Annotated in this window: 33 protein-coding genes; 25 read left to right on the forward strand and 8 right to left on the reverse strand. The window is 48.4% G+C overall.

Annotated features, from left to right (window positions below):
• The first annotated feature begins 100 nt into the window (after positions 1–100).
• The 4 genes from QZ311_RS12450 (at position 101) to QZ311_RS09490 (ending at position 5,795) form a co-directional block, all read left to right on the forward strand.
• Positions 101–469, forward strand: a complete 369-nt coding sequence (locus QZ311_RS12450) for a DeoR family transcriptional regulator (RefSeq protein WP_363323602.1) — start codon at positions 101–103, stop codon at positions 467–469.
• Positions 470–1,398: 929 nt separating this feature from the next.
• Positions 1,399–3,405 (forward strand): AIPR family protein, encoded by a 2,007-nt coding sequence (locus QZ311_RS09480; protein WP_297067056.1) that lies wholly within the window; start codon positions 1,399–1,401, stop codon positions 3,403–3,405.
• A gap of 30 nt (positions 3,406–3,435) precedes the next feature.
• A complete protein-coding gene (locus QZ311_RS09485) occupies positions 3,436–4,101 on the forward strand; it encodes a hypothetical protein (protein ID WP_297067058.1) in 666 nt (221 codons plus the stop codon).
• Positions 4,101–5,795: a DEAD/DEAH box helicase gene (locus QZ311_RS09490; RefSeq protein WP_297067059.1), complete on the forward strand. Its 1,695-nt coding sequence runs from the start codon at positions 4,101–4,103 to the stop codon at positions 5,793–5,795. Before QZ311_RS09485 ends, QZ311_RS09490 begins: the two co-directional genes overlap by 1 nt.
• Positions 5,796–6,130: 335 nt before the next feature.
• On the opposite strand, the gene QZ311_RS09495 is transcribed toward QZ311_RS09490, so the two are convergent.
• Positions 6,131–8,773: an ATP-dependent Clp protease ATP-binding subunit gene (locus QZ311_RS09495; protein ID WP_297067061.1), complete on the reverse strand. Its 2,643-nt coding sequence runs from the start codon at positions 8,771–8,773 to the stop codon at positions 6,131–6,133.
• Positions 8,774–9,193: 420 nt separating this feature from the next.
• On the opposite strand from QZ311_RS09495, the gene gyrA reads away from it, so the two are divergent.
• The 9 genes from gyrA (at position 9,194) to QZ311_RS09540 (ending at position 20,213) form a co-directional block, all read left to right on the forward strand.
• Entirely contained in the window at positions 9,194–11,833 is a 2,640-nt protein-coding gene (gene gyrA, locus QZ311_RS09500; RefSeq protein WP_297067063.1) for a DNA gyrase subunit A, read from the forward strand.
• 74 nt (positions 11,834–11,907) lie between these two features.
• A complete protein-coding gene (locus QZ311_RS09505; RefSeq protein WP_297067065.1) occupies positions 11,908–13,134 on the forward strand; it encodes a tetratricopeptide repeat protein in 1,227 nt (408 codons plus the stop codon).
• A gap of 178 nt (positions 13,135–13,312) precedes the next feature.
• Entirely contained in the window at positions 13,313–13,873 is a 561-nt protein-coding gene (locus tag QZ311_RS09510) for a DUF1599 domain-containing protein (RefSeq protein WP_297067067.1), read from the forward strand.
• The gene (locus QZ311_RS09515; protein WP_297067068.1) at positions 13,833–15,173 is read left to right on the forward strand and encodes a BT_3928 family protein; all 1,341 of its coding nucleotides are present in this window, start codon (positions 13,833–13,835) and stop codon (positions 15,171–15,173) included. The genes QZ311_RS09510 and QZ311_RS09515 overlap by 41 nt, the downstream gene beginning before the upstream one ends.
• Before the next feature lie 79 nt (positions 15,174–15,252).
• Entirely contained in the window at positions 15,253–16,686 is a 1,434-nt protein-coding gene (gene nhaA, locus QZ311_RS09520) for a Na+/H+ antiporter NhaA (RefSeq protein WP_297067070.1), read from the forward strand.
• Positions 16,687–16,812: 126 nt separating this feature from the next.
• Positions 16,813–17,271, forward strand: a complete 459-nt coding sequence (locus QZ311_RS09525; protein ID WP_297067072.1) for a 4Fe-4S dicluster domain-containing protein — start codon at positions 16,813–16,815, stop codon at positions 17,269–17,271.
• A 47-nt stretch (positions 17,272–17,318) separates the two neighbouring features.
• Entirely contained in the window at positions 17,319–18,806 is a 1,488-nt protein-coding gene (locus QZ311_RS09530; protein WP_297067074.1) for a 4Fe-4S binding protein, read from the forward strand.
• A gap of 64 nt (positions 18,807–18,870) precedes the next feature.
• Positions 18,871–19,665: a thymidylate synthase gene (locus tag QZ311_RS09535; RefSeq protein WP_297067076.1), complete on the forward strand. Its 795-nt coding sequence runs from the start codon at positions 18,871–18,873 to the stop codon at positions 19,663–19,665.
• A 53-nt stretch (positions 19,666–19,718) separates the two neighbouring features.
• On the forward strand, positions 19,719–20,213 hold the full coding sequence (locus QZ311_RS09540; protein ID WP_297067078.1) for a dihydrofolate reductase: 495 nt from the start codon (positions 19,719–19,721) through the stop codon (positions 20,211–20,213).
• An 88-nt stretch (positions 20,214–20,301) separates the two neighbouring features.
• Here QZ311_RS09540 and QZ311_RS09545 read toward each other — a convergent pair whose 3' ends face one another.
• Positions 20,302–20,913, reverse strand: coding sequence for a DUF4136 domain-containing protein (locus tag QZ311_RS09545; RefSeq protein ID WP_297067080.1), 612 nt, complete (start codon positions 20,911–20,913; stop codon positions 20,302–20,304).
• Between the two features lie 237 nt (positions 20,914–21,150).
• On the opposite strand from QZ311_RS09545, the gene QZ311_RS09550 reads away from it, so the two are divergent.
• The 6 genes from QZ311_RS09550 (at position 21,151) to QZ311_RS09575 (ending at position 27,064) form a co-directional block, all read left to right on the forward strand.
• A complete protein-coding gene (locus tag QZ311_RS09550) occupies positions 21,151–21,393 on the forward strand; it encodes a hypothetical protein (RefSeq protein ID WP_297067082.1) in 243 nt (80 codons plus the stop codon).
• Complete coding sequence (locus QZ311_RS09555) at positions 21,386–22,474, forward strand: agmatine deiminase family protein (protein ID WP_297067084.1); 1,089 nt, start codon at positions 21,386–21,388, stop codon at positions 22,472–22,474. Before QZ311_RS09550 ends, QZ311_RS09555 begins: the two co-directional genes overlap by 8 nt.
• Positions 22,475–22,476: 2 nt before the next feature.
• Complete coding sequence (locus QZ311_RS09560; RefSeq protein ID WP_297067086.1) at positions 22,477–23,352, forward strand: carbon-nitrogen hydrolase; 876 nt, start codon at positions 22,477–22,479, stop codon at positions 23,350–23,352.
• A gap of 24 nt (positions 23,353–23,376) precedes the next feature.
• Complete coding sequence (locus tag QZ311_RS09565; RefSeq protein WP_297067088.1) at positions 23,377–23,934, forward strand: hypothetical protein; 558 nt, start codon at positions 23,377–23,379, stop codon at positions 23,932–23,934.
• Positions 23,935–24,168: 234 nt separating this feature from the next.
• Positions 24,169–24,927 (forward strand): shikimate dehydrogenase, encoded by a 759-nt coding sequence (locus tag QZ311_RS09570; protein ID WP_297067090.1) that lies wholly within the window; start codon positions 24,169–24,171, stop codon positions 24,925–24,927.
• A gap of 127 nt (positions 24,928–25,054) precedes the next feature.
• Positions 25,055–27,064 (forward strand): ComEC/Rec2 family competence protein, encoded by a 2,010-nt coding sequence (locus tag QZ311_RS09575; RefSeq protein ID WP_297067093.1) that lies wholly within the window; start codon positions 25,055–25,057, stop codon positions 27,062–27,064.
• A 24-nt stretch (positions 27,065–27,088) separates the two neighbouring features.
• Here the strand turns inward: QZ311_RS09575 and QZ311_RS09580 are convergent, their stop codons facing one another.
• The 4 genes from QZ311_RS09580 to QZ311_RS09595 form a co-directional block, all read right to left on the reverse strand.
• Positions 27,089–27,490, reverse strand: a complete 402-nt coding sequence (locus QZ311_RS09580; RefSeq protein WP_297067095.1) for a 2-amino-4-hydroxy-6-hydroxymethyldihydropteridine diphosphokinase — start codon at positions 27,488–27,490, stop codon at positions 27,089–27,091.
• Positions 27,491–27,500: 10 nt separating this feature from the next.
• On the reverse strand, positions 27,501–29,639 hold the full coding sequence (locus QZ311_RS09585) for a Tex family protein (protein ID WP_297067097.1): 2,139 nt from the start codon (positions 29,637–29,639) through the stop codon (positions 27,501–27,503).
• 12 nt (positions 29,640–29,651) lie between these two features.
• Complete coding sequence (locus QZ311_RS09590) at positions 29,652–30,743, reverse strand: metallophosphoesterase (protein ID WP_297067099.1); 1,092 nt, start codon at positions 30,741–30,743, stop codon at positions 29,652–29,654.
• Between the two features lie 170 nt (positions 30,744–30,913).
• Positions 30,914–32,083, reverse strand: a complete 1,170-nt coding sequence (locus QZ311_RS09595) for an acyltransferase (RefSeq protein WP_297067101.1) — start codon at positions 32,081–32,083, stop codon at positions 30,914–30,916.
• Positions 32,084–32,595: 512 nt separating this feature from the next.
• Between QZ311_RS09595 and QZ311_RS09600 the strand changes: the two genes are divergently transcribed.
• From QZ311_RS09600 to QZ311_RS09610, 3 genes are read left to right on the forward strand one after another with little or no spacing between them, the layout of a single operon-like run.
• Positions 32,596–33,873 (forward strand): ammonium transporter, encoded by a 1,278-nt coding sequence (locus tag QZ311_RS09600; RefSeq protein ID WP_297067114.1) that lies wholly within the window; start codon positions 32,596–32,598, stop codon positions 33,871–33,873.
• A gap of 50 nt (positions 33,874–33,923) precedes the next feature.
• Positions 33,924–38,426, forward strand: a complete 4,503-nt coding sequence (gene gltB, locus QZ311_RS09605) for a glutamate synthase large subunit (RefSeq protein WP_297067103.1) — start codon at positions 33,924–33,926, stop codon at positions 38,424–38,426.
• A gap of 37 nt (positions 38,427–38,463) precedes the next feature.
• A complete protein-coding gene (locus QZ311_RS09610; RefSeq protein ID WP_297067106.1) occupies positions 38,464–39,900 on the forward strand; it encodes a glutamate synthase subunit beta in 1,437 nt (478 codons plus the stop codon).
• Positions 39,901–40,046: 146 nt separating this feature from the next.
• Here the strand turns inward: QZ311_RS09610 and ispF are convergent, their stop codons facing one another.
• Positions 40,047–40,532 (reverse strand): 2-C-methyl-D-erythritol 2,4-cyclodiphosphate synthase, encoded by a 486-nt coding sequence (gene ispF / locus QZ311_RS09615; protein WP_297067116.1) that lies wholly within the window; start codon positions 40,530–40,532, stop codon positions 40,047–40,049.
• 38 nt (positions 40,533–40,570) lie between these two features.
• Entirely contained in the window at positions 40,571–41,764 is a 1,194-nt protein-coding gene (gene porV, locus QZ311_RS09620; RefSeq protein WP_297067108.1) for a type IX secretion system outer membrane channel protein PorV, read from the reverse strand.
• Positions 41,765–41,950: 186 nt separating this feature from the next.
• Between porV and feoB the strand changes: the two genes are divergently transcribed.
• The 3 genes from feoB to ppdK all read left to right on the forward strand — a co-directional run bounded on the left by feoB (position 41,951) and on the right by ppdK (position 48,696).
• Positions 41,951–44,383: a ferrous iron transport protein B gene (feoB, locus tag QZ311_RS09625; RefSeq protein ID WP_297067109.1), complete on the forward strand. Its 2,433-nt coding sequence runs from the start codon at positions 41,951–41,953 to the stop codon at positions 44,381–44,383.
• Positions 44,384–44,488: 105 nt separating this feature from the next.
• Positions 44,489–45,733: an FtsX-like permease family protein gene (locus QZ311_RS09630; RefSeq protein WP_297067111.1), complete on the forward strand. Its 1,245-nt coding sequence runs from the start codon at positions 44,489–44,491 to the stop codon at positions 45,731–45,733.
• A 248-nt stretch (positions 45,734–45,981) separates the two neighbouring features.
• Positions 45,982–48,696: a pyruvate, phosphate dikinase gene (gene ppdK / locus QZ311_RS09635; protein WP_297067113.1), complete on the forward strand. Its 2,715-nt coding sequence runs from the start codon at positions 45,982–45,984 to the stop codon at positions 48,694–48,696.
• Positions 48,697–49,043: the final 347 nt, after the last annotated feature.

A 49,043-nucleotide genomic window follows, 5' to 3' on the forward strand; every position in this document is an offset into this window, starting at 1 on the left:
ATGGCTGATTGTTTTATTGGTGAATGGTCTATTGCTTATATCGAACTCACGTTAATTATTGATATGATTGAAAAAATGCTTTTTCTGCGGATCTAAAAATGTGGTCCGGAACGGTCTGAGAGGGCGTACCCAACGTTATAAATGCAAGGACTGTGGCCGTCGTTTTGATGGTGGTATCAGGCGAGATAAATCCAAGGTTATCAGTGACTATATAGAAGGCAAACAGACTCTGGAACAACTCGCAACCAAGTATGGTGTCTGCGAAAAAACTATCCGCAGGGATTTGGAAGGCATGCGGTATATCCGTAAGATTGCAAAGCACAAGGATGTAACCATACAGATGGATACAACATATTGGGGCGGGAACTTTGGTCTTATGGTTATCAAGGATGCACTTCGGAATGTTGTTTTATGGCACAAGTATGTGCGGCATGAAACAATCGCACAATATGTAGAGGGAGTAGAATAGTTGAAAGACAACGGGTTCAATATATACGGCATTGTGATTGATGGCATGAAGGGCTGCCTCAGGCATTAAAACCCCTACCTGTGCAGATATGCCAGTCTCATCAGATTCTTATTGTCCGCAGGTATCTGACTCAGGCCCCGGATATTTAAGCATCTCAGGAGCTGCTTAACCTCATAAACATTATCGCAAGGACAGATAAGGAAAGTTTCTGCAGAGCTTTCAATCAATGGTATGAGAAATACAAGGATATTGTCAATGAACGGATTCATGATAAACGGATCAAGCGCGCCACACCTCCATATATGCGACCGAAACTACGCAGCGTATACCTGAGCATAAAGCGTAACATGCCATTGCTCTGGACTTTTTATGACCATCCCGAAACAGGGCTTCCAAATACAAACAATGCGCTTGAGGCCGTTTTCTCCGACTTGAAAACAAAGGTCAGGGTTCATCGTGGAATTAGCGGGGAAAATAGAAAGAAACTAATAGATGAATATCTCAAAAGGCACTATTGAGACAATCAAGCCAGTTTGACTGCGGCCAATTTGATTCTGCATGGTTATCACCCAAAATGTCCACTTAGAATTTTTGCATTGCAATTCATCACCCAAAATATCCAACCTGCCTATTTCTGCCTTTCTTGGCATATTTTATACCTTAAGAATTACTTATGGTCCCGATTTGTATGAGTTTAATCCAGTGCTACATTTGTTTTAAAGTAAAGATACTGATTATGCTATTTGACAGGCGCGAAAAGTAAAAATAAATTATTATATGGATGAAGTTTTTTCGTGTCAAGGTAGTGTATATTTTAAAAATTTAATTTATCTTTGCTAAGGCTAAATTCACTTCTTTGGGAATTATGGATGAAAGCTATTAGATTAAATAACTACACAGATCCAATAAACTGACCAAATCGCCATATCATGGAAATCAAAGAGTTCGCACAAGACTTTCAGGAAAATATTAAGATGGCTGCAGAGATGAGTGGCGGTGACTACACTCAGGAACTCGCTTCCGCCATTCTTGAATACATTGAAGATAATGGGGAAGTTAATGCTCCTGAAATCTGCACCTTTCAGAAAACTCGTGCCAGATTGACGGCTTATGATTATAATGATGAAGCTGAATCTCTTGATCTCTTTTATCTGATAAAGGCGGAGACAATACTGGGTAAAGTCAACAATAGTAAAATTCAACAGGGATTCAATTACCTCATGTCGTTTTATCGTGAAGCGATGAATGAAACTTTGCTGAGAGCTGCCGATGTCAATAAAAACGATGAAATCGTAGAGGTTGCAAGGTTAATACAAAGCACAAAGGGTAATATCACACAACTGAGACTTTATGTTATTACAGATGGCATGACTGAGCCGACTGCGGTTCCTGATTCGATTGAATCTGAAGATGGCGATTCCGTTATTGAATACAATGTTTGGGACATACAACGTGTATTTCAACAGCATAATATTCGAGCTGGAAAGGAAAAAGTTGAAGTGGATTTTCCGACAGATTATAACACCGAGCTACAATGCCTGAAAATGAGCGATGACAATGAGTTCATAGACGCTTATATGGCGATTATACCAGGAGTTACACTAGCTAAAATATACAAGCGCTATCAGCAGGTGCTTCTTGAAAAGAATGTCAGAACCTTCCTGCAATTCAAAGGCAAGGTCAACAAAGGCATAAGAAAGACTCTTCGTGAAGAACCGGAGATGTTTTTTAGCTATAACAACGGAATATCGACAACTGCTTCTGAGATAGAACTGAAAGAAGTTGATGGATCGTTATATATAACTCGCCTTTACGACTGGCAGATTGTCAATGGCGGACAGACTACGGCTTCTATAGCTGCTTCTCTTTCGGACAAAGAAGTGGATTTAAGTAAGGTTTTTGTCCCCATGAAAGTAAGTGTGATTCGTGGTGAAGATAATGCTGACGCACTTGTAAAGGCAATATCCAATTCGGCCAATAGCCAGACAGCAATCAAAAATTCAGATTTCTCATCTAATGACACATTCTTGGTTGAATTAGAAGCCTTGAGCAGAAGTGAATGGGTGCCGAATGACAACAAGCGGCCAATTTGCAAATGGTATTTTGAACGTACGCGTGGACAATATTTGGATCAGCTAGCACAATTGTCTGGACTTAATGAAAAACGATTTAAAATAGAATATCCGAAAACGCAAAAAATAGGGAAAACATCTATTGCAAAGTTTTATTCTACATGGAAAATGCGTCCATTTGACGTTTGTAGAGGGTTAGAGGCAAACTATGCTTTGTTCGTTGCAGACGTTAAAAGAGAAAAACCGCTATTGTCTCCACGAAGCTATCATCATCTAATAGCAAAAGGTATACTGTTGAACACGATTGATTCGATTGTTAAATCCAAGCAACTAGGTGGATATAAGGCAGCTATGGTTACCTATATTGGAGCTTCTATAGCTTTCCTTTCTGACAGTAAGCTTAATTTGGACTATATTTGGGAGCACCAACGCGTTCAACAAGAAGTCGTCGATCAAATAGAAGCTTTGATTCCTTTAGTTTGGATGCATCTCACTACAAGCAGTTATCCAAGCGTATTGACATGGACCAAGAAACCAGAGTGTTGGAATCGTCTTAAACTAAAATTGGGCGATTATGACAAGTTTGATGATAGCCTTATGCAAGAAGAGATAAGTGATGACGGAGGCTGTCTTAACGAAGCACAGCGTGGCAGAATCCATGAGGCTGAAGGGTTTGAACCCGAATTTTGGTTCAGATTGGCTAACTGGGCAAAGACCTATGATCTTCTGACGCCTATTGACCGTAAAGCAGCATTTAATTTCGGTACAATGCGTTCTCGTAACAGGGGTATGAAATCTCTGAAACAAGCTCAATGCGCACTTAAGATAGTTGCAAAAGCTCGCGAACTCGGATTTGAAGGATAATTTCACCTAATAATAAGTCACCAGTAAATTATGGAAACATCATCTCTTCGTCAACGAGCCAAAAGGAAACTGATACGTGTTACATTTCCTGATGGCAAAGTGATTTGTTATGGTAATGTTACAGATACGTTCATTGCCGTACTGCGTGAAATTGGATCAGAACGTTTCCCGGATATAAAACTTGAATTATGCCATCTTCCGATGCTGACTCGTGAAGTATATCCTCGCTATAAGGAATGGATAAAACCAGTGTGTGACGGCTGGTATTTTAATGCTCAGTCCAATACAGACCAAAAATATATACAGCTACGCTCCATCAGTGATTCGTTGAATCTTGGTTTGAACGTGGAAATAGGCGAGGATTTTGAAAAACAAGATAATCCAAACAAGGCATGTGGGACAAAATCAAGGGGTAAACTGATGGTTAGGTTTTCTGATGGAGAATATATTGCCAATCAGAATACACTTGATACATTTCTAGAATGCCTTTGGAAGATGGGTATTGACGATATTATGCGAAAAGGAATTGAGTGGGGTGGGAAACCACTTATTACAAGCTATAAAGTGTCAAATAGGCAGGTTCAGGTCGATACAAATCGTTGGGCTATAATACCTAATACCACGAAAGATAAGGCAAAACTGCTTAGGGTGCTTGCTGTGCATCTGAGATTTAACATTGAGATAACGATTATTTGATGGATGTATCTCAGATCAAGCAGAACAACTTAGGTCTGCGGCTACATCAGGCAGAAGCTAAAAAGGAAATATTCAAAGCATGGGAGTCTAATGCATCGGTGATGCTTCAGATGCCTACTGGTACAGGTAAGACTTATCTTTTTATTTCAATTGTTAAAGACCTGTTAAGGGCTTACAAGACAGTTCGTAAGGAAATAAATATTCTTGTGGTTGCTCACAGAATGGAACTTATTGACCAGATTTCAGAGACACTTTCACGCTTTGATATTCCTCATGGTTTTATTCAAGGAGCAAGAGGACAACATTTGTGGAGACGAGTGCAGGTTGGGAGCATTATGTCGCTCCTTACCGAAAAGAACTATATGAATACTCAGCGACAGCGCTTTGACTATATCATTGTTGATGAGGCTCATCATTCCCTTGCAGATACTTATGTGCAGCTTTTCAATCTTTTCCCAGAAGCCAAAAAATTGGGAGTTACAGCTACTCCTTGGAGATTTAATCATGAGTCTTTTTTGAAATTGTACCAGACATTGGTTCAATCACGTCAGATTTCATGGTTCATTGAACATGGCGTACTTTCAGACTTTGATTATGTGTCCATCAAACCAGACTCAGAGATACAGCGTCTTGTTGACAGAACTAAGATTGCTCAGACAGGTGATTTTGTCAATGCGGATCTTGATACAATGTTTAATAGTATGCGTATCCGGTCAAAACTCTATGAATCATATGAAAAGTTTGCGCTGGGTCGTAAGGGTATAATATATGCAATAAATCGTACGCATGCTGCAAAAATTGCTGAATTGTATTCTAGGCATGGTGTGCATGCTGTTGCGATTGATTGTGAAACACCTAAAGATGAACGTCAATGTCTTATTACTCGTTTCAAGGCCGGAGATATTAAAGTATTGGTAAATGTTGATATTTTCACCGAAGGTTTTGATTGTCCAGATGTAAGTTTTATTCAGCTTGCCAGGCCGACGAGATCATTAGCTTTATATCTTCAGCAAGTTGGGCGTGGGTTGAGAGTATCGGAAGGTAAAGAAAAGACAATAATTCTTGACAATGTTGGTTTATATAATTATTTTGGGCTACCGGATGTCGATAGGAAATGGCAATATCACTTCAAAGGTCTGACAGATGTAGAACCGATTAACAACAATGTAATTGACGATTCGATATTACGAGAGCCAGAATATACCCTTATTGATGAATCGAAGTATGAGGAGGCTGATGAGCAGATGTTGGTAATACGTGGAACTCACCATGAAATAACTTCAGGTGCGAATTTGTCAGGTGATGTAAAGGGGGGACACAAAGCTCTTCCTATTGAAGAGTTTGAAATCGCAGATTATTATCTCGTAAGAGGCAATGAACTAAATTTCAAAATTTATCCTTTCGCAAAGAAGCGAGGAAAGCGAACAGAAGGAGTGGGCGGCTGTATGTATGAATATAATAGAACTAACAACCAGATAATCTTATGGAAAAATCCAGAACATAATGCTGCAATAATTAGAAAGGATACAAAGCTAAATGCGATAATTGCTTTTGCTGCAATGCTTCTTAAAATAGATATGTCTGTTGTTTATCAGATAGATAAGCTTGCACTTAGGTCTGGCAATGAGATAGGTGAAACTACGAGCTTGTTTGATATGTTGAAAATGCTCGGAAAGCTGCAGAAACAATATTAGTTTATAGCTTGGGTCTACCATATTGGTTGTCTGATTTCGAAGCAATGGGTGGGATTCTAAAGTTGAATTTTGGATAGTTCTGGAAATATGTCGGACCGTTACGACTATATTCAAGATGAGATAGATTTGCTTCAAGACCGCCTTGATGCAATGTCGGAATGGGAGGATACCTATGATGATCTGCACTTTTATGATAATGATATAGCCTGTGACGATGAGTGGTGAGTTGTTCATCGTTCGCGTCTGCTGGTTGTATTTATTATAAAAACATCCAGATACAAGCAAGGCTGTGTCGTTGGTTGCGACACAGCCTTGCTGTTTGATTTAGGTCGGGATTATTTATCTTCAGAAACGGTGGGGATGTCTGTTTTGCCCACTGTGTCCGTTTCGGGTGATTCGGATGGCAGAGTGCTGCCATTGATGATTTCGGTTGTGAGTTCATCGTTGCCCGGCGTGTATGTCACTCTGATTTCGTCGCCGGAATGCAGTTCGGATTCGATGATGAGTTCAGCCAGCTTATCTTCGAGATACTTCTGGATGGCGCGTTTCAGCGGGCGAGCACCGAATTGCGCATCGTAGCCCTTCTCGGCGATGAAGTCGCGGGCTTCGTTGGAGATGTTGAGAGTGTAGCCCAGCTCCTTGACCCGTTTGTTGAAGCCTGACAGCTCGATGTCGATAATCTTGAAGATGGCATCTTTCGACAATGGGTCAAACATGATTATGTCGTCGATACGGTTGAGGAACTCCGGTGCGAAGGCCTTGTTGAGTGCCTTGCGCAACACACCTTGGCTATATTCCTTGTCGTCGGCCGGACGCGATGTGAATCCGATGCCTCCGCCGAAGTCTTTGAGCTGTCGCGAGCCGATGTTGGATGTCATGATGACAACGGTGTTCTTGAAGTCTATGCGACGGCCGAGCGAATCGGTGAGCCGTCCTTCGTCCATTACCTGTAGAAGAAGGTTGAACACATCGGGATGGGCTTTCTCAATTTCATCGAGGAGCACGATGGAGTAGGGGTGTCGGCGCACTTTTTCAGTCAGCTGTCCGCCTTCCTCATAACCGACATATCCCGGAGGCGCTCCGACGAGACGCGACACGGTGAACTTCTCCATATACTCACTCATGTCGATACGGATGAGCGTGTCGGCCGAGTCAAACATGTATTCGGCGAGTTTCTTGGCGAGATGGGTTTTACCGACACCGGTCGGACCGAGGAAGAGGAATGTCCCGATCGGTTTGTTGGGGTCTTTGAGTCCGATGCGGTTTCGCTGGATTGCCTTGACGACTTTGTCGATAGCCGGATCTTGTCCGATAATGATGCTTTTAAGAGCCGGCGACATTTCTTTGAGGCGCTTGCCTTCGGCCTGAGCTACTCTCTGGACGGGCACACCGGTCATCATGGCCACTACTTCGGCCACTTTGTCGGCATCGACAGTCTCACGCATTGAGTTGAGCTGCTCTTCCCATTTTGTCTTCGCTTCCTGAAGCATTGCTTTGAGCTGCTGCTCCTTGTCGCGGTAGGAGGCTGCTTTCTCGAAATTCTGCGACTGCGCTGCCCGGAGTTTCTGAGCCGAGACTTCTTCGATGTGCTGTTCGAGCTGTTCGATTTCCTTGGGGACGGCAATGTTTGTCACGTGTACACGGCTGCCGGCCTCGTCCATGGCATCGATGGCCTTGTCGGGGAAGTTGCGGTCGGACACATAGCGCTCGGTGAGCTGTACGCATGCGTCGAGGGCTTCGGGTGTGTAGTTGACGTTGTGGTGCTCCTCGTATTTGTCCTTGATATTGTCGAGGATTATGCGTGTTTCCTCCGAGGTGGTGGGCTCGACCATCACTTTCTGGAAGCGGCGTTCGAGAGCGCCGTCATTTTCGATGTTCTTGCGGTATTCGTCGAGTGTAGTAGCGCCGATGCACTGGATTTCGCCGCGTGCGAGCGCCGGCTTCAGCAGGTTGGCCGCATCCATCGAGCCTGCGGCATTGCCTGCGCCTACTATCGTGTGGAGCTCGTCGATGAAGAGGATGATATCTCTGTTTTTCGACAGCTCGTCGAGTATAGCCTTGATGCGTTCCTCAAACTGACCGCGATATTTTGTGCCGGCCACGATTGAAGCCATGTCGAGCGACACCACGCGCTTGCCGAAAAGTATGCGCGAGACTTTGCGCTGGACAATGCGGAGAGCCAGCCCCTCGACGATGGCTGATTTGCCGACACCGGGTTCGCCGATGAGGACTGGGTTGTTTTTCTTTCGTCGGCTGAGAATCTGGGCGAGGCGCTCAATCTCGACATCGCGGCCGACGACCGGGTCAAGACGGTTTTCCTCTGCCGCAAGTGTCATGTCATTGCCATATTTGTCAAGCACCGGGGTGTCATTTCCGCGACGCTGGGCTGTGGATGGCTGATTGCGTTTGCGGTCAGACTGCGGAGCGCTATGGTTTTCAGGAGACTGGCGCGGGGGCATTTCGTCCTCGTCGTCTTCGTCGCCTGCAAACTCCGAGTTGAGTGCGGCAGGGATGTCAGCGTCGGCAGCGACAAGTCTGTAGAGCGCCTCGTAGGTTATGCCTGCGCGATTGAACGCCTCCATGAATTCAGAGTTCTGGGCATCGGAGTTGTGGAATATGGCCAACAGCAGATGAGTGGCGTCGACCTCGTTGCTTTTCAGCATTCGCGCTTCAAGCACGCTTAGTTTTATGATTCGTCCGGTAAGATCGCTGAGGCTCACCTCGTTGATGCCGACCGTTCCCTGATAGCCTTGTTCGGTTGCGGCATTGAACAAGGCCTTGTCAAGGTTCTCGCGCAACTCGTAGGCTGACATTCCTTTGGCGGCGCGGTCGACGAGGCGTGCGGGATTCCCCTCCATGTCTGTCAGAAGAGACAGAAGCAGGTGCTCAGGCATCACATAGCGGTTGTTGTGGCGAGCCGCCTGTTTTGGAGCATCGGAGATTATTTCTTTGAATTTTCTTGAATAAACGGTGTCCATATTGTTATTTTACCTTTCTTGATCTTGGTTAAGAGATGAATTGTAAGCCATCGAAGACCGGGCGATCGGGCGGTCGGCGGGCGTGTGGGAGAGAAGGTGGTGTTGTGGTTTTAGTCGTTTTTTGATGTGTCGGGCCACTGAAGCGTAAATATGATGATTGTCATAATGTGGCTGGCTCGGCTATGATTGATATAACAAAAACTGTGCCAAAGTCAGCCTTTATATTCTAATAACAATTAAAAAACATTTCTTGCTCTGCAAAGATACGATTTTTACAAAAAATTTCTTACCTTTGTCGGGAAAAATCCTTAGGATTTCATCGACTACACATTAATTATAAAGAAGAAAAAGTTTTTTCGAGGCCGTTTTTTCCGCATTGAATAATCTTCGGGGAATATCGGCCTCCGCATTGTAAAAGCTATGATTGAAGCAGACCGCATCATTAAAATCAATATTGAAAACGAGATGAAGAGCGCCTACATCGACTACTCGATGTCGGTGATAGTGTCGCGAGCCCTCCCTGATGTCAGAGACGGCTTGAAACCTGTCCACCGCCGTGTGCTCTTCGGAATGAACGAAATGGGCAATACGTCTGACCGCGCTCACAAGAAATCGGCCAACTGCGTCGGTGAGGTTATGGGTAAGTACCATCCACACGGCGACTCGTCAATCTACGGCACGGTAGTGCGTCTTGCACAGCCATGGGCCATGCGCTACACCCTTGTCGACGGTCATGGTAACTTCGGTTCTGTCGACGGTGACGGTGCAGCCGCCATGCGTTACACCGAAGTGCGTCTTGACAAGCTCGGTGAAGAAATGCTCGCTGATATTGACAGTGATACGGTGGACTTTCAGCGCAACTATGATAATACGCGCGATGAGCCGGTGGTTCTTCCCACCCGTTTCCCCAATCTGCTTGTAAACGGCGCTTCAGGTATCGCCGTAGGTATGGCAACCAATATGCCGACACACAACCTCGCTGAATCAATCAACGCGTGTGTGGCATACATCGACAATCCCGAAATCGATATCGAGGGACTGATGAAGTTTATCCCGGCTCCCGACTTCCCCACCGGTGGTACGATTTATGGCTACAACGGTGTGAAAGAGGCTTACGAGACAGGCCGCGGACGTGTTGTCATCCGCTCGAAAGCAGAAATCGAGGTCGAGGACAATCATGAAAACATAATAGTCACCGAAATCCCTTACGGTGTTAACAAAGCCGAGCTCATCACTTATATAGCGCAGCTTGTAAACGACAAGAAACTCGACGGAATCGCCGACATCAATGACGAGAGCAACTACAAGGGCATGCGTATAGTCATCAAGCTCAAGAGCGACGCCAACGCGAGTGTCGTGCTCAACAAGCTCTATAAGATGACTCAGATGCAGGCATCGTTCAGCGTCAACAATGTCGCGCTTGTCAACGGACGCCCCAAGACGCTCAACCTCAAGGAACTCATCAGTGAGTTCGTCAGCCACCGTCATGAAGTGGTCATCCGTCGCACTCAGTTTGAACTAAACAAGGCTCAGGAGCGTGCCCATATTCTTGAAGGACTTATCATCGCCTCGCAGAACATTGACGAAGTCATCAAGATCATCCGTGGCGCTTCCGACACTCAGAATGCCCGCGAATCGCTGAAGGCACGTTTCGGCCTGACTGATCCTCAGACAGCTGCTATCGTCGAGATGCGTCTGCGCCAGCTCACCGGTCTCGAACAGGATAAGCTCCGCAACGAATACGAAGCTCTTGAGAAAGAGATAGCCCGACTCGAACTTATCCTTTCCGACGAACACACCTGCCGTGAGCTCATCAAGGGTGAGCTTATCGAAATCCGTGACAAGTATGGCGATGCCCGCCGCACGGATATCGACTATACCGCAGGCGACTTCAACGCCGAGGATTTCTATGCCGATGATGACATGATCATCACCATCTCGCATCTCGGCTACATCAAGCGCACACAGCTCAGCGAATTCCGCGCACAGAACCGTGGCGGAGTAGGCGCAAAGGGTTCAGACACACGCAACGAAGACTTCATCGAGCATATCTACCCGGCATCGATGCATAATTATATGCTCTTCTTCACACAGAAGGGCCGTTGCTACTGGCTCAAGGTCTACGAGATTCCCGAGGGCGCGAAAAACTCGAAGGGTCGTGCCATCCAGAACATGCTCAACATCGAGCCTGACGATTCAGTCAAGGCATTCATCTGCACCAAGTCGCTTGGCGATGCCGATTTCGTGCGCACACACAATCTCGTGTTCGCGACCAAGAAGGGCGTGATCAAGAAGACACGTCTTGAGGCTTATTCACGTCCGCGTGCACGTGGCGTCAATGCCATTATCATCCGTGAAGGCGATGAGCTGCTTACAGTTGAAATGACCGATGGAAACAGCGAAATCCTTCTCGCCAACCGTAACGGCCGTGCCATCCGCTTCCCCGAAAACAAGGTGCGTGAGATGGGCCGTATGTCGGCCGGTGTTCGCGGCATGACTCTTGACAATGATGACGATGAGGTCGTAGGCATGATATGTATGCCGGAAGGCACTGCCAACGATGTCATGGTGCTGAGTGAACGTGGCTATGGCAAACGCACTCCTCTCGACACAGAAGTGACAAATGAAGCAGGAGAGACCGAGAAAGTCCCTGTCTATCGTGTGACCAACCGAGGCGGTAAGGGTGTCCGCACCATGAATATCACGGAAAAGACCGGTCGCCTTGTCGCTATCGAGAGCGTCAATGACGACAACGACCTTGTGATTATCAACAAGAGCGGTATCACTATCAGAATCCATGTGGCCGACATCCGCGTGCAAGGCCGTGCGACACAGGGCGTGCGTATCATCAATCTTGAGAAACGCAACGACACTATCGCGTCGGTATGCTGCGTCGATTCCGATCCGGAGGAAGAAGTCGAGGAAGTAGAGGCACAGGAAGTTGCCCCCGAAAATCCTGCCGACGGAGTTCTTGTTTTCGATGATTTGGAAGAAGATGAGATTATCGAGGACGACGATATTGATGAGGAAGATTCCGATATCAGTGATGACGAGGCCTGACCTCATCGGGAAAATCAGGTAAAATAACAATTCAGAATTTAATAATTTAATCCCCTAATACTAATAAATCTATTATGAAAAAAATCTGCGTCTTAACCGTGGGACTTCTCACCGCAGCTTCCATGACCGCACAGGTGGCCGTGGTTAAGGAAGCCGAGAAAGCATTCAAGAGCGTTGATAGCTATGCAGCCTATCAGAAAGCACTTCAGGCTATCACACCTGCATTTTCAAATTCTGAAACCGCTAAGGAAGCCCAGACCTATTGGATTCCCGGTAAGGCCGGTTTCAAACTCTACGACGATCTTTTCGCCAAGAAGACTTTCGGTCAGGATGTAAACATCATTGACATGAGCAACGCTCTTCTCGACGGCTACAACTATGGAATGAAAGCTCTGGATGTCGATACCGTTGTTGACGCAAAAGGCAAGCAGAAGACTAAATTTTCAAAGGATATCGTGAGCCAGATAGCCGGTCATGCAAATGACTTCCTCAATGCCGGTGCGGCTTATTGGGAAGCTCATGACTACAAGAAGGCTTATGAGGCTTTCAATGACTACCTTGAAATTCCCGCCAATCCCCGTCTCGGAAAGAACGCGCCCGCAGCACTTCCCGACTCAACTTCTACACAGATAATGTACAACTGCGCGCTTGCCGCATGGCAGGCCGAGATGCTTGACAAGGCAGCCGCAACTTTCGACGCTCTTCTTGCTAAGGGTTATGACGACCCGAATGCATACGACTATGCTTATAGTGTGGCCTATCAGATGCAGGACGAACCCCGTAAGCTCAACTATTCGCAGCTGGCTCTTGACAAGTTCGGCACTTCAGATCCCAAGTTCCTTCAGCGTGTTGTCAACAGCTACATCGAAAGCAAGGATTTCGACAAGGCCAAGACCATGCTCAGCAATGCAATTTCAGCCGATCCCAACAATGCTGCCTACTATCTCTCGCTCGGCGTGCTCCTCGAACAGCAGAATGACTACAAGGGTGCGAAGGAAGCATATATGAAGGCTGTGTCTATTCAACCGGAAGGTGCTCTCAACAACCTCTACTATGGCCGTATGCTCGTGCAGGAATACAATGACCTCGATCAGGGTGCTGCAAACATGTCACAGCAGGAATACAACAAGTATAACTATGAGACCATGCGTCCCATCATCCTTGAGGCTGTCAAGTATCTTGAAAAAGCTTATCAGCTTGACAACGAACAGACAGATGCCCTCCGCTATCTTAAGAACATCTACTATGTGCTCAACGATGGCGACAACCTCCTCCGTGTCGAAGGTCTCCTCGGCAAGTAATCTTTCTGTCAAATCCACAGTCGAGTCTCCGCATATGAGATGTCCCGATTCAGTTCGGAGGACATCGCGGACTATGTGACTGCCGATTATAACCGTTTGAGCCGTGGCACGATTCCGGATTGATAATCATATTACCGGACAGTGCCACGGCTTTTATCTATATATATCACCAGACAAAATGACATCAACCACATCATCAGTCCAGTCGACACTCAGTCAGTTTGACAGCGCTCTCGGCAAATGCCGTGAGGTTTTTGTCAACAAGCTTGTCGACTATGGCGCATCATGGCGCATCATGCGTCCACGTTCGATAACAGACCAGCTTTATATCAAGGCCAAGCGCATACGCACCCTTGAAGAAGGGGAGGCCATGGTCGATGAGGGAATACTCGGCGAGTTTATGGCCATCGTCAATTATGGGCTCATAGGCCTGATACAGCTTCAGCTCGGTTATGCCGACGAGTCGGATATCGATTCGGACGAAGCCACAGCCCTTTATGACCGTTATGCCGCCGAGGCACGTCGGCTGATGGAGGCCAAGACCCACGACTACGGAGACGCATGGCGCGGAATGAGGGTGAATTCCTACACGGATTTTATTCTGACCAAACTTCAGCGCGTCAAGGAAATCGAAGGCAATGGCGGGGCAACAACCGTCTCCGAAGGAATTGATTCGAACTATATGGATATTATCAATTATGCCGTCTTCGCCATCATCAAACTTACTCAGCAGGCTTAATGCTCTCTACCATCCCGCGATGGTATGGACTGTCCGTGTGGTCATCGGGGCGGTCTTTGTCGTGTCGGGATTTGCCAAAAGCATAGACCCTTGGGGAAGCTATTATAAAATATACGAGTATCTTGATGTGTGGGGCTGGGATATCCCGTCTGCGCTCGTGGTGCTTGCCGCTTTCGCCTTGGGAGGCTTTGAATTTGTGTGGGGATGCTTGTTGTTATTAGGGTGTTATCGCCGTGTAGCGGTGTGGCTTCTGCTGCTTATGATGGCATTCATGTTGCCTCTGACCCTCTACATAGCCGTCGCCGACCCTGTGGCCGACTGTGGTTGCTTCGGTGACTTTTGGATTATCTCGAATACGGCGACTTTTCTAAAGAATATTATCATCACACAGTTGCTGCTTTATCTCGCAGTGTTCAACAGACGGGTCGACGGACTGTTTTTCCCATATGTACAATGGGTGGTTGGCGGACTTGTGACGCTCTATATCGTCATCATTTCAATGGTCGGATTCAATGTGCAGCCGCTTATTGATTTCAGGCGTTTTGAACCGGGCGTTTCGCTCATGCCTTCCGATAATGATGGCGACGAAGATTCGGAAATGGATGTGGACTATGAGTTCATATATGAAAAGGATGGCAGGGAGCAGAGTTTCACCATTGACAATCTTCCGGACTCGACATGGACGTTTGTTGACCGTAGGGTAATCGGTGGAGGTTCTGAGGAGCTTGCCGACGGATTTTCTGTCATAGCCGACGGCGAGGATATCGCAGCCGATATTATTTCGCCGGATTCGGAGCAATTTCTGGTTACAGTCCCCGATATGCGAGGGGTCGATCTGTCCTATACCTATCTCCTGAACGAACTCAATAAGTTCATCACCGGACGCGGTGGCTCGATGGTCGCTATTGTCAACGGTGACGACGATGATATCGAGTGGTGGCGGGATGTCTCGATGGCCTCCTATCCGATATATAGCGCAGAGCCTACGATGATCAAGGAGCTTGCGCGCGGTCGGGCTGCCATAGTCTATCTGAAAGACGGGGTGGTGGAGTGGAAGCGTACGCTTTCGTCCATTTCTTATCCAACGGTAACAGGTACTCCTGCCGGCGAACTGCTGTCGGTGCTTGATCCTGAACCGACCTATTACCTGTATCTGCTCTCCATTACGTTTGCAGGTATAATATTCATTACAATGGTGCTTGACCGCAGCGGACGCTTGGTCGCATGGCACATCCGCTATCACCGTCGTCGAAAACAACGGTGGAAGAAAGAACCAAATTCTGACGAAGCGCAACTTTAATCCACGGCGGATTGTTAAGAACATAAAACGTTCTCGACAATCCGTCGTTAATTTTAAGCCTATAAATAACGTTAGCATTATGTCAGCTCACGGTTCATCTTACGGCAAACCGGATTTGAATCCCGTCGATTTCGAATCAGGAGGATTTGCCAAGCATATTTTCTATTCAGCGCGTCAGGCGCTCCGTCATCATGCCACCGGTGGCAATGTACTTATCTTTGCCACTTTGCTTGCGCTTATCGTAGCTAATATTCCGGGCATCAACGGACTCTATGCAGACTTCTGGAATCAGGAAATGCGTCTGCAAGTGGGGGATTTCAATGTCTTTTCCCACGGAGGTCATCCGATGACTGTCATTCAGTTTATCAACGATGCGCTCATGGCCCTGTTTTTCTTTACGATAGGTCTTGAAATCAAGCGTGAGGTGCTCGTTGGTGAACTTTCGTCGTTCCGACAGGCTCTTTTGCCTATCATGGGCGCGATTGGCGGTATGATTTTCCCTGTGGGGCTATTTCTTCTTCTTTCGGCAGGTACTGACTATATTGACGGTGCTGCCATTCCGATGGCAACCGATATCGCATTCTCGCTTGGAGTGCTTGCCATCCTCGGTTCTCGTGTCCCGCTTTCGCTTAAGATATTCCTGACCACACTTGCGGTTGTCGATGATATAGGTGGTATAATTGTCATAGCCGCATTCTATTCGACTCATATAGACCTCGCGTTTATCGGATATGCGGCTGTCGGGCTGGCAGTTCTTATCGTCGGAGGTGGCTTGCTTAAGATTCAGAGTAAGATTTTCTATGTGCTTGTCGGCGGCATAGTCTGGTTCTTCGTTCTCAATTCCGGAATTCATCCGACCATTGCCGGAGTTCTTGTTGCATTCTGTGTGCCGTCCGTGCCGGTCTATGCTCCGGGCAAATATGTCAAGATAATCCGTCGGTCAATCCGTAATTTCGATGAGGCCGACGACGAGGAACTTGGCAACGGAAAATTGCTCAACCATGAGGAGATGGACTGGCTTAAGGAAATTGAAAGCGCTTCCGACAAGGTTATTTCCCCTCTTCAGGATCTTGAAGATTCGCTTCATCCTGTCGTCAACTTTCTCATCATTCCGCTTTTCGCTTTTGCCAATGCCGGTATCTATCTGCTCGACATGAATCCCATGACACTTGTTTCGGGTATAAGTCTCGCTATTATTATCGGTCTTGTTGTCGGTAAATTTATCGGCATCCTGCTTTTCTCATGGCTGACTGTCAGGTTCAGGCTCGCTCCTATGCCCGAAGGCTCTGATTGGAAAATGATAGCGGGAGTGGCTATGCTCGGTGGCATCGGCTTTACGGTTTCGCTATTTATCGCCAATCTCTCCTTTGGTAGCGGAGACGCGTCTGCCCTTGCACTGCTCAATGATGCGAAGCTTGGCATTGTGGTTGGCTCGCTTCTTGCAGGTGTCATAGGCTACTTGATTCTTGCCCGTACACTTCCCTCGTCAGACGATGGCAGGGATGAAGTTTAGAAATATCGTGTCGGGTTGATGTGTCGTCGCTCCACTGATTTCACCTTATTTACTAAGAGCGCACCGGCCGGTGCGCCCTTTTGTTATTTCATGGAAAATGTCTAAATTTGCATCTGTATGCAGAACATGACACGCAGACAATGGCTATTTCGTGTCGGCGGTGCGGTAGTCGTGCCGTCGTTGCTTTCATCGTGCCGTCCCGGAATTTCTGGTAATGTCAATGAGGTGGGCGAGCGCCTTTCACAAGCCTATGTCCCGCTCAAACCGAACGATTGTGTGGCTTGCGACAATTGCATGCCATGCCCATATGGAATAGATATCCCATCCAATCTCATTTTTGCCGACCGGGCTATTCAGGACGGATATATGCCGGGAGCTCTTGATGATGAGGACTTCTCTGTTAAGGGCAAAAGATTCCTTGAACTTTATGAGGACCGTATCCCGGACAAGGCTCAGACACAACGCTGCATAGGGTGTGGGGAATGTCTGGGCGCATGCCCCGTCGGGATAGATATTCCTGATCAGATGTCTAAAATAACCGCGCTTACGGATGTGTTGCGCGATTTACGTTGTCAGCAATTGTGATTGGTATGGCTTCTGTTTTAAGGTTATCACGGATTGTGGTATCAGTTGTGATTTTTGCGCTGATTACAGCGTTGTTTGTCGATTTCGGCATGGAGATTCCTGCGTTTGCCGCTTGGCTGGCTAAAGTGCAGTTTTTGCCTGCCGCCATGTCATTTGCAATCACGACTTTCGTTGTATGGCTGATTGTCACGTTGATTTTCGGACGCATTTACTGTTCGACATTTTGTCCATTGGGATTTTTTCAGGATATATGTTCGCGTTTGCCAAGGCTTGGCAGGCGTAAACCTGCATGGTTTTACCATTACAGTCTCCCGATGACGCGTTTGCGTCGCATCACCCTCTTCATAGTGGTGCTTTCAATCATACTTGGAATTTCGGCTGTGTCTTCACTGCTTGACCCCTATAGCATCTACGGGCGTTTTTCGCTCTATGTTTTGAAACCCTTATGGGCTTTTGTGCTCAATCTATGGAGTGCGGTCGATTCAGCTCCCGAGATTAGGATTGCGCTGGCATCTGTTGCAGGAATTGCACTGGCATTACTGACGATGGCTGTGATCGGTGCGGTGGCATTTAAAAATGGCCGTACATTTTGCAACACGGTGTGTCCTGTGGGCACTACTCTCAGCTTTATATCGCATTATTCAATATTCCGTATCGACATAAATACCGACAAATGTATCCAATGTCGCAAGTGTGAACATCTGTGCAAGGCTTCGTGCATAGACCTTACGAGTCATGTCGTCGACATGTCGCGTTGCGTGGTCTGTTTTGACTGTCTTTCGGATTGTCCGAATGATGCCATATCCTATACATATAACCGCCATCAGCTGTCGATTCCATTGATGCAGCGTGTGAAGGATTCCGTGGCCGGCTCTGCTGCTGGCATGACTGACAGTCGTGTCGGTGTTTCTGATGCGAAACGGCATCCTGTCGACCGACGACGCTTCCTGTCGCTTGGCCTTATGGTGGCGGCGACACCCGCAGTGGTGAAGGCTTCGGATGTTGCCGCAAAGATTGACGGTATGCAGATTTCACGTCAGCACCGCAATCTGCTTCCCGTCACGCCTCCCGGTCTGAAGTCTCGGCGTGAATTCCTTGACAGGTGTACATCGTGTGGGCTTTGTATCTCTCGTTGCCCGCAGAAGGTGCTGAAAGTGGCTGTTTCGGAATACGGACTTCTCAGGGCGCTTCATCCTGTAACGGACTACGACGAGTCGTGGTGTGAATATAACTGCACTATTTGTTCGAATATATGTCCTACAGGAGCGTTGCATCCTCTTACCGTGGCCGAGAAGCACAGGTCGAGGGCCGGACTTGCATACGCCGACAGCTCATTGTGCATATCGCATACGGAAGGAGTTAAATGCGGCGCATGTTCGCGGCGTTGCCCTTCGGGTGCAATTGTGATGACAGGCGGTGATTCGGGTCAAAGGCCTTATCCTGTGGTTGACGCGAATAAATGTATCGGTTGCGGTGCGTGTCAGTATGTCTGTCCGTCGCAGCCTAAGGCTATAAAGGTCGGAGGGCTTGCCTGAGATTTAAGCTTTTTTGAATAAATATCCACACATTAAAAAAATACTATCAAATCATCTTCCAGATATGAAACAATATCTTGAATTGCTCGACAAGATTATGAAAGAGGGTGTAGACCGAGGCGATCGCACCGGCACGGGCACACGAAGTATATTCGGCCATCAGATGCGGTTTGATTTAAGCGAAGGCTTCCCTCTGCTCACCACCAAGAAACTACATCTGAAGTCAATCATCTATGAGCTTCTATGGTTTCTGAAGGGAGACACGAATGTCAGATATCTTCAGGACAATGGTGTCAGAATCTGGAATGAATGGGCTGGTCCCGACGGTGAACTCGGCCCTGTCTACGGCTCGCAATGGCGGTCATGGCCTGATTACAATGGCGGACACATTGACCAGATTTCAGAAGTCATCAGGACAATCAAGGAGAATCCTGAATCGCGCCGCATCATAGTGAGCGCATGGAATGTAGCCGCTCTTCCCGACATGGCGTTACCTCCGTGCCATCTGCTGTTTCAGTTCTATGTAGCCGACGGCCGTCTCTCGCTCATGCTTTATCAGCGGAGCGCCGACTGTTTCCTTGGTGTACCGTTCAACATTGCCTCCTACGCTCTGCTTCTGATGATGGTGGCACAGGTGACCGGATTGAAACCCGGTGAGTTCATCCATACTCTCGGTGACACACATATCTATCACAATCATTTCGAACAGGTCGCGACCCAGCTTGCACGTACTCCCGGCAAACTGCCGGTCATGCACATAAATCCGGATATAAAAGACATTTTTGATTTCAAGTATGAGGATTTCGAGCTTCGCGATTATGAAGCCCAGCCACATATAAAAGCGACAGTTGCAGTATGACAGACCAAAATCCATTATTCGAACCGACCCGGTCATCATTGTATGGCTCAGCAATGAAACCTACAATCATTGTTGCATGCACAAGAAATTTTGCGATAGGGCGCGGAGGCGATCTGTTGTTTCATATAAGTGACGATTTGAAACGCTTCAAGGCATTGACAATGGGCCATCCTATAATTATGGGACGTAAGACCTTTGAGTCTTTTCCAAAGGGGGCGCTTCCCGGCCGACGCAACATTGTCGTGACGCGTAATCCTGCCTACGCTGCCCCCGGGGTTGAGACAGCGTCGTCGCTTGAAGATGCAATGGCTTTGTGCGACCCGACGGAAGAAAGCTTTATAATAGGAGGTGGGGAAATCTATCGGCAGGCTCTCCCGCTGGCCGGAAAAATCGAACTTACGCTTATCGATTCTGCTCCGGAAGATGCCGACACTTATTTCCCGGAGCTGTCACCGGACGAGTGGACGCTTCCAGCATCGCCTGATTTTAATGAGACAGATCAGCGTAGCGGTGTCCGTTATGCTTTCCTGACATTACTGCGCCGTTGAATTGGAAGATATATTAAAGCCGGCCATCGACATGGAGTTCAAGCTCTGTCGGTGGCCGGCTTTTGTGGTATGTCTTGTCAGCGGATTATTATCTATATTGGGGCAGGAGTGGGACGGGGAACTTCGAGAAAAGAGTCTGCACGGCTTCTGCTATGCCTTGGAGATTTCTGAATTGAGAATCGCCGTTGTCAAGAATAGTCCCTACAGATGCTGAGAATAATGGAGTCTTTGTGTCGATATTGACCATGTCCATCGTAAGTACACCTTCGCGGTATATACCTGTTATGACCTGTGCGTTGGAGTAGTATCCGGGCCAGTAATATCCTCTCGGGTATATGAACCACGGTGCGTATCCTCCATAGAAAGGTCCCCATGTGTAGGGGTATGCTCCCGGCGGGATTGCCGGTTCGGTCGCTATTTCTTGCCGGACAGTCAGTCCGATATTGATTAATAATGGAGACGACGGGTCTTCTGTAAAACCTCGTTCTACCATCTGTTCGCGGATGGCCGCAGTGATGTTGTAATACGTCACCATTGCCATTCCCGGTGGTAGTTTGCCTTCGTCTGAAGTCACAATCCTGAACGTCCGGTAGTCCCTCAGATTAGCATCGTTATAAGTAGTGCTTGTCACAAGATTAAACGGGGTGCATCCTGTCAAGACTGCTACAACAAACAGTAGGATTCCTAATAACTTTTTCATAAACAATGCGTTATTTTAAATAATTGATACTTAGAGAACATTTTTGGTGTTGAAATGGTTGTATATTTTGGTTTTTAAACATTTTAAATTTGTTTAATTCGTCACTATGATATATTTTTGAACCATAAAACTAATGATTTGTTAATTTGTTTATACGAGTCTTAACAAAGTGAAATTTAAGATTTGTATGATTCCGTAAAAGAAGATACTAACATTCTCATACCCTAAACCTAATTTATGATGGACGAAATTACCGACCTTTTCGACAGGTTGCTCCAGCATTGCGGGAGTGCCGATATTGCCGAGGCGGAATTTAAAAAACTGATTCATGAAGACCCTGAGCTGAAGGCGGCTTACCGTGAATGGTGCGATGAAGTCGGCAGTTCGGAAAAAAAAGGTTTTCTTGATTATTGCGAGGAATACTTTGAATCTCAGGACCAGATCTGGGATAATTTAAAAGATGACTACGAAGATGAATGACAACAATCGGGTTTCCTCTCTCCGGCGTTTCCCTGCCGAATGGGAACGACACGACTGTGTGCTGCTCGCATGGCCGCATGAGGATACCGACTGGAACTATATTCTTGACGATGCGCGCAGATGTATCGGAGATATAGTCCGCGCCATATCGCAGGAGGAGTGTGTGATGCTTGTCGGTCCTGCCGACCTCTGTCTGCCGTCAATCAGGGAGCAGGGGTTTGACCCAAGACGCGTAAGATTTGTCGACGTTGAGACCAACGATACGTGGGCGCGTGATTTCGGTGCGCTGACAGTTGAAGTCGACGGTTCTCAGCGTCTGCTTGATTTCAAGTTCAACGGCTGGGGATTGAAATTCGCCGCCGACCGTGACAATCTGATAACGTCGAAACTTGACCGGCTCGGAATGTTTTCGTGTGATGTCGAGAATCGCCTTAATTTTGTGCTCGAAGGCGGCTCTGTCGAGTCGGACGGCGACGGAACTTTGCTGACCACAGCCGAGTGCCTTTTGTCGCCAAACAGAAATGGCGAATGGGGTCGTGAACAGATTTCCGGCTATCTTGCCGAGGCATTCGGTTTCACGCATCAGCTTTTCCTTCACCACGGAGCTCTAATTGGCGACGACACCGACAGCCACATTGACACTCTTGCCCGTCTTGCGCCGTCTTACACGATTCTTTATTGCGGTGCAGGCGATCCTGACAATCCAAATTATGAGGAACTGGTGAAAATGCAGGAGGAACTGGCCACATTGCGGACTCCTCACGGTATGCCATATAATCTGGTGGAGCTCCCGTTGCCTGACACCGTTGAGATGGATGGTGAGATACTCCCAGCGACATATGCCAATTTCCTTATTACGCCAACGCGCATTCTGCTGCCTGTTTACGGACAGGCTCAGAAGGACTATCTTGCGTCGCAGGTGGTGAAAATTGCCTTTCCCGACCATGAGGTTGTCCCGATTGACTGTGTTCCGCTTATCCGGCAGCATGGCTCGCTCCATTGCGTGACGATGCAGTTTCCTGCCGGAGCAGTCGCCGGTATTAAAAATAATGAATGGACAGACACAACTACTCTTGATTGAAAATGAAAATAGGATTAATACAGCAGCATAACACTTCCGATATTGAAAACAACCGTCGCCGTCTGGGTGAAAAGGTCGTAGAACTGGCGCGTCGTGGAGCAGAACTTGTGGTTCTTCAGGAGCTTCATGATTCGCTCTATTTCTGTCAGGTCGAGAATGTTGACAATTTTGATCTTGCCGTATCGCTCGACTCTCCGACAGTCGATTTTTATTCTGAAATCGCGCGTCAGAGCGGTGTGGTGCTTGTGACTTCTTTATTTGAGCGCCGGGCAGCCGGGCTTTACCACAACACCTCTCTTGTCTTTGACACTGACGGCTCGATTGCAGGAAAGTATCGTAAAATGCACATTCCGGATGATCCTGCGTATTATGAAAAATTTTATTTTACCCCCGGGGATCTCGGGTTTAAACCGATTGACACCTCGCTTGGTCGTCTTGGAGTCCTCGTCTGCTGGGATCAATGGTATCCTGAGGCCGCACGTCTGATGGCGATGAATGGCGCGCAGATGCTCATCTATCCTACAGCCATAGGTTGGGAAAGCAGCGACACGCCCGACGAGAAGGCCCGTCAGCGGGAAGCTTGGATTACGGTACAGCGCGGACATGCTGTCGCAAACGGTCTGCCTGTCGTGACAGTCAACCGTGTCGGCCATGAGCCAGATCCGTCAGGAGCTACCAACGGTATCACTTTCTGGGGTTCAAGTTTCGTCGCCGGACCGCAGGGTGAGATAATTTATCTTGCACCTGACGATGAAGAAACCATGACCATTGTCGATGTCGACATGAAGCGCTCCGAGCAGGTTAGGCGCTGGTGGCCTTTCCTTCGTGACCGTCGTATAGAGAACTATGGCGATATAACCCGCCGTTTCATTGACTGACATTCAATCCAATTTCATCGGCTGTTGAAAAAGACAAATCCTTTTGTCACCACATCTGGTGACTATCTTTCCGTGCTTCTGTCGCTATGGCTTCCCCGCTATGGCTGGCTTGTCGTCACCCCGATACTGATTTGCGGTGTCTTAGGGGCTGTTTTCGACGAGCGTCTTATGTTGGTTGCATTGATGCTTCTGTTTATAGTCGTGCCAATGCTTATGTCGTTTCTCTATACATATTACATGCTCACACCCGAAGCGCGTCGTGCGGTTGTCAGAAAGGTCGTTGAGATTGACGAGGGACGTTCCATAAGGTTGACTTATCTGCCCGACGAGAAATCGGAGGATACGGAAAAACGTTCAAAGCGCATGCTCTTGCCGATTGCACAGAATGAGGATGTCGAGCCTCCGATGCCTGCGCTTCCCATACCGGCTCCGGAGAATATTGACTGGAGCGAGGTGCTTGGTGTAAAATATACATCTCGTTTCACGGTCTATATTCTGCGAGGTCAGCGTCTGACATTCCTGCTGATACCTCATTCCGCGATTAAATCAGTCGAAAAAGCTGTGGCCGACAGCGAGGGGTAGTTTTCGTGCAGATATTGTCGATTGTTGCTGACAGACTTTGGAGTGAAAGGATTGTTTGTTCCGTCATTCAAATGATAGTGTGAAAATTAGCATAATTTTATAAAAAATATTGTCTGGTTTCCCGAATTCATGCTATATTTGCATCGGTTCGGATAATAGAACTGCAATTTCACTACGTCAGTATATAACATATCATACAATTCATACAATCTCCAACCCTAAATAAAAATTGTCATGACATCACCTCGCAGCAAAGTTTACGGGCTGATCGGGTTTCCGCTCACCCATTCATTCTCGATGAACTATTTTAACAATATGTTTGAATCTGAGAATATCGATGCTGAATACGTCAATTTTGAAATTCCTGATATCGGTGACCTCATGGAGGTCGTTTCCGAAAATCATAATCTTGCAGGGCTTAATGTGACCATCCCTTATAAGGAGCAAGTGATTCCATATATGGATGAGATGGATTCGGAAGCTGCGCTTATAGGTGCGGTTAATGTAATCAAGATTATTCGCGGCAAGAACGGCGATATAAAGCTGAAAGGTTATAATAGCGACGCTATGGGATTTCAGAATTCAATAGCTCCATTGATTAACAATAAACGCAACCGTGCCCTTATTCTCGGGACAGGAGGTGCGTCAAAGGCCATCTATCGTGCGTTGGTAAACCTTGGAGTCGATCCGGTGTTCGTGTCGCGCAATCCTGAATCCGGCGAACTCGCTTATTCCGACCTTACTCCTGAAATAATGGAGAGCCATAAGGTGATTGTCAATTGCACTCCTTTAGGAATGTATCCCAATGTCGATCGCTGTCCCGATATTCCATATGACTTGCTGACATCCGAACATCTCTGTTACGATCTGATTTATAACCCGGATGTGACTACTTTCATGAAGAAATCGCGTGCGAATGGGGCGGAAGTCAAAAACGGACTTGAGATGCTTCTGCTGCAGGCGTTTGAATCTTGGAATATCTGGAATCTCTGATTCTGTCTCACTCATAAAAACATTCTTGGGAACTGAGTGGAGCAGATGCCTGATGGATGCATCTGCTCCCGCTGTTCCCGTAGTTTGCATGCCGACTGCCAGTCGGCGATAAATACCTCTCTTCATCATGCGCCTTTCACTGATGCCGCTTCTGCCGTTTACCATTGTTTTCATACTTGGTATTTTGCTGGAAGGGTTGGGTGTGGGCGCTTGTTTTATGCTTGTGCCATTGATTGCAGCGGTAGTGTTGTGGCGCTATAGACAGCCCTATGGAGTGCTTATGTGCTTTGGGTTGCTGTCAGGATTTGCATTGAGTCTTGTGAACCGTCCGGCATCGTTTCCGGTGGAATTATCATGCGTTACGAACCATTATTCCGCCGTGGCTTTAGAAGTGAAGTCCTATGAGCCGTCGCAGGTCATAATAGCCAGAATCGACAGTTGCGGTGAGTCAGCCGTGATTCCGTTTATAGCGAAGCTTACCGTTCCGTCTTCTCTCCCGGATGTCGACGAATGTGATCGTTTCAGATTTTCGTCGTCACTTTCGCCATTGGTTTCCAACCTTGATTTGCCTGACGAGGTTGACTACGACGGGCCGTTGCGTCGCATGGGGGTGGTCAGTCAAGGCTTTGTCCGTCCAGACAGTATGGAGATTATAGGCGGAGAGCCGGGGCTGATTAACGACATAAGGCGTTTGCGCTCGGACGTGATACTTGCGATTGTCAGGTTGCCGGTCTCTGATGGTGTCAGGGAATTTCTGTGTGCGACTGTCGCAGGTGACCGGTCTATGCTGACAGCTGATATGCGTGAAATCTTTTCATCGACGGGGCTTTCGCATATTCTTGCGCTCAGCGGACTCCATACCGGCCTTCTGGCTTGGATAATGTCGGTGGCGCTTTTTCCGCTCTACATTGCCGGTCTGCGAAAGCTTCGTATCATGATTCTGCTGACTGCTCTCTGGGGATTTGCTGTGATGACCGGGATGCCTCCGTCGGTCGTGCGGTCGGTCATAATGGCAACTGTTTTTCTTCTTGCCTATTCATTTCAGCGCACACGCACCCCGTTTAATTCGCTTTGTGTGGCAGCCTTGGTCATACTCTCATTTTCGCCACGGGCGGTCTATACGGTCGGTTTCCAGATGTCATTTCTGGCTGTGGCCTCCATACTTGTCTTTGCCGGAAAATTCAACCCCTTTCCGCGTCGCAGACGCTTGTTGCACACGCTTGCCGCTTATCCTGCCGTCACGTTGGCTGCTATGGCCGGTACGGCTGTTGTAAGTGCTGCTTATTTCAACGTTGTCCCCTTGATGTTTCTTCCGGCTAATTTTATAGGGGCATTGCTGCTCCCTCCGGTGATTGTCTGCGGGGTGGTGATGCTGGCTGCCGGTGCGTTCGGTCTGACACTTATGCCTGTCGCGTGGTTGACCGACATGTTGTTCGGACTGCTTTCCGACACAGCAGTCTTTATGGCCGGGATATCCGGAGCGGTTGTGAGAGATGTGTATGTCGCTCCATCGGTTGTTATCGTGTGGTTTCTTTCTTTGATTCCTTTGGGATTATGGCTTTATCGCAGGCGCATTGTCTATGCCGTTGCATCTGTGTTGTGTTTTTGTTTCTCAGGTGTCACATTTGTCTATGCAGGTCCGCGGACAGACAATGGTATGGAAGCTTATATTCCACGTTCGCTACATCACACTTCGCTTGTCGTGCGTGACGGCAATAGGATGAGGATTTTTACCACACTACCGGCGCATAGGCATTCTGAGATTCATGATGAATATTCACGCAGGTATCGGAAATATATGCTGAAGCGCAACATTGATTCGCTTCTTGTCAGGACTGTTTCACCGTCGGTGGAGGAAGTTGTTGATGTTGGCGGGACACGTTTCCTGCTGTTGTATGGCGACCGGACGACGCAACGCAATCATTCGGCAGTTGCGGATTCAGCCGGCATGATTGATTATCTTGTGGTTTGTGCCGGTTTCAGAGGGGATGTTGTCGAAGCGGTCGCTTGCGTGTCGCCAGACTCCGTTTTGCTTTCCTCCGACCTGAACAACCGTAGGCATGACCGGTATATGGAAGAACTGCTTGAAGCCGGAGTCTCTGTAAGGTCAATAAAAAACTCTCCGTTCAGATTATGAACGGAGAGCCGATATGAGTTGATTTTACATTGTTTCGTATGCGCCTTTTGCGAGGAGTTCGCGGTAACCGAGGTTGAAGTAGTGACGCTCGAAATCCTTTGGCCGTTTGATATGCTCGTCCCAGATGACGAGGTCAAGATCAATGGTTATGATACCTTCAAGAGTGTTGATTTGTGTTCGTCCGCATTCGGATTCCCAGTCCTTAAGGTATTTCACGACTGTGTCGTAGTCATGCGATGTGTAGCCATGAATCACAGCGTTGAGATAGGGTTTGTCTTTCCCGTTGAAGGCTTCAGATTCGTAGACTGACGATACAGAGCATTTTTGCAGGTATGCGCAGATATGCTCTATGGCTTTGGTAATCTGATATTCGCGGTCGGGAGTATTGCTGCCAAGCCCGATTGTGCATGAGATTGATTTGTCCATTTTTCGTCTGTTATTGTGCTACTCCTTTTATAGTGAGGGCTATGCGTCCTCGGGCTGTGTCTATGTCGATGACTTTTACGCGGATATTTTGTCCGATGCTCACCACGTCGGCCGGTGAGGATATGAAACGGTCGCTTAGTTGTGAGATGTGTATAAGTCCGTTTTCTTTCATTCCGAGGTCGACGAACACACCGAAGGCCGTGATGTTGTTGACTTTGCCGGTAAGTTCCTGACCGATATGAAGGTCGTCGATTTTTCTGACGGAGTCGTCAAATGGAATCTCTTCGGCAGTCTCGCGCGGATCGCGCCCCGGCTTTTCAAGCTCAAGTATTATATCGGTGAGAGTCGGCAGTCCGACTTCTTTGGTGATATATTTGTCGAGTTCAATGCTGTGGAGCAGATTTCTGTCTTTTGACAGACGGGCTATGTCAGCCTTGGCGTCTGAAGCTATTTGCTCGACGAGGGCATAGCGTTCGGGATGGACTGCTGTGTTGTCAAGCGGATTTTTTCCGCCGGGAATTCGAAGGAAGCCTGCACACTGCTGGAACGCCTTCTCACCCATGCGGGGGACATCGAGAAGTTGCTGGCGGGTGGTGAAATCGCCGTTTTCCGCACGATATTTGACAATATTGGCAGCAAGCGCCGGGCCGATGCCTGACACATAGGAGAGCAGCTGTTTTGAAGCTGTGTTGATGTTTACACCGACGGTGTTCACGCAGCTTTCGACAACGTAGTCGAGAGCTTCTTTCAGCTTTGTCTGGTTTACGTCGTGCTGGTATTGTCCGACACCGATTGATTTAGGATCGATTTTAACGAGTTCGGCCAGCGGGTCAAGAAGGCGACGTCCGATAGACACAGCTCCGCGTACAGTCACATCCTCGTTGGGGAACTCTTCGCGTGCGACTTCCGATGCAGAATAGATTGATGCTCCGTTTTCGTTCACCATGAATATCTGGACCTTGCGCGGAAGCATGACATCACGGATGAAACGTTCGGTTTCGCGACCGGCTGTCCCGTTGCCGATGGCAATTGCGTCGATGCGGTAGCGGTCTACATAGAAACATAGAGCATCGGCCGAACCTACAAAGTCGTTTGCAGGAGGAGTAGGGTAGATCACATCATGCTGGAGGAGATTTCCCTGTTCGTCAAGGACGACGAGTTTGCAGCCTGTGCGGAATCCGGGGTCTATGGCAAGCACTCTCTTGCGTCCGAGCGGGGCTGACATCAAAAGCTGACGCACGTTGTCGGCAAACATCTGTATCGCGCCTTCGTCGCTTTTTTCTTTTGTTGCGGATGCGACTTCGTTTTCGATTGATGGGCGCATGAGGCGTTTGTAACCGTCCTTCACCGCATTTTTTACAAGTGTGGCAGTCTCAGGTGTCGCTGTCGATTTGACGAACATACGGCTGAGGCGGTCGACCATTTCGTCATCGTCGATTGTTATTCCGACTTTCAATATGCCTTCTCCCTCGCCACGACGGATGGCCAGATAGCGGTGGGAGTTGCACAGTCGGAGAGGTTCGGAAAAATCGAAGTAGTTCTGATAGTTTTTCCCCTCCTCTTCCTTTCCTGCTACGACCTTCGAACGGATTGTGGCTGACCGCTGGAAACGTGAGCGCACGAGATTGCGCGCTTTTTCGCTCTCGCTGACCCATTCCGATATGATGTCGGAAGCTCCTGCGATTGCCGCATCAATGCTTCCGGCTTCCTTTGCGAATTTTTTTGCCTGCTTTTCAATGTCGGATGAAGCCTGCGACATGATAATCTTGGCGAGTGGCTCAAGACCGAGTGAGCGGGCTGCCTGTGCGCGTGTGTTGCGTTTGGGCTTGTAAGGAAGATAGATGTCTTCAAGAACGACAGGGTCGAGCGTTTCCGTTATCCTCTCCTGAAGCTCAGGGGTCAGCATGTCGCGCTCGCGGATTACATCGAGTATATACTCTTTGCGCTTGTCGAGTTCTGTCAGCTCCTGATGACGCATCTGGATTGTATGGACTGTCACTTCGTCCATTCCACCGGTAGCTTCTTTGCGGTAACGGGAGATGAATGGAACTGTCGCCCCTTCGTCAAGCAGACGGAGACATGCGGCTACATGTTTGCGTAGATACGTGCCGAGTTCGGCGGTGATTACGTTGGCGTGTACGTTTGCCATTTAGAGCGTGTTTTATTTTAGCTTTTTGAGGGTTATTAGTGTGATTTCGGGTGTGGCTCCTACACGGGCCGGGAAGCCCACAGTCCCACCTCCGATGTTGACATATAACTGATGTTGTTTGTCAGAATCATTGTAAAGTCCACCCCAAGTGGGATAGCGGTATTTAGCCGGTGACCATCCGAGTATTTCAAGCTGCATAGCATGCGTATGGCCTGAGAGAGAGAGCGGAACTCTCATATCAGCATTGCCGGAAATCGAGTCGGTCCAATGAGCAGGATTGTGGGTGAGAAGTATCTTGCTCACACTGTCCGACAGTTGCGGATAGGCTTTAGAGAGCGAACCATATACTTTGAAAGGTGGGTCGCCGATGTTTTCAACGCCTATAAGAGCTATGGAGTCGCCGTCATGACGTAGCATGACTGTCTCGTTGAGCAGCAGATGCCAGCCCATATCGGCCTGAAGTTTTTTCATCAGTTCCAGATTGCCCTTTTTAGCTTCGGCCGATGGCCATTCGGAATAGTCGCCATAATCATGGTTGCCGAGAATAGAGTAGACCCCGTCAGGTGCGTTGAGTCGTGAGAATGGTGCGACGAACGGCGGAAGTTCTGTTGTCTTTGAATTGACTATGTCGCCTGTAAAGACAATGAGATCCGGATTGAGGGCATTGATGCGGTCAACGAATGTGGAGACAAACGTCGTGTCGTTGCCGAAGGTTCCTACGTGCATGTCGGAAAATTGGACAATACGATAGCCGTCGAAACCATCGGGCAGACCGGCGATTTCAATTTCGACGTCGTTGACATCGATGTTGAAGCGGTTGACCAATGCTCCCCACCACAATGCCACGAAAGTAACCACGCTCAGTACCGCTCCTGTTATCGACAGCCATGACAAGCGGTGACGTTTGAACAGGCAGGGTATCTTGGCAATAAGGTCGATTATGACAAAAAGATATTTGGGAAGGTAAAACGCGATGTACGTGTAGAGCATCCACATCATGGCCATCAGCATTCCGTTGGAGCAGTTGCGTTTTGGAAGACAGATGACCGCAAGGATGAGAATGAATAGCGCGTTAGCCGACCATAGCTGTATTTTTGACGGCAAGAGACTCCTGAATCTGTGTTTCAGTATTCCGTAAATGTATGTATCGACAAATACATTTAAGACCAAGAATACAAGAAGTGGGATTATCGGGAGTCTCATAGTTGTCAGGGATGTTTTGCAGTCGGAGATGTATTGTTAAAAAAGACCTTGGATATATACGGTCATTATTATCAACAACTGCCGGAGGCAAGGAGTTTATTGCGCAGTGGATTTGCATACATCATATACATGTATGTACGCATGAAGCTACGCTCCTGTGAGCTTATGTCAGCTACGTCGATTTTGTCGAGCTGACACTCGATATAATCAGTCACATTCCGGAATTCATCTTCAGTGTAGCGGTCACGATACATGTCTGAATCAAATGCAAGATCGTATGCAACGTAGTTTATGGGATAGATCTTGTATCTGTTATGGATTCCACAGTCGATGTTGTGGCAGATTTTGTGAATGGCCTCCTGTTTGTCGATTGTCGCGGGAAGCGATTCAATCATAGGAGTAATGCAATTGGCAAAGGAAATGTGTACCCGTCCTTTGTATTGCATCAGTCCTGTTTCCATCGAGAATAAATCGTCGTGTTGCGATTTCTTGAATTCAGGATCGCGGTGGCGCAAGAGGTATTCCCGTGCTTTCAGATAGTCGTTGGGATCGAATTCATATGAAATTGCTACGGGAGATATATTGATTGCGGCAAGATTTTGGGTGATTGTTCCACCGCCTGCCAGTCCGAGCATTTTCAATACGCTTTCCTGAGTGTGGTCGCTTGAATCTTTCGCTCTGCCTTGGCGCTGGGCAATCCAGATGCTTTCATTCTTGTTGCATATTGCGTGATGGATGTAGCCTGAAAGTTCGCGTGCGGCATCGAGAGCCTGACGTGTGGGCAGATTGCGTTTTACTATGAAACTGCCGTTGAGTTTCACGAGGTGGGTAATCCAGTCGTAGATGAGGAGGTTGTCTCCGATGGCTACTTCCGAAGTCTTCATGTTGTGGCGCAGGAATATCAGATTGATAAACGATGCGTCAAGCACGATGTCGCGGTGGTTGGTTATGAATGTGTAGGATTTTTCCGGATTTATGTTTTCCACGCCCGAGGCCGTAACTCCGGCAGTAGTCTTGCGTTCAAGTTCATTAAGAAAGTTCTGCATGACTCGTGACTGAAACTCATGTTTTGTGTTGCAGCTCGAGAGCAAGGCTATGAATTCCGTATAATCTATATCAGGAAGAATCCAGCGGATTGCGTGTTCGAATCCGGGTTCTGAAACCATTTTATTAATTGCTTCCTTGAACTGACTGTCGTCATAAGGAGCTATATCACTGAAATCTAAATTATTTGCGTCCATTACGCTTAGCGGGTTTACTTAGATAAACCAAATAGATGAAACAATAGTTGGCTCAAAGGTAGAAGATTTTAGGGTATTTTGCAAGAAATTTAAGGTTTTATTATAGATATGACTTCGTAATTAAGAAATTTTTTAAACAAAAGAGAGGCGTTTGAACTATAATTAGGTTTTTAAAGTGCTTTCATTGTTTATTGAATTTAAAATATAGATTGTGTTTTGTGGAAAAATGCTATAATTATAGGGATTTTTAAAGAAAAATGACAAATAATTTGCGTGGTATCAAACAAAATTCTACATTTGCAGTGTTTTAAAAGAAATTTTAAGATTGTTTTTGGTTCGTTTTATTTTAATAATAAATTTTCAGGTATGACTTTTAATGGTAAAAAATCAATTTAGGTTGGCTGTTGGTGCTGGTGGCGCTGATGGTGTTCAGTGTGCTTGGATTGCATACGGAGGTTTCGGACTCTCTGTATGATTTGCCCGGAGATCATTTATGGGCAAATGTGGCATGGATGATTACGGCTACAATCTTTGTGCTGATGATGACTCCCGGGCTGTCGTTTTTCTATGGAGGAATGGTAAGGCCGAAAAATGTCATATCGACTATGCTTCAGAGTTTCATTGTGATGGGATTTGTAAGTGTGATTTGGGTAATTTTCGGATTCGGGCTTGCTTTTGGCGACGATATTGCCCATGTGATAGGTAATCCTGCTGATTTTTTCATGATGAAGAATGTCGGGGTCAACAATGTTACGGATAAAAGTGATTTTTCTCAGATCGGCATCGTCACGACTACAATACCGTTGGCGCTTTTTGCTCTCTTTCAGATGAAGTTTGCAATCATCACGCCATCTCTTATAACAGGCGCTTTTGCTGAAAGGGTACACTTCTCGGGCTATCTTCTCTTCATAGTTCTTTGGACGGTGGTCGTCTATTGTCCTCTTGCTCACTGTACGTGGCATCCGGAGGGGCTTTTCGGCATGTTGCATGTCCATGATTATGCAGGAGGAATCGTCGTGCATGCCGCATCGGGTATAGCTGCTCTTGCCGGAGCAATGTTCCTTGGTCGCCGTCGCACGGTCAAAGGGGAGAACAACAAGCCTGCCAATGTCCCTTTTGTGTTGCTCGGAGCGGCGTTGCTCTGGCTCGGATGGTTCGGATTTAACGGCGGAAGCTCTTTGGCGGTTGACGGAATAGCTGTTTCAGCGTTTCTGAACACAAACACTGCCGCGGCGACCGCTATGGTGGCTTGGATTACTCTTGATGCCATTCGCGGCCACAAACCGTCGGCTATGGGTGCGGCAATCGGCGCTGTGGTCGGTCTGGTGGCAATTACGCCTTGTGCGGGTTGGGTCACAGCCGGTGAAAGTATCTTTATAGCCCTGTTCATCACTGTCTGCTGCAATATGGCTGTGGCATGGAAAGGGTATAGCAATCTCCTTGACGATGCTCTCGACGTATTCCCCACTCATGGTCTTGGCGGTATCATAGGAACGGTCCTCACGGGAATCTTTGCCTACGACTTTTTTGCCCGCAACAATCCCGACATGATTTCACGTGGCGAGTTCTTCTGGAATCATATACTCGTGCTCGCTATGGTATTCGTCTACACGTTCGTCGTGAGCTATGGGCTTTACTGGCTGACAGACAAGATTATTCCCATGCGTGTGTCAGGATGGAACGAGCGTGTAGGCCTTGACTCATCGCAGCATGGTGAGGAATACGGCAATGAGGCTTCTCTCGAACTTCCGTCGGAAAGCGACTGGTTCAGAGGAGTTGAGGAAAACTGATGTAATGAGTGAATTTTGGATTTATAATGAATTAAAGTTTTTATATGCAAATGTCAACACCAAAACAACAAGGACTCTACGATCCCCGTTTCGAGCATGACGCTTGTGGCGTCGGACTCCTCGTCAATGTGCGCGGAATCAAGTCTCATCATCTTGTGGAAAAAGGATTGCAAGTGCTGGAGCACATGGTCCACCGTGGAGCAGAGGGCGCTGATCCGAAGACCGGCGACGGTGCTGGAATCATGGTTCAGATTCCTCATGAATTCATTTTGCTGCAAGGAATTCCTGTTCCCGAAAAAGGACGCTACGGAACAGGACTCGTATTCTTTCCGCACAATGACGACACTATCCAGATTATACTCGGCATAATCGAGCGCGAGGCTATCGAACTTGGCCTGAAACTGATTGCCGTCCGCGATGTGCCTGTCAACAACGAGCAGCTCGGTTCGGTGGCACGGGCGGCAGAACCTGTCATAAAGCAGATTTTTGTTTCGGATGAAGAGACCGATGAACCTGTCGAAGTCCGTCTGTATCTTCTGCGCAAGGCAGTGGAGAAGAAAGTGCGTTCGCTCTCGCTTGATGGTAAGGATGATTTTTATATCGTCTCACTGTCATCGCGTGTCATCATCTACAAGGGAATGTTGTCGAGCCTTCAGCTCCGTTACTATTTCCCCGATCTTATGAATCCGCGTTTCACCACTGCGATGGCTCTTGTGCACTCGCGTTTCAGCACCAATACGTTCCCGACATGGTCACTTGCGCAGCCGTTCAGGATTCTCGGACACAATGGCGAAATCAACACCATACAGGGCAACCGTCTCTGGATGAAAGCGCGTGAATGTATGCTTAAGCCGCTTGCATTCGGTGACCGCGACATGACACCTATCGTGCAGCCTGGCATGAGCGATTCGGCTTCACTTGACAATGTGCTTGAATTCTTTGTCATGTCGGGCATGAGCCTTCCGCGTGCCCTCTCGATGCTTATTCCTGAATCATTCAATGATAAGAATCCGATTTCGCCGGAATTGAAGGCTTTCTATGAGTATAATTCAATCCTGATGGAAGCATGGGACGGCCCTGCGGCCCTGCTGTTCAGCGACGGTCGCTATGCCGGCGGTATGCTTGACCGTAACGGTCTGCGCCCCGCACGCTATCTCATCACAAATAACGACACTGTTGTGCTTGCTTCTGAAATGGGTGTGCTTCCGTTTGATGCTTCTGAGGTTAAGGAGAAGGGCCGTCTGCGTCCGGGCAAGATGATGATGGTAGATATGGAGGAAGGTAAAATTTATCAGGATGCTGAATTGAAAGAGGCTCTTGCCAATGAATTCCCTTACCGCGACTGGCTGTCGCGCAACCGTATAAGCCTTGACAGCATCAGCAGCGGACGCAAGGTCGAAAATACCGTTGGTGATTTCCGCCGCTTGCTTCATACATTTCTCTACAATCGTGAAGAAGTGGAGAAAATCATCACACCTATGCTTACTGACGGGAAAGAGCCTGTCAATTCAATGGGCAAGGATACACCTATAGCTGTTCTTTCGGAAGGACCTCAGTTGTTGTTCAACTATTTCCGTCAGCATTTCGCACAGGTGACCAACCCTGCTATCGATCCGCTGCGTGAGGAGTTGGTCATGAGCCTTGACAGTTATATTGGGGCTGTCAAGCTCAATCTGCTTGACCCGTCACCGGAGCTTTGCAAAATGGTGTTGCTTAAACGCCCCATAATCACCAACAGAGAGCTTGATCTTCTCTGCAATCTGCGTTACAAAGGGTTCAATACGCGCAAGCTGTCGATGACATTTCCGGCATCGGAAGGACATGAAGGGCTCGTTAAAGCCGTCGAGCGCTTGTGTCGTGAGGCTGAACAGGCTGTCGACGAGGGATGTAACTATGTGGTTTTGTCCGACAGGGAAGTAAATGCTGACAATGCGCCTGTCCCATCGCTGCTTGCCACTGCCGCCGTCCATCATCATCTGATTGACTGCAAGAAGCGCACGCAGACAGCGCTCGTCATAGAGACCGCCGATGCGCGCGAGGTGATGCACTTCGCTCTTCTCAGCGGATATGGAGCGAGTGCGATAAATCCATATCTTGCGTTTGCTGTAATAGATAATCTGGTTAAACGTCATGACATACAGCTCGATTTCGATACCGCATCCAAAAACTATATCAAGGCAATTGACAAAGGGCTGCTTAAGGTCATGTCGAAAATGGGCATCTCGACCATTACAAGCTACAAGGGCGCACAGCTTTTTGAGGCTATCGGCCTTTCCGAATCCGTGTGCAGTGAATATTTCGGACATACGGTGAGCAAAATCGGAGGAGTCGATATCAAGCAGCTTGCTGCCGGTATCACCGGTCCTCACGCCGAAGCGTTCGACGAGGATTTTGATACGGAATCTCCGCTGCCGTTCATCGGGCAGTATTCATTCCGAAAAGACGGTGAGTCGCATGCTTGGAATCCTGAAACGATAGCTACGCTACAGCTTGCCACACGTCTTGGCAGCTATAAGAAGTTCAAGGAATACACATCGCTTGTCGATAATAAGCCGAAGCCTATATTCATCCGCGATTTTCTCGATTTCCGCAAAGGCGAACCGATTCCGGTCGATGAGGTCGAGCCTGAAGAAGCTATAATGAAGCGCTTTGTCACCGGCGCTATGTCATTTGGATCGATAAGCAGGGAAGCCCATGAGGCTCTCGGCATAGCGATGAACGCCATAGGAGCGCGAAGCAATACGGGAGAGGGCGGTGAAGATCCCGAGCGGTTTACCCCCCGTCCCGACGGTTCGTCGGCCAGATCTGCAATCAAACAGGTGGCATCGGGCCGTTTCGGAGTGACGACCGAGTATCTTGTCAACGCTGATGAAATTCAGATTAAGGTCGCGCAGGGTGCGAAGCCGGGTGAAGGTGGCCAGCTGCCCGGATTCAAGGTCGACAAGATTATTGCGAAAACGCGCCATTCCATTCCCGGTATTTCGCTTATTTCGCCACCTCCACATCATGACATCTATTCAATCGAAGACCTTGCACAGCTCATATTCGATCTTAAAAATGTCAATCCGTCGGCCAATGTGAGCGTGAAACTCGTCGCGGAAAGTGGTGTCGGCACGATTGCCGCCGGTGTTGCAAAAGCAAAGAGCGATCTGATAACAATCAGCGGCAGTGATGGCGGTACAGGCGCATCGCCCGCGAGTTCGATACGTTATGCCGGCGTACCGGTGGAAATCGGGCTTGCCGAGACCCAGCAGACGCTCGTCATCAACAATCTTCGCGGTCAGGTGAAACTTCAGGCCGACGGTCAGCTCAAGAGTGCGCGCGACGTGATTATAATGGCGATGCTCGGTGCGGAGGAATATGGTTTTGCTACGAGCGCTCTGATAGTCCTCGGATGTGTCATGATGCGTAAATGCCATAAGAACACCTGCCCTGTCGGTGTCGCGACACAGAATGAGGAATTGCGCAGGCGTTTCACCGGCCGTTCGGAATATGTTGTCAATTTCTTCCGCTTCCTTGCCCGTGAAATCAGGGAGACACTTGCCGGGATGGGAGTGAGAAGGCTTGATGATATCATAGGTCGTGCCGACTTGCTGTTTGTGCGTGAGGAGCTGGAAGGACAGAAGACATCAGGCCTTGATTTCTCCCGCCTGCTGCATGTCCCGGCCGAAGCTGCTACGAACGCGATAATAAATGTCATCCGACAGAAACACGATATTGACCATGTGCTTGACAGGGAGATTATCAGCCGTGCATATCCGGCCTTAGAGTCGTGCATGCCTGTCGAACTTGAATTCCCTATCTGTAACACAGACCGTTCGGTCGGAGCGATGCTTTCCGGCGTGATAGCGAAGAAGTTTGGTGACGCCGGACTTCCGGATAATACAATCAACTGTACATTCAAGGGGGCGGCCGGTCAAAGTTTCGGTGCATTCCTCGCTCACGGCATCAGTTTCCGTCTCGAAGGAGATGCCAACGACTACGTAGGTAAAGGTCTGTCGGGCGGTAAGATTGTGATTGTTCCGCCTGCCGGATCGAAATTCGCACCGGAATCCAACATTATCGCCGGAAACACTATTCTCTATGGCGCTACTTCAGGAGAAGTTTATATCAACGGTCGCGTCGGCGAGCGCTTCTGTGTCCGCAATTCCGGTGCTACTGCTGTGGTCGAAGGGGTAGGAGACCATTGCTGTGAATACATGACAGGCGGTCGCACGGTGGTGCTTGGGACAACCGGACGTAACTTTGCCGCAGGAATGAGCGGAGGTATAGCCTATGTCTGGAATCCTGACGGAAATTTCGATTATTTCTGCAATATGGAGATGGTCGAACTTTCACTGATTGAGGAAATGGCTGACAACCGTGAGCTCTATCGGCTTATAGGAAATCATTTCAGATATACCCACAGTCCGCTCGCAGGCGCTATGCTTGATGATTGGGACAATTATGTGGGACAGTTCATAAAGATTATCCCGATTGAATACAAGAAGGTGCTTCACGATGAGAAAGTCGCTAATCTTGAGCGCCGTATCGCCTCAATGCAGGTCGACTGACATGGTTTATTAGTAATTACGCTTTAAAATTTATGACATGGGAAATCCCACAGCATTTTTAAATATACCGCGCAAGGAAGCGGGCTACCGTCCGATTCATGACCGCGTGAATGATTATGGTGAGGTCGAACAGACTCTCAACACCGAGGACCGCCGGTTGCAGGCGTCGCGCTGCATGGAATGCGGTGTGCCTTTTTGCCATTGGAGTTGTCCGCTTGGTAACCGTCAGCCAGAATGGCAGGACTATCTTTACAGAAATGACATCAAGGGCGCATATCAGCTTCTGACCATGACTGACGACTTCCCTGAATTTACGGGGCGAGTCTGTCCGGCTCTCTGTGAGAAAGGCTGTGTGCTCAACAAGCAGCACGAGCCTGTGACGATACGCGAAAATGAGGCAGCAATAGTCGAACGTGCATTCAGCGAGGGCTATGTGACCGCCTGTCCTCCGAAAAGGCGGACGAAGTTCCGTATAGCCGTTGTTGGTTCAGGGCCTGCCGGTCTGGCATGTGCCAATCAGCTTAACCGTCGCGGCCATAATGTGACCGTGTTTGAGAAAAATGAAGCTGCCGGAGGGTTGCTGCGTTTCGGCATCCCTGATTTCAAGCTTAATAAAAGTGTGATTGACCGCCGCCTTGATTTGTTGAAGGCAGAAGGCATCGAGTTTAAGTGTGGTGTCCGTGTCGGGACTGATATAAGTATTGACGAACTTCTCAAAGATTTCGATGCGGTTTGTCTGGCTATGGGTGCGGAAGTGCCACGCGATCTGAAGGTTGATGGCCGCAATCTGAAAGGCGTGCATTTTGCTCTCGAACTTCTTCAGCAACAGAACCGTGTGAATGCAGGAGCGGAAGTCAGTCGCGAACAGCGTATTTCGGCCAAGAAAAAGAATGTGCTTGTGATCGGAGGCGGTGACACCGGCAGCGACTGTGTCGGGACAGCTCACCGTCAGGGCGCTCTATCGGTCACTCAGATTGAGATTATGCCAAAGCCGCCGGTAGGGGAGAATCCCGATACGCCGTGGCCCTATTGGCCTGTTGTCCTCAAGACTTCGAGCAGTCATCTTGAAGGGTGTGACCGGCGGTGGCTACTTGACACCCGACGTTTCATCCCGGATTCCGACGGCCGTGTCAAGGAGGTGGAGGTCGAGGCCGTGGAGTGGGTGAAAGATCCGGAAACAGGCCGGATGAATCTCGTACACACCGGCAAGACTGAAACAATCAAAGCCGATCTCGTGCTACTTGCCATGGGTTTCACCAACCCTGTGCCGGAAGGAGTGATTGATACCCTCGGTCTTGAAAAAGATTCGCGAGGCAATGTCAAGGTCAATGACGACGGGCAGTCGAGCAATCCGAAAGTATTTGCGGCAGGCGACGTGTCGACCGGTGCTTCACTCGTTGTGCGGTGTATTGCTTCCGGGCGTAAGGCTGCGCAGGGCATCCATAAGTTTCTGATGAACCAACAGGAAGAATAACCACAATTCGCATATAAAAACGATGAAACCTCGCCGGGCATGTAATTTTTATGCCTGACGAGGTTTCTGATTTATGCCTTTTGCTCACGGGAAAGTAGAGTCCGTGACAAAATTTCGATATGCCGTATGAAATGTAATTACGTTTTTTAGTGTCGCGGGTCGGATAGCGTTGCCACGGCCATTGCGGAAATTCCTTCTCCACGGCCTTCAAAACCAAGCCGTTCGGTCGTCGTGGCCTTGACCGATACGCAGTCGGCGGATATACCGAGGTCGTCGGCTACGTTCTGAATCATAGCCGGAATGAAATCAAGCAGTTTCGGACGCTGGGCGACAATGGTAATATCCACATTGTTTATCGTGAAATTTTTTTCTGTAATCAGTTCCACGACACGGCGCAGTAGCACACGCGAGTCTGCACCTTTATATTCAGCTGCTGTGTCAGGGAAATGGTAACCGATATCGCGCATCGCTGCCGCTCCAAGCAGAGCGTCGGAAAGTGCATGGAGGGCGACATCAGCATCGCTGTGTCCGAGAAGTCCTTTTTCATAAGGGATATCGATTCCGCAGAGTATCAGCCGTCGGTCTTCGACGAGGCGATGGACATCGTATCCCAATCCGGTTCGTATCATTATTAATTATAGAATGAGATGTAGAATTATCAGGGGATGAATTAACGCTTGCCGAAAATCTCTTTCAGTCCGTCCATGTCGAAAGTCAGAGTGAAACGGAGGGTCTGGTCGAGTGGCGAATTCTGCGCGGTAGCCACCATGTAGCTTGCATCCAAGCGCAGGACGTTGAGGGCAAATCCGGCTCCGAGTGCGAAATACTGCAAATTTCCTTTGGTAGGATTCTGATAGAAGTAACCGCCACGGAGGAAGAACTGGTCATTGTAGTTGTATTCCGCTCCGAGTGACCATGAAATTTCGCGCAGTTCTTCTTTCATTCCGCCGGGTGCGTCGGAAAAAGATTTGAAAATACCGGTTATCGACGACATGTTCTGCCAGTCTTCTTCGGCTTTCACATAATCAATCTCTCCGTCAGTGTCGTCCGCATAGTCTTCTCTGCGCGGTTTGGTCGGGACAAGGAGTTTGTTGAGGTCGAGATTGAGCGACAGGTTATGGTAGTCGGCGAGCGGGAATGTGAACGATGTGCCAAGACGGAGGTTCGTGGGCAGAAATGCCGGGTTGTCGCCGTGATTATAGTTGACTTTCGAGCCTATGTTTGAAATATCAAAGCCCCATGACCACTGGCACTCATTGCGTCCGATGATAGGATAAGTGGTGTAGTAGCCAGAGATGTCGGCCGAGAATGCAGATGCGCCTGTCGATGAGTCGTCGGCATAGCTCTCGCTGAAGCTCAGGTCGGAGTATATGTAACGGAACACTATACCCATTGAAAATTTATCAGACAACTTGCGCGAATAGCCGATGTCAAAGCTCATTTCGTATGGATTGATGGATTGTATGCCCATTCCTCCGTTTTCATCCGTCACTTCACCGAGTGAGAAATAACGCAGCGATGCTGACACAGCCTGATTGTCTTCAGCTCCGATTTTCCAGTATCCTGCGACGTTGGCGAGAAAGATGTCGTTGACAAGTTTTCGAAGCCAAGGAGTATAGCTGAGCGAAACCGCACCGCGTGAATATGCAAACGCGTATTTCGACGGATTCCAATACTGGCTGTTTGCATCTGGATCAGTCGCAGCGCCGAGGTCGCCCATTGACGCTCCGCGTGCGTCGGGGGCGATACCGAGCGAATTGACACCGGTCTGCACCGGATTAAATTCATTTTTCTGAGAGTAGGCGGCAAACGACCCGAAAATCGCGATGCCTGACGCAGCTACTATATGTCTGAGTGAAATCATGGACAAAATTGAGTTGAATAGGTGTAATCGTTCATTCTTATAACTTGAATTTTCAATCTTTATTGCACCGTGGAGCCAGAAATTACACCATATAGCCTGCGATGATGAAAAATCATTATTTTTAGGTATTTCCTACAATATAAATAATATGTAAGTTTGTGGCCAAATAACGCATATCAGATTATTATGCTCACAAGACTTTCAGATTTAAAACCGGGTCAGGAAGCCACGGTTGTCAAAATATTGGGCCACGGGGCCTTCAGAAAACGAATGTTGGAAATGGGATTTGTGACAGGACGCAAGGTCAGGGTTCTTCTTGACGCGCCTCTTCGCGATCCCGTGAAATATGAAGTCATGGACTACGAGGTGTCGCTTCGCAGGTCGGAAGCGGAACTTGTCGTGGTGTCGGCCGGTGAGTCGGACTCTGTTCATTCATCTCTCCGGCATAATATCGACCAATCGGCCGTGTTGGAAGAAAGTGGTGATCCGGGCCATTCGGTTGCTCACGGTCATGACAGTCACAGCCATGCAATGCGGACTATCAATGTAGCTCTCATCGGCAATCCCAATTGTGGTAAGACTTCGCTGTTCAACGTGGTCTCCGGCGCGCGCGAGCATGTCGGTAACTACAGTGGGGTCACCGTCGATGCCAAGGCCGGAAGTGTGAAATATAAGAATTTCCGCATCAATATAGTCGATCTTCCCGGAACATATTCTCTTGCATCTTATTCTCCCGAAGAGCTGTATGTGCGCCAATATCTTCGCGACGAGACCCCGGATGTAATAATTAATGTGGTCGACGGTTCTAACCTTGAGCGTAACCTCTATCTGACAACCGAGCTTATCGACATGGACCGGAGTATGGTCATCGCACTCAATATGGTTGATGAGCTTGAACGTTCAGGCGTCAAACTCGATTGCAAGATGCTTGGCGAAATGATAGGTGTGCCGATTGTCCCGACGGCTGCCCGCACGGGGCGGGGGGTCAACGAACTGCTCGATACTGTGATACGCGTATATGAGGGAACGGATCCTGCCGTGCGCCATATCCATGTGAATCTCGGCGCGGATATAGAGCATGCCGTTACAGAGCTAAAAGACGCTATTAAGAAGAATCCGCATGTCGGGTTGCATTTTTCTCCCCGCTACCTTGCCATAAAGCTTCTTGAAAAAGATGTGGAGGTTGAAAAAGCTATCAAGGCTCTCCCTTCGGGGAAAGAGATTGTCGATTTGCGTGATTCATTGCTGGCAGGATTGCCGAAGGTCACCGACGACATCAATATGTCGATTGCAAACGCCAAGTATGGCTTCATCGCCGGCGCGCTCGCCGAGACAATGGAGGCATCTAAAAAAGAGGAAATCAATTCCACTCGTATAATCGATACGATAGTCACCAACCGACTGTTTGGCTTCCCGATATTTCTCGGAATAATGTTTTTTATTTTCTGGGCCACATTCGAGCTTGGTTCCTATCCGATGGAATGGATTGAGGGGCTTGTTGGATGGCTCGGGGACATTGCCCGTGAATATCTGCCTGACGGAGCGGTCAAAGACCTTATTGCCGACGGTATCATCGGAGGTGTGGGAGGCGTGATTGTGTTCCTTCCGAATATTCTTATCCTGTATCTTTGCATCTCTTTCATGGAGGACTCCGGCTATATGGCGCGTGCCGCCTTCATTATGGACAAAGTGATGCACAGGCTTGGGTTGCATGGCAAATCGTTTATTCCTCTGGTGATGGGCTTCGGTTGCACTGTGCCGTCCATAATGGCGTCACGCTCGATTGAAAGCCGTTCAAGCAGGATTATAACTATACTTATAAACCCGTTTATCAGTTGTTCGGCCCGACTGCCGATCTACGTGCTTCTTATCGGAACATTTTTCCCGAATCATGCGACATTCGTGTTTATGTGCATATATCTGCTCGGTATACTCATGGCCGGTGTCACAGCCCGTTTGCTACGCCGTTTCTATTTCGGCGAGGATGTGACGCCGTTTGTCATGGAACTTCCGCCTTACCGCATACCGACTATGAAGGCGACATTGCGCCACATGTGGGGAAAGGGAGAGCAGTATCTCAAAAAGATGGGAGGCATCATTCTTGTGGCAAGTATTGTTGTATGGGCGCTCAATTATTTCCCTCTCCACGATGGCGAATCTGCGCAGGATGTGTCGGCCGAGACTGTGGCTGACGACTCTGCGATTGATACGTCGCGTGACAGTTATCTTGAAATGGCAGGCAAGGCGATCAATCCGATACTTGAGCCCATCGGTTTCCATTGGCGTGCTTCGGTGGCAGCTCTTGCCGGTGTGCCTGCAAAAGAAATAGTGGTGTCGACTCTCGGTGTGCTTTACACCGGCGATGAGGAAGCGAGCGACCAGACACTCTCGGCCCGCTTGACAGCCCCGAATCAAGTGACGGGACAACCTGATTTTACAGCCGCAGCTGCGTTGAGTTTCATGGTGTTCGTGCTGCTCTATTGTCCGTGTATAGCGACTGTCACTGCCATTATCAAGGAGACGGGAAATCCGCGCTATGGACTGTTCTCGGTGGTTTATAACACGCTTCTTGCGTGGGTGGTGGCATTTGTGGTCTACAGAATAGCGTTGTTGTTTTAAACGGCCTCTAAGATTGCATAATAGTCAACATAGTCAACGATGTGGATAGTGGCGTTTGAAAAATTGAAGAAAAGTCGATAAATTTTTCTAACTTTGCCCCTCGTCATGTCACTATCCATATTCATTGCCAATCGTCTCTCGCTGCGCACTCCGTCAGGGAAAATGCAGTCGGGAATAGTAATCGCCGTCACGGGCATAGCGCTCTCGGTGGTTGTGATGCTCATATCCATAGCTGTTATGATGGGTTTCAAGGAAGAAATCCGTCAAAAGATAATGGGGTTCGACGCTCAATTGTCGATTTCGGTTCATAGTTCTGACAACAGCAAGTCGCCGCTTGTCGACATCAATGATGTCAGGCCGGTGCTTGAAATGTTGCCTGAAACGGCATCGACTGTGCTTGCCATCCGGCAGCCGGTGATTTTGAAGACTCCGACAGATTTTACAGGGGCGATAGTCAAAGGCATGAGCCGTGATTATGACTGGGAATTCATGCGACAGAACCTTGTCGAAGGTGAAATCCCGGATTTCAAGGCTGATTCCACACTTTATCATATCATTATATCGCGTAACCTCGCAAGGGATCTGTCGGTGAAAATCGGAGAGAAAATCGATGCTTTTTTTCTTGGAGGAGACAGTTATCGCACGCGGAGGCTTAAGGTGGCGGCTATCTATGACACTCATTTCAGCGAGTATGACGACAATTATATCTTTTCCACGTTGCCTATGCTTTCTGCGCTTGCAGGCGTAGGGAAGAATCTTGGAACGCAGATTGAAATCCACGGACTTGGAAGCGACCGGGAGATTGCAGAGTGTGGCGAGCGGCTCTCATCAGGCTTGCTTGAGAAGCTGTACACAGGCCACACGCCGACTTACTATGCCGTCACGGATGTCCATACTTCGGCAGCGTTGTATTTCAATTGGCTGGCCTTGCTCGACACGAATGTCATAGTGATATTGACCCTCATGTCGCTGCTTACATGTCTTACGCTCGTTTCGTCTCTATACATATTAATATTACGGCGCGTAAACATGATAGGCATCCTGAAGGCTTTAGGAGCGTCCGACTCGCTTATACGGCGGTCGTTTGTCTATCTGACCATGCGTATTCTTGTCGCCGGGCTTGTAATCGGCAATCTGCTTGGCATATGCACGATACTTGTTCAGGACGCAACCGGATTTATCCCACTGAATCCTGAAGCCTATTATCTTGATCATGTCCCGATGCTGCTGTCAGTCCCGGCATTAATCATACTCAATCTGTCAATCATTGTCGTGGCGGCTCTTGTACTGATACTTCCGTCAGCCATAATAACGACCATTCCACCGTCAAAAGTCATAAAATATGATTAAACTGGTGGCCGTCGGACTTTTCAAGTGCAAAAACAAGCATAATTTTGCTAAAAGAAGGCTCAAAAGGTTGTCATTGGCGAAAAAAAATTATATCTTTGCATTAAGTTACAACTTTAACCATAACCCCTTCAGTGCGTGTTTTGCACGAATATGGTGGCTGACTCTCATCCTCTAACAAATCTCCTTGACCGGAGCAATGATATTTAATCTTAAAAACGTAATTCAAATTATCAATATCTAATTACAGAATGAAAAGAGTTTATACTTTCGGAGATGGCAAAGCTGAAGGCAATGCCTCGATGCGCAATCTCCTTGGAGGCAAGGGTGCTAACCTCGCTGAAATGAACCTTCTCGGCATGCCAGTGCCTCCCGGTTTCACAATCACTACAGAGGTCTGCACCGAGTACACCCAGTATGGCCGCGACAAAGTAGTCGAAGACCTCAAAAAAGAAGTACAGGGAGCTATTGCCCATGTTGAAGAACTTACAGGCAAGAAATTCAACGACCCCGAAAATCCCCTTCTCGTATCTGTACGCTCCGGCGCACGTGCATCGATGCCCGGTATGATGGACACTGTCCTCAACCTCGGCATGAACGACGCTACAGTTGAATCGCTCGCAACCAAGAGCGGCAATCCCCGTTTCGCATGGGACAGCTACCGTCGTTTCGTCCAGATGTATGGTGATGTCGTGCTCGGCATGAAGCCCAAGAGCAAGACTGACATCGATCCGTTTGAGGAAATCATGGATAAGGTCAAGGAAGAAAAAGGCGTCAAGCTCGACACCGAACTTTCTGTAGAAGACCTCCAGAATCTTGTCAAGCTTTTCAAGGCTGCTGTAAAGGAATATACCGGCAAGGACTTCCCCAACGACGCTTGGGAACAGCTTTGGGGTGGTATCTGCGCTGTGTTTGACAGCTGGATGAACGAGCGCGCTATCATCTATCGCCGCATGAACCAGATTCCCGAAGAATGGGGTACAGCTGTCAACGTTCAGGCGATGGTTTATGGTAACATGGGTGAGAACTCAGCTACCGGTGTTGCTTTCAGCCGTGACGCAGCTACAGGTGAAAATATTTTCAACGGCGAATATCTCATCAACGCTCAGGGCGAAGACGTGGTTGCCGGTATCCGCACTCCTCAGCAGATCACTGTCGAGGGTTCACGCCGCTGGGCTGCCCTTCAGGGCATCAGCGAGGAAGTACGTGCTGAGAAATATCCCTCGCTTGAAGAGTCTATGCCTACTTGCGCAGCCGAGCTTATCGCTATCGCAGGCCGTCTCGAAGACTACTACAAGGATATGCAGGACATGGAATTCACCATTCAGGACGGCAAGCTCTGGATGCTCCAGACCCGTAACGGCAAGCGCACAGGCGCTGCTATGGTGAAAATTGCTATGGACCTCCTCCGCGCAGGCGAAATCGACGAAAAGACTACACTCCTCCGCATGGAGCCCCAGAAACTCGACGAGCTTCTCCACCCGGTATTCGACAAGGCAGCTCTCAAGCGCGCTAAAGTCGTAGCAAAGGGTCTTCCCGCATCTCCCGGTGCAGCTGCCGGCCAGATTGTATTCTCTGCCGACGAAGCTGAGGCTTGGAGCGAGAAGAAGCGCAAAGTAGTCCTCGTCCGCATCGAGACTTCACCCGAAGACCTCCGCGGTATGGCGGTTGCACAGGGTATCCTCACCATGCGTGGCGGTATGACTTCACACGCAGCCGTTGTTGCACGTGGCATGGGTAAGTGCTGTGTATCAGGTGCAGGTGAAATCCGTGTTGACTACAAGGAAAAGACCGTTGAAATGGGTGGCAAAGTCTACAAGGAAGGTGACTGGATTTCACTCAACGGCTCTACCGGCGAAGTTTACGACGGTCAGGTCCCCACTACAGAGCCTGAACTCGGTGGCGACTTCGGCGCAATCATGAACCTTGCTGCCAAATATACCAAGACACTTGTTCGTACAAACGCTGACTCACCCCGCGATGCAAAGCAGGCCCGTCATTTCGGCGCACAGGGTATCGGTCTCTGCCGCACAGAACACATGTTCTTCGAAGGCGACCGCATCAAGGCCGTTCGCGAAATGATTCTCGCCTCTGACCTCGAAGGCCGTCGAAACGCCCTCGCCAAGCTCCTCCCCATGCAGCGCGGCGACTTCGAAGGAATCTTCGAAGCTATGGACGGCTACGGTGTGACAATCCGTCTCCTTGATCCCCCTCTGCATGAATTCGTACCCCACCAGACCGCTACCCAGAAGGTAATGGCCGAAGAAATGGGTATCACCCTCGAAGAAGTTAAGGCTAAGGTTGACTCACTCGAAGAATTCAACCCGATGCTCGGTCACCGTGGCTGCCGTCTCGGAATCACTTATCCGGAAATCACCGAAATGCAGACACGTGCGATCATTGAAGCAGCTCTTGCTGTCAAGGCTCGTGGCATCGACGTTCATCCTGAAATCATGATTCCCCTCGTAGGTTCACTCAAGGAAATCCAGAATCAGGCCGACGTAATCAACATCACTGCCGCTAAGGTATTTGAGGAAGCCGGATGCAGCGTACCTTACAAGGTGGGTACAATGATTGAAGTTCCCCGTGCAGCCCTCGTTGCAAATCAGATTGCAGAGGTTGCCGACTTCTTCTCATTCGGTACAAACGACCTTACCCAGATGACCTTCGGATTCTCTCGCGACGACGCTCCCAAGTTCCTCAAGTTCTACAAGGAACACGGCATCATCAAGACCGATCCCTTCGAAGTTCTCGATCAGGAAGGTGTTGGCCAGCTCGTCAAGATGGGTGTTGAAAAGGGTCGTGCGACCAAGCCCGAGCTCAAAGTCGGCATCTGCGGTGAGCATGGTGGCGAACCCTCTTCTGTCAAGTTCTGCGCTCGCCTCGGCATGAACTACGTATCATGCTCTCCCTATCGCGTGCCCATCGCCCGCGTAGCAGCGGCGCAGGCTGCCATCGAAGAGTAATCCTTAGTACCTGAAACCAGACAATTAGGTCGTAACACCTTGCTTTGCAGGGGTTACGGCCTAATTTACTCTTAGACCTCCCGCTCATTCCGACACGCTTTCTGAGCAGTTTGAACGGAAATGTTTAGAAATTGCTTAGACTTTTTACCCCCTCTGCTTAGAGCGTGTTTAGAGCGATGTTTAGAGCGCTTAATCAGCCGTAAATCTCTGATTAATAAAAAAAAGCCCACAGGCATCAAATATTAATCATATATCAAACAAGAGAGTTATGGCAACCCTAAGACCATGCGTTCAGAAGCAACGCTCGGATGGGTACTATCCCGTCTACATCCGGGTCATACAAAATA

The sequence above is a fragment of the uncultured Duncaniella sp. genome, from assembly GCF_910578445.1.
GTDB lineage: Bacteria > Bacteroidota > Bacteroidia > Bacteroidales > Muribaculaceae > Duncaniella.

Bases quoted from the DNA above. Each gene is read 5' to 3' on its own strand.
- QZ311_RS09480 (WP_297067056.1), top strand. From the start codon at position 1,399: ATGGAAATCAAAGAGTTCGCACAAGACTTTCAGGAAAATATTAAGATG.
- QZ311_RS09485 (WP_297067058.1), top strand. From the start codon at position 3,436: ATGGAAACATCATCTCTTCGTCAACGAGCCAAAAGGAAACTGATACGT.
- QZ311_RS09490 (WP_297067059.1), top strand. From the start codon at position 4,101: ATGGATGTATCTCAGATCAAGCAGAACAACTTAGGTCTGCGGCTACAT.
- QZ311_RS09495 (WP_297067061.1), bottom strand. From the start codon at position 8,773: ATGGACACCGTTTATTCAAGAAAATTCAAAGAAATAATCTCCGATGCT.
- gyrA (WP_297067063.1), top strand. From the start codon at position 9,194: ATGATTGAAGCAGACCGCATCATTAAAATCAATATTGAAAACGAGATG.
- QZ311_RS09505 (WP_297067065.1), top strand. From the start codon at position 11,908: ATGAAAAAAATCTGCGTCTTAACCGTGGGACTTCTCACCGCAGCTTCC.
- QZ311_RS09510 (WP_297067067.1), top strand. From the start codon at position 13,313: ATGACATCAACCACATCATCAGTCCAGTCGACACTCAGTCAGTTTGAC.
- QZ311_RS09515 (WP_297067068.1), top strand. From the start codon at position 13,833: ATGCCGTCTTCGCCATCATCAAACTTACTCAGCAGGCTTAATGCTCTC.
- nhaA (WP_297067070.1), top strand. From the start codon at position 15,253: ATGTCAGCTCACGGTTCATCTTACGGCAAACCGGATTTGAATCCCGTC.
- QZ311_RS09525 (WP_297067072.1), top strand. From the start codon at position 16,813: ATGACACGCAGACAATGGCTATTTCGTGTCGGCGGTGCGGTAGTCGTG.
- QZ311_RS09535 (WP_297067076.1), top strand. From the start codon at position 18,871: ATGAAACAATATCTTGAATTGCTCGACAAGATTATGAAAGAGGGTGTA.
- QZ311_RS09540 (WP_297067078.1), top strand. From the start codon at position 19,719: ATGAAACCTACAATCATTGTTGCATGCACAAGAAATTTTGCGATAGGG.
- QZ311_RS09545 (WP_297067080.1), bottom strand. From the start codon at position 20,913: ATGAAAAAGTTATTAGGAATCCTACTGTTTGTTGTAGCAGTCTTGACA.
- QZ311_RS09550 (WP_297067082.1), top strand. From the start codon at position 21,151: ATGATGGACGAAATTACCGACCTTTTCGACAGGTTGCTCCAGCATTGC.
- QZ311_RS09555 (WP_297067084.1), top strand. From the start codon at position 21,386: ATGAATGACAACAATCGGGTTTCCTCTCTCCGGCGTTTCCCTGCCGAA.
- QZ311_RS09560 (WP_297067086.1), top strand. From the start codon at position 22,477: ATGAAAATAGGATTAATACAGCAGCATAACACTTCCGATATTGAAAAC.
- QZ311_RS09570 (WP_297067090.1), top strand. From the start codon at position 24,169: ATGACATCACCTCGCAGCAAAGTTTACGGGCTGATCGGGTTTCCGCTC.
- QZ311_RS09575 (WP_297067093.1), top strand. From the start codon at position 25,055: ATGCGCCTTTCACTGATGCCGCTTCTGCCGTTTACCATTGTTTTCATA.
- QZ311_RS09580 (WP_297067095.1), bottom strand. From the start codon at position 27,490: ATGGACAAATCAATCTCATGCACAATCGGGCTTGGCAGCAATACTCCC.
- QZ311_RS09585 (WP_297067097.1), bottom strand. From the start codon at position 29,639: ATGGCAAACGTACACGCCAACGTAATCACCGCCGAACTCGGCACGTAT.
- QZ311_RS09595 (WP_297067101.1), bottom strand. From the start codon at position 32,083: ATGGACGCAAATAATTTAGATTTCAGTGATATAGCTCCTTATGACGAC.
- QZ311_RS09600 (WP_297067114.1), top strand. From the start codon at position 32,596: ATGATTACGGCTACAATCTTTGTGCTGATGATGACTCCCGGGCTGTCG.
- gltB (WP_297067103.1), top strand. From the start codon at position 33,924: ATGTCAACACCAAAACAACAAGGACTCTACGATCCCCGTTTCGAGCAT.
- QZ311_RS09610 (WP_297067106.1), top strand. From the start codon at position 38,464: ATGGGAAATCCCACAGCATTTTTAAATATACCGCGCAAGGAAGCGGGC.
- porV (WP_297067108.1), bottom strand. From the start codon at position 41,764: ATGATTTCACTCAGACATATAGTAGCTGCGTCAGGCATCGCGATTTTC.
- feoB (WP_297067109.1), top strand. From the start codon at position 41,951: ATGCTCACAAGACTTTCAGATTTAAAACCGGGTCAGGAAGCCACGGTT.
- QZ311_RS09630 (WP_297067111.1), top strand. From the start codon at position 44,489: ATGTCACTATCCATATTCATTGCCAATCGTCTCTCGCTGCGCACTCCG.
- ppdK (WP_297067113.1), top strand. From the start codon at position 45,982: ATGAAAAGAGTTTATACTTTCGGAGATGGCAAAGCTGAAGGCAATGCC.